Source organism: Thalassotalea litorea (assembly GCF_043642205.1).
GTDB classification, from domain to species: Bacteria; Pseudomonadota; Gammaproteobacteria; order Enterobacterales; family Alteromonadaceae; genus Thalassotalea_A; species Thalassotalea_A litorea.
Map to the genome: position 1 here is coordinate 1 of NZ_JBHZSG010000010.1, position 57,671 is coordinate 57,671.

A 57,671-nucleotide genomic window follows, 5' to 3' on the forward strand; every position below is an offset into this window, starting at 1 on the left:
ATATTTCATTAATATAGAATGACTATATCAATAAAATCTATGTGGTAACTGAACCTCTGCCCTAACTCTGAGTTGTGTACAAACTTAATGTGATTGGTATAAATCATCCGTCAGACGGAATAAAAAAGGCAGAGCTAACGCTCTGCCTTTTTTATACGATTGATAGCAAGATAAATGCGGTAATCTTGCTGCGTTTTTCCTATTCTCTTCACTTTCCATCTTAATGCTTGAGGGGTTTCTCAACGAGCAGATCCTAAAAAAGGGCACGCATGCCCTTTTAAATACGTCCGGGTTTAATCTAATCCGGCTGCCTTGCGCAATGCGTCGGCCTTGTCCGTTTTTTCCCAGCTAAATGCGGTAAAGGTATCTTCACCAACGGTCATCTCATAGGGTTCACGACCAAAGTGGCCATATGCGGCGGTTTGCTGATACATGGGATGCAACAAATCGAGCATCTTGGTAATGCCGTATGGGCGCAAATCGAAATGCTCACGGACCAGTTCAACCAATCTGTCTTCGTTAACTTTTCCACTGCCAAACGTTTCAATGGCGATCGAGGTTGGTTCAGCAACGCCGATGGCATAAGAAACCTGAATTTCACAACGGTCGGCAAGACCTGCTGCAACGATATTTTTCGCTACATAACGGCCTGCGTATGCGGCACTGCGATCGACTTTCGATGGATCTTTGCCGGAAAACGCACCACCACCGTGACGAGCCATGCCACCGTAGGTATCGACGATAATTTTACGACCAGTAAGGCCACAATCACCAACAGGACCACCGATAACAAATCGACCCGTTGGATTGATATGATATTTGGTATCTTTGGTCAGTAATTCTGCCGGAAGCGTGTGCTTAATAATATTTTCCATTACCGCATCGTAAAGGTCGTCTTGTTTGATATCGGCATTATGCTGAGTCGATAAAACAACGGTATCAATGGCAACGGGCTTACCATCTTCATAAACAAAGGTAACCTGAGATTTTGCATCGGGGCGCAACCATGGCAGGATCCCGGATTTACGGGCTTCCGCCTGACGCTCGACCAAACGGTGCGAGTAATATAACGGTGCTGGCATCAAAGATTCTGTTTCATTGGTTGCATAACCAAACATTAACCCCTGATCTCCGGCGCCCTGATCTTCCGGCTTGGCACGATCAACACCTTGGGCAATTTCTGGCGATTGTTGGCCAATCAGGTTCATAATGCCACAGGTTTCGCCGTCGAAACCCACATCAGAAGAGGTATAACCAATGTCACAAATGACCTGACGGGTAATTTTTTCTAAATCTACCCAGGCTTCGGTAGTCACTTCTCCGGAGATAATCGCAACGCCGGTTTTTACCATGGTTTCACATGCTACTCGCGCATGTTTGTCCTGGGCAATGATTGCATCCAGTACCGCATCAGAAATTTGATCGGCGATTTTATCTGGGTGGCCTTCAGAAACCGATTCTGAAGTAAAGAATTGCTTTGCCATAATGCCTCTGTCTATTAAAAATTCAGTCGTAGTCTCGTTCGCAACAACTGCCTGGCCGTAAGATAAAAAGCATACGCCAAGTTCAACATATCGCGAATTCTACCTTCTCAAAAACGAGAAATCTACTTTTTTACGTCTAGACGTCTAAAAAGGTTCAGTGACATTAATGGATGATCCATGTTGTGTTAACCCTAAATAATGTCAGGACACTTAACACCCGTCATTCTTAGTCTTCGATTAGTTAATTTAATAGTATGTTTTGTAAGCTTTTTTTATTTAGGCATGGTTAATGCAAGTCAGTTTGTTGAATAAGGTCTGGACGTCTGTCGCTTATTTGGAGGCCAGCTCGGCAATTCACAATCTTGTGTTGTAGCGCGTTTCCTTACGTTATCAACAAGGAGTAAGCTATGCCGTTAAAATATCGAATCTTCGTGAAATACCTATTACCATTTAGCATATTAATCATGTCGATTTACGCTCACAGTACCATAGGCTAAGGAATCTAACCCACTGTGATTCCTGTTTACCTGCGAATAACGACCACTTAAGTTAGCGCACGGCTCATTGATTTTAGTGAGCTGTGTTTGCTGCAAACACAGATCCTTTCGTATGTCACTGGTATCGTTCTGTTGGACTTGTTTATCCGTATCTTGCTTTTCATTTCAACGTGTTTTTACGTACAATGCCCATTACTTTGAAGCGAATTTTGTAATTGAAAAACTATGACGCCCAAAACACGTATTTATCTTCCTGAAAATTTACTTAGTGGAGCGACTCTGGCGTTATCCGAGGATGCGTTTGGTCACGTGGTGCGAGTTCTTCGCTTGACCGAAGGTGATTGCATTGGCGTTTTCAACGGTGATGGTCATGATTATCTGGCGACTCTGACCAACGTTTCAAAAAAGCGAGCCAGTATCCAGATCCACGAATCTATACCTGTGGATAATGAGTCGCCATTGCAGCTGCATCTTGGACAGGTGATATCGCGCGGCGACCGGATGGATTTTACCTTACAAAAATCCGTTGAACTGGGAGTTCGCGAAATTACGCCGTTATTCAGTGAACGTTGTGGTGTCAAGCTCAGTGGTGAGCGCAGGCAAAAGCGGGTTGCACAATGGCAAAAAATTGTTATTGCTGCCTGTGAACAAAGTGGCCGTGCGTTTGTGCCGAAGGTGAATGATGCAATTTATCTGGGCGAGTTTTTAAAACAACAAAATAAGGCGTTAAAAATTAACCTCCACCCAAGGGCCAAACATTCTATTATCAATTTACCTATGGAAGATTTGGCCGCGATACATGACAATCAGGTACGCTTGCTTATCGGTCCTGAAGGTGGTTTGAGCGACGCAGAAATTGAGCAGGCCGAACAATGGGGTTATACCGACGTATTGCTAGGGCCGCGGGTTTTGCGAACCGAAACAGCAGCATTGACGGCAATAACCGCTTTGCAATGTCGTTTTGGCGATTTACGTTAACCCTTAACTTGTTAATACGGCTGAACTAGAATGGCAACTATTAATTCTGACATCGCCCAGTTGGCGACGAACAACAATTCAGGAATATTCAATGACGATTAAACTTGGCGTGGTAATGGATCCTATTGAAACGGTGAAAATTGCCAAAGATTCGAGTATGGCAATGATGCTCGAAGCACAAAAGCGTGGTTACGAACTGCACTATATGGAGATGGACGACTTATATATGTTGCAGGGGGAAGCGCGCGCAACCACCAAAACCGTTCGCGTCTTTGATGACCCGAAAAAATGGTATGAATTTACCAATGAGCAAGATATTGGTTTAGCGGATTTAGACGCTATTATCATGCGCAAGGATCCACCATTTGATACTGAATACATTTATGCGACATATATGCTTGAACGTGCTGAAATTAACGGCACCCTTATTGTCAACAAACCGCAGAGTTTGCGAGATTGCAATGAAAAATTATTTACTGCCTGGTTTCCTGATTTAACTGCAGCGACTCTGGTGACCAGAAATAGTCAACGTATTCGTGATTTTCATCAGCAGTATCAGGATGTTATCGTTAAACCTCTGGATGGTATGGGAGGTTCGTCGATTTTCCGAATGAAACAAGACGAAGCAAACGTTGGTGTGATTATTGAAACTTTGACGGCACATGGTAGCCAGTATGCTATGATCCAAGAGTACATGCCTGAGATTGTGGATGGTGATAAACGTATCCTGATCGTAAATGGTGAGCCGATGCCGTATTGTCTGGCTCGTATTCCAGCCAAAGGCGAGACGCGTGGAAACCTTGCTGCAGGTGGGCGAGGAGTCGCGCGTCCTTTGTCAGCCAGCGATCGTCTCATCGCTGAAACCATAGCTCCAGAACTTAAAAAGCGTGGTTTATATTTTGTTGGGCTTGACGTTATTGGTGATAAAGTCACCGAAATAAACGTGACCAGCCCAACCTGTATTCGTGAAATTGAAGCGGCATATCCAATTAATATCAGTGGTAAATTGATGGATGCCATTGAAGAAAATATCAACCAGAATACGCCTCAACAATAACAATAAACGCAAAGCCAGTGTCAGCACTGGCTTCCTGGTCCAAGCATAGGAAGATTTGCGTGCAAAGTTTAGAACATCAGTTGTTGATAGCGATGCCCAGCCTAAATGATCCGTATTTTACCAAAACGGTGACTTACATCTGTGAGCATAACGAAAATGGTGCCATGGGATTAGTGATTAATATCCCAGTTCGCATCACCCTCAAAGAATTACTTAAACAGATAGACGCCAAACAATCTCTGCAGGATGTTAGCAACCAGAGAGTGCTAGCAGGTGGCCCTGTATCTCCGGATCGCGGCTTTGTGTTACACAGTGGTCAGGATGGCTGGCATTCGTCATTAACATTGCAAGATGACATTATGATCACCACCTCAAAAGATATTCTCCAGTCACTGGGTACCGAGCGAGCGCCAAAACAATTTATCGTGACCTTAGGTTATGCGGGTTGGTCTGCGGGACAGTTGGAGCAGGAATTACAGCAAAATTCCTGGTTAAATACCGATGCGGATAAACAGATACTGTTCGATACTCCGATTGAACTGCGTTGGCAGCGGGCAGCAGAGAAGTTAGGTATAGATCTCGGCCATCTTTCCAGCGAAGTCGGCCACGCCTAGATTTAGTGACCAGAATAACCCCTGTCATCGCTTGAAAGCTCAGCGGTATCGCAAGAACAAACGCACTGTTTCGCGCTACCGCTGACAATCTATCGACGAATGAGTAATTTATTCTTTAATGGTGTTATGTGGGGATTAGTCGTTGCAGAGAACCATCGGCATTTCGTCGCGTTTCAGGCTTTAACAGGTAACGGTAACTTTGATGGTTTAACTTAACCTTGGGCCAGGACGTTCTGATAGCGGTTTTCTTGTAGAACAAGCCAATTCCTTTTAAACTCTAATCCTTTAAAACACCCGTATTCTCAGGAGATGTATCTTTGTCCGCTTCCATTGGTTCTCGCACCGCATTAGGCTTTGATTTTGGTACCAAGCATATAGGTATCGCCGTTGGCCAGGAATTTACCGGTACGGCAAGGCCATTAAAAGCAATAAAGGCAAAAGATGGTATCCCCAATTTTGATTTGATTTTAGCGTTTATCAACGAATGGCAACCGGATATTCTGGTGGTGGGCTTGCCGCTTAACATGGATGGAACTGAACAGCCCTTTACCGCCCGAGCCAAAAAATTTGCGAATCGATTGCATGGCCGTTTTGGTCTTAATGTGGTGATGCAAGATGAGCGCCTGAGCACCGCGGATGCCAAGCAAAGCCTGTTTGCTCAGGGCGGTTATAAAAACCTGCAAAAAGATAATATCGATTGTCAGTCTGCCGTCGTTATCTTAGAAAGCTGGTTTGAAAGCCAGTATCGTTAAAACTCACCGCTTGGGGAGTTTATCAGAGGCCCATTTATGGCTTTAACTCATAGCTGCGCAATAAACTTACTGTAATTGCTATTACTCTGGGGTTCGAACCCTATTTCTCTCTAAACCGTTCGTCGCATCCACGGCCACCTGGGTAGCCGAAACGTCTTTATTAGGCGAATCTTCAACGATTAATTTGTGGCCGTTTATGGCTTTTTGCAAACGCATTTTTGATTCGCAGTCGGCCAATAGTCCATACATATTCTCTTTACGCCCGGCAAGGTCTACCAGCATGCTAGTGGTATGATAAGGAAATTTATAGGTTAAAAATATGGAAGGGTTGAGGGCATCGATTTGAGCGATGATCCTGCTGTGAATCTGTAGTAGTCTGTGCATGTCGGTAGAGGGCAATAACATAACCAGCATACTTCCTTTGTAACGGCCTATGAGACTGGTGTGCGGCGCATTATTACGAAGAATTTGCGCGGTTTTTTCGATTAGCCAGTCGGCCAGGTTGTGGCCATTACGATAATTGATGTCAGATAATTGATTCAACTGTAAACAAAATAGACAAGCAGTTTGTTGTTCCTGACTCTGAATAACCTGCCATTTTGCACTAAAAATTTTAACCAGATGACTACGATCATAAACCTGAGTCAAGGGATCTAATTGCAACTTAGCTCGCAATGCATTTCTAGATTTGCGGATGCCAAATACACTCATACCCAGACCTAGGACAATAATTATGGCAAGGGCAATGTAACCTAAACTGACAAGGTTTTGATTATCTAAGGTGTTAATTTCCTGATTGACGATACGTAGCTGGGATTTTTGTTTGGCAAGAAGCCGACTAAGTTCAGCGAAAAGTGCCTTGTTCTTCTCCAATTCAAACTCAAGATTTTTACGTACGCTTTCCTGTGCACGCTTTTGTATAAAACTATTTTTCTGACGCTCTAAGGCATCGGCCAGATAGGTATAGGTTTGTTCAGGTGTGCCAAAGGACTTGGCAAGTAATGCCATTATTTTCGCCGTTTGGTACAGGCTTGGATTAATTTTCAAAGATGGCGAATATGACATGGCCTTAGTGCCATAAAACCAGGCTTTATGGTGATTGTCTGTATGGTAGTAACTGACGGCAAGGTGCGCATAAAACTCAGCCATATTCATCGGGTAATCATGCTTTTCAACTTGTGAAAGTTGTGGTTCCAGCGTATTAATTACCCAGGTATAGTTGCCTTTACGTAGCTGCAACTGCGCCATATCTGCCAGTACGCCTTCAACGATAATGTGCTCTGAGATATTCCTACAATGCGCAACGGTTGCGTGATATAAAATATCGTCTGGTGATGTTTGATTTAATCCGATTAACGCATCCAGTTTGTGCGCAAATACTAAGCATTGTTGCCGACTGGTTAAATGACGATTGGTGAGTTGTCCTAGATATTCCAGGGCCTGGCGATAAGCGCCGAGTTTATTATGAAAATAGCCTATCCCCATAAGAGTTTTGGTATAAAGCCTCGGTTCGATATCTGGGTGAGGTAGCAATGCAAGAATACGGTCCAATTGTAAAAATGCTTGTTGGTAATCGCGCTCTAGTAAATGCAAGTTTAAAATATAAGAAAATGCCTGCAAACGCACATTAACATCGTTATGTTTGGATTGTTCGATAAATGCCTTTAAGGAAGCTTGATAATTTCCGATAAGGATTAAATGATACGCTCGCAGAAATTCGTACTGTGCCTGTTCGGAGCTATCTAAAGCACGGAGCTCAAGAATATCCAGGAGTGTTTGACTGAGCTTGATATTGGTTGAACGATAGTTTTCAGCGCTCGTAAGCAGTTCTGCCGTTGTCCAGCTCTGATAATCCACATTATCCGATACAACACCTTGTTGGTTATTATCAACGTCCTTCTGGGTATTTGCCGTTACCGGGTGGACCGAGAACCCCCAAAAAAACACAATAAGCACGAGGGCAGCAGCTTTTATATTTGCGCTCATTGTAGGTGATAAAAACGCCAAAGCCTTATTTGCATATTTTCCCATCGGAATGATATTTAGTGGCGCTTTCAAAAGCCTGCAGGATGAGAGTTTAAGTATTTGGTACATCGCCTGCCTCCTTTGAAGTTAAGGTGCTTACCGGACCTTTGCTGCCTAGCTTATCATCGCGATATCTGACATTGCTTATGTGTTTTTTTTGCTTAAACAAGGTTGCTGACGGGTTATCCTGATAATTCGGACTTTCAATAATGGTTTGTGGGCAATAGGCAACTCCTTCGTAGCAAGTTTGTATTGCTGCTTCAGGCCTGGAATTGATACGACTGTTTAACTTAGTGTCAACACTTGTTATGGGTTTTTCGGCACAGGAGGTTACCGTTCGGACCGCTGCAATCAAGTCCATCAATATATATCGAAAACGATAGCCGCTATTATCGCTATGGGTGATTCCGATTTTTATGCCGGGAATGGCCAATTGTATGCTCAGCTGTTGTTGCAGCTCGGAGGAAAATACTATCGTCTCTTGTTTACTGACATGATTCAACATTACGATAAATTTGTGCTGGCTTGCTCGGGCTACCAATATAGAATGTTGATGAGGCTGATATTCCTGGTCCTTAAACAAGGCGTAATATAACCCCTTAACCTGATTAATTAGCTTTAATTGCTTCTGACATGCATTGCTATTGGTTATCTTAAGTTTCTTTTTAGCTGCGGACAAAATAGTATCGACCGTCTGTTGCGCCATCAACTGCTGCTGATATTCCCACAAACGATGTTTGGATAAGTTGCCCTTTAACAACAATGCATTCTCAGATAAATCTTGCGGTACCTTTTCCCCAGACAAATCAATTCCAGACTGGTTTAACCTAGGGATCTGAACAAGCATGGCGCCAACCGGAACTTTGTTATTGTACCAACCAGGTAAACATTCAGAGGTTAACGTTTCTAACTCTTGTCTGGTTATTGCACCACTTACACTATCGAGCTTCAGACGTTGCTTTAACGGCGACATAATGCGTTGATATCGGCGTAAAAATACATAGAGTACAAGCGTCAGCATAGAAAGAGTTAATAGCGAAAACTGAACCGCAATTTGATTATTAATACTTGAATACAAGGCTTGGTGAGCAATCTGCTGCTTTTCATTGTTGCTCAGAAGATTATTTTTTAATTGCAGGCGTTTGCTTTCATCGAGCATTTGGGCTTGTAGCATTTGCTCTCTTGCCTGCGCCTTGGCAAGTTCAATATCCTTGTTAAATTCCTGATGATATCGATATTTCTCTAGAAAACCCAAGGCGCGTTCAAAGTCCTGTAACTGTGAATAATACTGAGCAAGTAATTGATAGCTGTCAGCAATATAGCGACTAGAACGCTTTAGCTCTTCTAACCGGGTTAATTCAATGGTTAACTCGGAGGCTGTTATTTTTGCCATATCCATTTGCCCCACGGCAAGTTGATAGGCGAAACGAACTTTAAGGTTTTCGGCGTAATGGTAATTGTCTTTCGCCATTAGAGGTTGATATTTACTCAGCAATCCTTCAGCGCGACCATGTTGTCCATGTTTCAGGTAATAATTGATCATGTTGAATAATATGGCGTTAAACAATAAAGGCTCGTTAATCGTCAAACATTGCAATTCGGATTGATAGAAAGTTCTTTCTATGGTTTCTGCGCTGCTAATGTTTTTCTCACTATTAAAACGGTGTAGCTGATAAATACAACGGTCTCTAGGGGTTAAGCTAGCCAGTGAAATTTGCTCTAATGATTTAGATGCGAGCGAATACTCTTTCAAAAAATTATAAAAATATGCCAGCATCAATATGCTGGTATTCTTGGTTTTCCCATCGGCCAAAATAGCGAGGTTTTCTCTGACCAATTGCTGATATTTTATCGCAAGTTCATAGTCTTCAGTAATGATTGCTATATTGAGGAGATTGTAGTGGGCCCGGGCACGAACGATGTGATTGTTATGCTCAGCTAATTGTTCGTGCAGTGCTCGTGCCTGAGGAATATTATTCGCCTGTATTTCCTTTTGGGCATTGATATAGGTCCATTGAGTGTGGCTGTCTTTATCAAGGCGAATTTGGTGTGTTTCAATAAAAAGATTCAATGCATTGATGAATTGAATAAACCGCGGACTGTCCTTAGTGCGATTGTGTTCAATGCTGACCAATTTACGATTGAATTCCTGATTGAACTGGTTCGTTACCGATTCATTGATTTCCCGAGTTTGCTGAGAACCGCTGATTTTCAGTTGTTGCTGCCAATGATGCAGCCACGCCTCGAGTTGACTGAAAGTTTCTATCTGCATGGTTGAGTGTTGCAGAGGGGTAGCCTGACTCTGTGCATACCCTGGCGCATTGCAAACGAATATCATGACCACAACAAGTGGCAGAGTGTTCAATACTTTGGCGTAATGGCGCTTGGTCTTTGGCCGAGTTTTCGATGCTGCTGTGCGAAATTTATTCGGTAAATCAAAGGTTAATGCTGTCAGCATCAAGTCATAACGCTGCAGAGTCGCGGTTAACCTCTGGATTTGTCTAATCCATATAGGTGTAATTGACAGGAAAAATAACATCACAGCATGAATTCTTTATTAGCGAACAGCATCAAGTGATTGCGTTTATATCGCAGTGGATTGACGAGTTAATGCCTGATTAGGGGCGTCAAAGGCATTATCTTTACTGTCTTTTGGATCCATGCCTGCATCTTGATGAACGATGTTACATAGGTTGGGTGATAAATTTAACAGTGATTCCAAAGCTTGGGCATTACCATTTAAAATCGCTTCCTGAGAGAGCTCTGACAATCCGCAATCCGCCATTTGTTTTTGTAGGTTTTCTAACGTGTGTGAAGACAAGTTAGCTTGTTCACCTAAACGCTCTAATAACTGGATGACATTTGACATTGGATTTTCCCTTCTTGTTATTTTGACATGGCTTAAAAGCCGCAAGAGTGTTCTATCTTTATGTTATTTAATTGTGTTTTAACGTTATTTTTAACGTGGCTTTTTAACCTGATTTTATCTAACGCTTTTAAGGGTGCAAACGAAAAATTTACACATCCTCACTTGTTTATATTCCCACTATCGATCTCAACTTAAAAGCTTTTTACCGGCTTATTTTGATTCTCTGGTAATGTTGACGGGGTGCTTTCGGGTTTTCGTCAAACCGCAATAGACTATAGTGGTAAACATGGTGTTCATGCGTTGCCTACAATCACCGAATTCGATTGCATCACATAGTTGCGATTTTTTTAGGAATTAGCAATAAATAATTCGGGGAGGAACCCGGCAGCCCGCGTTTACTTTTCTAAAACTGATGTAATTACAAAAAGTTACATATTGATGTTGTTTGTAGCATTTTGTAGCCATGATTGGTATTACATTACCTCAAGCATTTCCAGGTAGGTTTGGCTGCGAGATTTTCCCTGATAATCGTATTTTTCAGGTAATGGTTGTTGGAGATTGATTTGGGGCAGCCACAAACGTCAGAAGCTGGTATTGGTATAAGGTTACCGGCTTTGTCTCTTATTGGTGTTAATTTGCTTGCAATAAAAAAGGACCCGAAGGTCCTTAATTAGTGGATTAAACGGGCTCGAATCGTGCCTTCAATGGCTTTCAATTCTTTGAGCGCCATATCACTGTCTTTCGAATCTAAGTCAATGACCACATAACCGATTTTATCGTCGGTTTGCAGGTATTGAGCGGCAATATTAATTTCCCGGTCGGCAAATGCCTGGTTAATTTGTGTCAGAACACCCGGTCGGTTATGGTGAATGTGGAATAAGCGTGAACGATTAACGTTTGCGGGTAGAGAAACTTCCGGGAAGTTTACTGCGGAAACCGTAGAACCGTTATCGGAATATTTAATGATCTTACTTGCTACTTCAATGCCGATGTTTTCCTGAGCTTCCTGCGTACTACCACCTATATGCGGGGTCAAAATAACGTTATCGAACTCACGCAATGGTGAAACAAATTCATCATCATTAGATTTTGGTTCAACTGGGAATACATCGATTGCAGCACCACCGATTTTTTTACTTTTAAGTGCCTGAGCCAAAGCCTCGATATCGACAACGGTGCCACGCGAAGCATTAATAAAGATCGCCCCATCTTTCATTTGTGCAAATTGTTTGGTACTGATCATGTCCTGAGTTTCAGCGGTTTCAGGAATATGCAAAGAAACGGCATCGGCACAATTTAATAACTCTTCTAAAGTTTTACATGGACTGGCGTTACCTAAAGGTAATTTGGTTTCAATATCATAAAACTTAACCCGCATGCCTAAGTGCTCGGCAAGAATACCGAGTTGAGTACCGATATGGCCGTAACCGACAATACCTAAGGTTTTCCCCCTGGCTTCTACGGAACCGGCTGCGGATTTTAACCAGGCCCCACGGTGGGCTAACGCACTCTTTTCTGGCACGCCCCGAAACAACAGCAATAATTCACCAATCACCAATTCGGCAACCGAACGGGTATTCGAGAAAGGTGCATTAAAGACTGGAATTCCTCGTATTTGCGCAGCTGGCAAATCGACCTGATTGGTTCCAATACAAAAACACCCGATGGCTGCGAGTTTTTTCGCATGACTTAAAACGTCGTCCGACAATTGAGTCCGGGAGCGAATACCGACAAAGTGGACATTAGCAATTTTTTCTTTTAACTCGTCATCGGGTAACGAGCTCTTAAGATACTCAATATTACTGTAACCATTGTCTTTTAACGTTTCTACCGCACTTGGGTGAACACCCTCAAGCAATAAAATTCGGATCTTATCTTTGTGCAACGATTGTCGGGTCATGGGTACTAACTCTGCAAAATAATTCTGTTTAGATGGCTAGACAGCTAAACTAACATATAGAGTGAAAACTCAAAAGTGTTTTTTTGGATATTTACTATTCACTTAAACTGATTCAGACTTGCGTCGACGATGTCGGGTTTATCATGAGGTTAGCAACAGGCTATACTCATGAGAAAATACTGAATCGATTCTGGTGGTGTTACTCGATAATTTTAGCGCCTTGCTCAGTACCAAGGATCAATACATCAGCGCCACGTTTGGCAAACAGACCATTGGTTACCACCCCAACGATGGCGTTAATGTTTGCTTCCATCTCTACAGGGTTTAAAATGTTCATATTGTGAACGTCAAGAATGACATTGCCATTGTCTGTTACCACGCCCTGGCGATACTCTGGGTCGCCACCGAGTTTAACTAACTCGCGTGCAACATAACTGCGTGCCATAGGGATAACCTCAACCGGTAAAGGGAAGTGACCTAAAACCCCAACCTGCTTGCTGGCGTCGGCGATACACACAAACTTTCTGGCAACTGCTGCGACAATTTTTTCCCGGGTAAGGGCGGCGCCGCCTCCTTTTATCATATGCATGTGCTCAGTAATTTCATCTGCACCATCGATATAAACATCCAACACATCAACGTCGTTGAGGTCAAACACCTCAATGCCATGGGCTTTAAGTTTTTGTGTTGAAGCTTCAGAGCTGGATACGGCCCCGGCAATGGTATGTTTAATGGTTGCCAGCGCATCGATAAAGAAATTAACCGTCGAGCCAGTTCCAACACCGACGATACTGTCGGGTGTGACATAATCTAACGCGGCTACCGCTGCGGCTTTTTTCATTTCGTCTTGAGTCATAATGTTTCCTTTTTCGACACGTTGGCTCGATTATAGCGTTAAGCCTTATGGATTGTCTTCTAATTGCCGACACAATCTTATCGTAAATGGTCGTATCCTTCGCTAAATATCGCAATGTCTGTTTTCTGGATACTTTGCGCATTAGACAAGGTTTTAATCAGGGTTTTTATTAGAGCTTTGGACAAGCATGCGCAAACGAATTTACCCACATTGATAATCCTATCCAAGTTCGATCACAGCTTTCCTCATAGTTTTCAAAATATATCACCTAACTTGTTGATATTAATTAGTTTGTAGACCAATTAATCGTCTATTCCTCAGGTAATCCTCAGGTTTTTTAATCGATAATCCGTTTTAATTAACAGGTTGTTTGGCGAATAGAATATAAACACACTTGCTAATAACCTCGCAACGATAGCGAAAAACGCTAATACGGAAAACCCGTTAGCAGACGCTTAGCAGACTCAATATTAACGGTGAAGGCGAGAATATTTTGTCGTCATTATAGCTTCTGCCAATGCGTCCGCCGCGATGGCAGATAAAGCAAAATGGTTGCGATGTTGTCCAATATACAGATGTTCTGTCGCTGCAAACGGCAATGCTCTTGGAGCAAAGCGAAAATCTAGACATTGATGAAAGGTCATGGAACATAAGTCGAAATTCTCAACGGAAATGATCTAGGAGGAAGTGATGAAAATGTTATTGTCCGCAATCGCTGCAGGTTTAATTGTGGCATCAGCAACTAGCTCGGCGGTTGAATATGAATTTGTTGCAGTAGATAACTCTAACGAGACCAAAACCTGTGTCTCTGCGGTATCTGATGATCTTGCAACTTTAAAAATGCAGGTTAGGCGCTCATACGGCAATAATGTGCGCTTGATGAGCCAAATCCTGAGGTGTAATGAACAGGATATCAATACCTTTGCCCATACGTTTGGCGCTCAGGATACATCAGAGTATTTAAACCGGAGGGTTTCATTTAAGTATCGAGTCGATGATTCGGTTGAAATTATCGATATTAGTGCCTATCAACCCGATGTAAATGGCAAAGTCGTTATTTATGTTGGCAGTAAATAAATTGTTATTTACGTTTATATCGCCGCTTTATTCGATGCGGCGATATTTTTTGTCAAATGTCTGCTGTTTATGTTGTCGCCTGGCCTTATTTTCTTATCGATAGTTTTATCGATAGTTTTATCGATAGTTCAACCAATAATTCAACCTGTAGTGTTATCGATATCTGTACCGATAGTTCAACTGGTAGATGGTGACGCTAACACGGCGTTACGACTCATTGAGGAAAGTGCAGTAAAAACCGTGTGAAATAGTTAGACCGAAACTATGTGTCTCAAAGGGATGTCCCAGGGCTGTGGGGTGAGTTTATCTACCTGCTGACAACGGTGCGCCACGCCGATGGTTTTTTGCTGTAGTTCAGGAAAGGAGCTCAGGGTTCGATCATAATAGCCACCGCCCATGCCTAACCGGTTTCCGTTACCATCAAAACCAACTAGCGGGGCGAGAAGTAATTCGATATTAGCCGTGGGCAGCACCTTGTTGACATCTAGGACGGGCTCTTCAAGACTATAGCGATTTATCTGTAATTGCGTGCTGGCTTGATAATTGAGAAAGAGTAAATGACCTTGGCTAAAAGGATGCAGCACTGGCACGTAAGTTTTTATGTGGTTTTGCCAGCACCATTGAAAAAATGGCGCAAGGGATATTTCACCATCTGCGGCCAGATAACCGGCAAGGGTGCGAATATGCTGTGAACGACAAAGGTGTTGAAGATTAGCACAAAGTTGCTCGCTGGCGTGAAACTGCTGGGCCTTGCTCAGCCTGCGACGCCGCTCTCTCAGCGCTTTTCGTAATCCTGAATAATCCATAGTTGCTACCAGCCGTAAATAAAAAAGGGCCAGTATTATCTCTGACCCTATTATGTTTGACTATTTCTAACTTGCCAATGGTTTAGCGTTTAGAAATGAAATTCAATACCGGCGAATGCACCATCAAATTGGGTATCAAGATACATATCATCAAGGTCCTGAATATCAAAATTCATTGCTCGGTATCCTAAACGAATATCTAAATCAACAATGAGATTATCCACGAAGGAATATTTCAGACCAGCCATGGCATCATAGACATTGTGATCATCAAAACCAATCCACGAGCCTTCTGCAAATACATCCAGACCGGTACCTAAAAGACTCACTTCGGTTGCCAAATAAAGCATGGGGATGATACCGTCATAATCGACCGTTTCTTCGCTGAATACGGGATTTATATCATCCGCACTTACAGTTACTGCGTATTCGGCATATTTCAGGTTAACACCCAAGTCGATGCTAAAAATGGCATTGTCGAAGAGTTCGTAATACATAATTACATCAAGATGATCCAGCTCGGCACTTACCAGCGTGTCTCCATCATATACAGTGTCACCGAATTCAAAGTTATCGACATCGGCCATACCCATGGTATCTAGCTCATTTTGACGAAGTTTTAAATTAGGCAATAATGGAATTGGATGTTCTAAAGCAGCCCAGTAGCTGGCTTTGTTGTCATCTTCCAATTCAAAGGCTTGTAATTGCTCGGAGCTTCCAAAGCTACCCTCTGCTTGCATATCCCAAACCTGACCACCGATATAAACACCCGCGATGGTATCGGCCTGGGCGAAAAACGAACTGAGGGCTAACGTTGTTGCTAAGGCGATTTTTTTCATAACTCTACTTCTTTTGGTTATTGTTATCTTTTGTAAGATAGGACGACAAGCCAACATTAACGCAAAATGAAAAGAAAATGTAGAGCAGATGTAAAAAAAGCGTACAAGAAGGCTGAGGTATCAGCTTGCAATGGGGTAGCCAAAAGTCGATGACGCGAGTTCAAAAACGTTAGCTTGACCTGCGAAGTCTTCAAGCGGGTGTCAACGAAAGGCCTATACTTTGTCACCAAAGCGTACAGGCAACGCCTCGAAATTTCGCTGCTAACAAAAGAAGGGTTCCCCAAAATGCCGGTACCAACGTCAGCCCTTGAACAACCGTGTGTTCAAGGCGGAGGTTGCGCAATTGCCTCAGGCTTCCCGGTACAAGCCGGGCTTGCTCAATAGCAACCGATAAACCCCCTAAGTTAAGAATTATCGGCTCAGGGACATAGTTAATATCAAACATCCCAGGGAACTTGAACTTTAATTATACAAAACTTCCGCAAAGAAGACCTGTATAAATTTGTAGTAAATGGTAAAAGACGTGGTGAGGCGTGAAAAAATGTAGCGAGCATTTTAATGTGTCTTTATCGATAACTTCTTTAATATCTTGAAGATAGCATCGTTAGAAATCGCTCTCACCACGAAAAGAGTATGTCGGATAATTACGTTATCGACACCTCGTTTGACAGAACGGGTGGCACTTTAACGCAGACTATGTCAGGGCGCAATATGATTTCTTCAACACCACGAACAATATCGTAATAACACATAACTCGATGAGATAAAGATACCAGCGCTTCCCTTATTGTCCTATTTAGTCTTGGTACCGCTTGTGGCAAAACCGGTAGCAACCGACACCACTCGATTTTGAATGTTGCTGCCAGCGACATGAAATTAAAGCCGCCAGACGTTATATCCAACGGACATGACTTGATAGCTCTGCTTATCTAAATTACCAGCAATTCACCTACCTTTTATTCGTGAATATTCGCGTCTAAACTGGTTTAGGTTGGTAGGCAGTGGTACGATATTCACAATCCCTTTGTAGAATGAAGTGTTATGACACAAAATCAGTTAATTTCTTTCACGCAACTTCAGGCGTTTTTAGGCGGGGAGAACCTGCAAACCCACGCGTCTGAAATTCATGGTTTCCTTACCGGCATTGTCGCTGCGGGATACTCATTCGATAAAACCGACTATCTGCAAATTATCGAAGACTTGTTTAATAATGGCGAAACTTTGTCAAAAGCCATGCACCGTCAGATGAAAGTCTTATTTGGCGAAATAGTGCAGTCTATCGTCGATGAAAATTTCAGTTTCCAGTTATTGTTGCCAGATGATGATGAATCGATTTTCGAACGCGGTCAGGCGATCAGCGCATGGGTTCAGGGGTTTAATTTGGGGTTTGGTCTACTGCAAAAACAAAAAGGTAGTTATTCTGAAGATGTTCAGGAAATCATCAAAGACTTTTCCGATATCGCAAATTTGTCCAGCGAATTAGAAGATGATGAAGAGACGGAAGAGGCCTACTATGAAATCCTGGAATATGTGCGCATTTCCTCTTTACTTTGTTTCGCCGAATTAGGCGATAACCCAACTCCAGAACAAGATTCTAAGACCTTACATTAATTATTAAAAGGGTTAGCGATTGGTTTAACCCTCACAACTACTCCAACTATTATGACTAAAACTCACATTGATGTTTCTGAATTTCAGAATCGCCGTCACCGTATACTGGCACAAATGCCTGTCAATTCCATTGCATTGTTTCCCGCTGCAAAAGAAGTCACCCGCTCTCGGGATACGGAATTTCTCTTTTGCCAGGAAAAAGATTTCTTCTACCTAAGTGGCTTTCATGAACCCGATGCCCTGTTGGTGTTAATCAAAGGCGATGACGCAGATACTGCGAGCGATGTCGCCGCAAATTCTGATGCGAATGAATGCATTTTGTTTTGCCGAGATAAAGATCCGCAAGCCGAAGTTTGGCATGGACGCCGTGTCGGTCCCGAAGTGGCACAGAGTGAATTTGGGTTAGAGCACGCCTATGGCTTGTCTGAACTGGAACAGGTATTACCTTTGTACCTCAATGGCCGGGATGCACTGTATTTTGCTCAGGGACAATTTAAAGAATTTGATGACATGGTCTTTGCCATTTTAGATATCCTACGCAACGGCGTTAAGCAGGGGTTCACTGCGCCGGTTAGCATGCATGATACGCGTCCAATGTTGGCTGAAATGCGATTGATTAAATCCGATGCGGAGCTGGCCATTATGCGTAGCGCCAATGAAATTTCAGGAAACGCGCACCAAAGAGCCATGACGTTTTGCCAACCGGGTAAATTTGAATATCAGGTAGAGGCAGAAATATTGCATGAATTTGCCAGTAATGGTGCACGCACCGCAGCCTACGGTTCTATTGTTGGCGGTGGCGAGAATGCGACGATATTGCATTACACCGACAACCAGGACGTATTACTTGACGGCGAATTGCTATTGATTGATGCCGGTGCTGAGCTTTGTGGTTATGCCGCCGATATTACCCGAACGTTTCCTGTTGGTGGTACCTTTAGCGCGGAGCAGGCAGCTCTGTATAACTTAGTACTTGAATCGCAACTTGCCGCGATTGAAACCATTAAACCAGGCAGTAATTTTGCCATAGCCAATGAAGCAGCCAATAACGTTCTGACCAGAGGATTGCATCGGTTAGGGATACTAAAAGGTTCCATTGAAACATTGCTCGAAGAGAATGCCTGTAAACAATATTTTATTCATGGTCTTGGTCACTGGTTAGGGCTGGACGTTCATGATGTGGGCGATTACCACATGGATGAAAATCGCCGCCAACTACGCCCATTTGAACCGGGTATGGTTATGACTATTGAGCCCGGCCTCTATATTGATGCAGACGCAGATGTTGATGAGCGTTATAAAGGCATTGGTATCCGTATTGAAGATAATATTTTGGTCACCGAAAATGGCCATGAAAACCTTACGGTTAATGCGCCAAAAACCATTGCAGATATTGAGTCTTTGATGGCGAAACGCTAAGGATAAAAACAGGACAATCCAGGGGCTATGGTGGGCGAACAAGTAAATTACGACATTGTTATTTCTGGGGGAGGGCTTACCGGCGCTGCCATGGCTTTAGCTGTGCTTAAGCAAGCCTCCACTCCGGTGCGAATTGCGGTGGTCGATAGTGCATTAAAGGAACAAGCTACCGGCGGTTTTGATGAGCGTGTTATCGCTTTATCCTACGGTAGTGTTGAATATTTAGAAAAACTCGGAGCCTGGACCAATCTTAAAGCACACGCCTGTGCGATAAAGAATATCCATGTATCTGACCGTTCATACTATGGTAAAGCCCGCATTGACTGTCAGGATTATCAGCTCGATGCGTTGGGCTATGTTGCGCCTTTGCAGGCAATCGCTCAAAGCATTTATACCGAGCTTGAGCAAGTTGCTGGCAGCAACCACCAGTTAGATGAATATTTTGGTAATGGCATTGACAATATCGAGTGGCAAAAACATCAGGTTGTGGTGCAATTGCAACAGGGCGAGATGATTAGCGCTGCCACGCTGTTGGCCTGTGACGGTGGCCAGTCACGATGTCGGCAACTGGCTAAGATAGATACGATTAACAAAGACTATCAACAACAGGCTATAGTCGCTAACGTGCAAACCGCATTACCGCATCATAATAAAGCCTTCGAGCGCTTTACCAAAACCGGGCCTTTGGCCATGTTACCGATGACGGAAAATCGATGCTCGCTGGTATGGACTTTGACCGCTGAGGACAGTAAATCTTTAATGGCAATGGATGATGCCGATTTTGCCAAAGCCCTACAACAAGCCTTTGGCGATTGGCTTGGGCCGTTTACTCGTATTGGTAAACGCCAGTGCTTTCCTTTGCAGTTAGTCCATGCCAAACAGATAATTCAACATCGACTGGCATTATTAGGGAATGCATCCCATACATTGCACCCCATTGCAGGTCAGGGGTTCAATTTGTCAGTGCGGGATGTCGCGTGTCTGGCATCATTGCTCACCAACGCCTTGAAACGTGGTGAGGACCCGGGTGATTACCCTTTACTCAATCGCTATCAGCAGCAACGTCAGGTCGATCAGTTTACCATCATTCAATTAACCGATTCATTGGTGCATTGTTTTTCCAATCAGTATCTGCCTTTGGTGCTTGCTCGCAATATTGGTTTGAAAGCCTTAAATTACACGCCGGGTATCAAGCGTTTATTGGCAACCACAACAATGGGTTATTTGCAGGAATAATGAGAATGGTCGAGAACCTATGCAACGATTTGATATAGCAATTGTCGGTGGTGGCATCGTCGGGCTTGCGGCGGCAATTGCCATTACCTCGAAGACAAAACTAAAGGTGGCGGTGATTGAACCCCAGCCTTTAGCTGAGCTGACCGAGCAACCAAAACTTCGGGTGAGCGCCATTAATGCCGCAAGTAAGGCTCTGTTTGAAAACCTTGGTGTATGGGATGCAATGCAAGAGCAGCGCTTGCAAGCTTATCAGCAGATGCACGTCTGGGATAAAGACGGACCGGGCTTGTTAACGTTTGCCGAACCGGGTAATACGCAGAATCTTGGCTGGATAATTGAAAATGATGTTATTCGCCAGGCTCTATATCGCCAGGCCGATGCGCATCCGCAAATCGAAATGATTCAACAGCCCTTGAGCAGTATTGCCGTAGGTGAGAGTGAGGTGTTTTTAAGTTTTGCGACACAAACGCCGGTGCTTGCCAGGCTTGTGGTTGCCGCTGATGGCGGGAACTCCTGGGTACGACGCCAGCTAGCCTTGCCGATGACTTTTCGCGACTATGATCACCATGCATTGGTAGCGACGGTCAAGGTTGAACGAGATCATGAAAATACAGCCTGGCAAGTATTCTTAGACTCGGGTCCGTTGGCACTGCTTCCCTTATATGATTCATCCCTTTGTTCGATAGTCTGGTCTGCGCCGCCAGATAAGGTTGCGGAATTAAAGACATTGAGTGAAGCACAATTTAGTCAACTGATTACCAGTGCCACCGATGGCAAATTAGGGACAATCAGTTTGGTGTCAGAACGATTAAGCTTCCCATTAAAAATGCAATTGGTTGATAATTTTGTGCAGCAAAAGGTGGTGCTTATTGGTGATGCCGCCCATACGATTCACCCGTTAGCGGGGCAGGGGGTCAACCTCGGTCTACAAGACGTTAATGCACTCGCTGAAACCTTAACGGCTATTTTTGCTGAAGCAGACGGTGAGCGAGTATTTGCTCAGGCAGACAAGGTAAGTCAATTAAATAAAAAACTTGGTGAGTTCTCCCGTTATCGAAAAGCCCAGGCAACTCAAATGGTGGTGGCAATGGAAGCGATTAAGCAAGGATTTGCGCTTCAACAAAAACTCCCTAAATTGCTCCGCGGTATCGGCATGCGAACCTTAAATAACCTGCCGCTGTTAAAACAACAGTTGGTAAAAAAAGCGATGGGTAAATAGGATAGATGCTATGGCATCGCCATTGTTTGAAAAATAAGTTTCGCGGGTAAAGACCATACTCAAAAGCGTCATTTTTCAGGTGGCTCTGGTCAGCTCCATCGTCGAATCTCAGTCTGATTCGACGATGAAGTTGCCACTTAGTTTTAACTTTGCAAAAACTCGGCGCGCGAGGCTGGATTGCTTTTAAAGCAACCGCCTAGGGAGGTCGTTGTCGTGCTTGATGTACTATCCATAATCCCTCGTGACTTCACACAGTAATGTACTGCATTTATGGTGACGGCGACATGCTCAGTGTCCAATAATGCCTGTAACGCCACGAGTATTTGTTGGGTCAGGCGTTCCTGTACCTGAGGACGCTGCGAGAAAAAACGTACAATTCGGTTGATTTTTGACAAGCCGATAATGGTCTTGTTGGGAATGTATGCAACTTTGGCGATACCATCTATAGTGACAAAATGATGCTCACAGGTGCTGGTGACGCTGATATCACTGACCGCTATCATTTCGTCGTTACCCATTTTATTTTCAATCAGGGTGATTTTTGGAAAGTTCGCGTAATTCAACCCAGAGAAAATTTCCTTGAGGTACATTTTTGCAATGCGTTTTGGGGTATCTTGCAGGCTGTCATCACGGCGATCAAGCCCCAGAATATCAAGCACTTCGACAAAGGTTGATTCCAATCGGATCAATTTTTCTTCGTCCGTTAATTGAAACGCCTTGCTACTTTTTGATGGCACCGAAACCGGAGTTTCTATGCCTTTTTCAAGCAGCGCTTCCCGAACGGTTATCGCTTCTGCACTCAAGGTTGGAGCGATGCCGCTGTTGTCGTGTTGAGCGACAACGGACAGGGACTTTTTCAATGAACCAGATTTCATACTAATCTCTCTTTCTAATGGTCTTGTGCAGCAAAACGGCCGTTTAAACGACGTTTCTGCCACCATCTAAGTGTAGGGTACGGCCTGTCATATAGACACTTTCGAGTAAATATTTGACCGCCTCAATGCCTTCTTGCCAACCCGGCTCTTTACCTAACGCCGATTTTTTCAAGGTTTTCTGTCGGTAGGCTTCATCGTCATAATCGTTAAATTTCAGCAATGCCGGAGCGATATTGTTGACCTTAACATCAGGGGCAAGCAGGCTTGCAAACGATAGCGTTAAGTTGGCAAGTGCCGCTTTGCTCGCCGCATACGCCATATGTTTTTTACTGCCCTTATCTACGATGTAATCGGTCATGTGGATCAAGTCTGCACACTGTCCGTGTTGTTGGTTAAACGCTCGTAGTAACGGTGCTAACTGATGGTTAATTTGATAGGGAGCCTGTACGTGAACCTGAAGCATACGACTTAACGTCTGCGACGGGGATAATTCGTTGTTGTCCGGCAACCAATCTGAGGCATTATGTACCAGGGCTCGGATGCTGGTGCAATGGCTTTGGATATGGTCAACAAATCCCTGGATCTCATCATCGAGCTGAAAATCAACCTGTTTGCAGTCCACGCCAAGGGCTCGTAACTCGTCAATTTGCGGGCGATGACTGCGGTAGCTGATATACACCTGATAGCCTTGTTGTTGATAGAATTTTGCAAGATGGAAACCGAATCGCTTTCCCGCGCCGGTAATTATCATATTGGCTGAGCTCATATCAGCAAGCCCGTTTCGCGCTTAACGTCAGCGAAACCGAATCGGCAAACCTTAACGCGTGCGGTTTTTCTACCTGAATACTGGCATGACTTACGATCTTGTCTTCCATAGCGATGGCGAGCAAATCTGAGGTAAGTTTTTCCAATAATTTGAAGTGACCGTCTTCGACATGAGCGATCATTTTTTTGGTGATGGTTTTATAGTTAAGCGCGTTAGATTCTTCATCCGATTCACAAGCGCTCATGGCGGGATAATAAATTTGTGCATTGATTACGATATCCTGTTGCTTGGTCAGCTCTTCCGGATTAAAGCCAATAAAGGTTCTTAATCGTAAATTAATAATGTCAATGCGCGCCTGTTCCATTTCAAAACCCAAGTCCGGTTGATTGATATTGTGCACCGTATTCATCGTTTCCCCTCTTTTTAAAACTCAGTATAACAATCTGGTCGTCAAAGCCACAAGGCAGGACAGATATTCCTCCATTCTCGGCTTCCATTTGTAAGTAAATCAAAGTGGCAATGTCGCATAATCATTGCCAGCGATTATTATTCAGTACGGCATTATGACTAATTACGATTTTTTTCTAGCACAATAAAATTGCTTGTGTATAATGCGTAGAAGTTTAGACGTCTAAACGTCTTTTGTTCGGAGTTACTATGCGCTTATTTGATATTTTGTCTGTGTTATACGAACCAATTAACAAATTGGATAACCATGATCACCTATTAAGTTATGTTCAACCACAATTAAATCCAGATGGCAGTTGTCCAATCTACAAAGTAGAAGGGGAGCGGTATGACTTGCGCCAGTATGCACAGGACCCAGAACAGCTAAAAAATCTCGTCGATTTATTGGCTCGATTAAATCGTCTGGTACGTTGGATTCACCTACAAACCGACGTACTGTGGTTCGGCATTTACCTTCGCCATGGCGATAAGTTAGTGAAGTACGTATACAATGGCGAGATGTCAAAAGCGGAATTTCCTATTTCTGAAGAGTACCTGCAAAAATCCATTAACACCCGGGTGATAATGGAAAAACAGCATTACTACATCCCTGACGTCGATGCCCATGATGGTCCTTATTATCGCTGTGATGCGAAAGTGAAATCTGAGCTTTGTTGCCCGATTTTTGCGGCAAATGGTGAAGTTATTGGTATTTTTGATAGCGAAGATCACCGCAAGCATTTCTTCGACGATAAAATTGATTTTATTGGCCAAAAAGTGAAAAAAGCGATCGAAATCTTTTTAGAAGACCATCCTTATATCACTCAGTCGGATAACTTTACGGCAGTGATTGATTGATATCTGAGATGGATACCGGTGTAATCCGGTATCAACGGGGATGAGTTGTTTGCTATGCCAATTGATTGAGCAGCAACGTATCCTTCGGTTATATTTATTGGTAAAGATGTTGGCAGTATTGTTCAATACTGTCTTGCCATAAAAACCGCTGTTGGCTGGCAAACTTGCGCATTGTTAGCCATTGCTTCGGGTTCTCTGTATATATCGTTAGTGCCTCATCAAAACAACGGATTAATGCTTGTCCCTGCTGAATAATATCGTTTCCAGAAAAATGAAAACCTGATTTTCCATGACTGACGGTATCGTGCAATCCCCCGATATCGTGAACAAGGCAGGGTTGGCCACTACGCAGTGCCAGCATCTGACTAATACCACAAGGTTCAAACGAACTTGGCATTAAAAACAGATCGCCACCTTCGAATAAATACTTTGGTAATTGCGAATGGTAACCGTTAATAAACAGCAAATTTTCATGACGCTGCATGGCATGGGTAATTTGATCTTCAAGCTGTGGATCCCCGGACCCGAGAATTATCATTCGACCTTGCACCTTAGCGAGGGATTCAAGCAGATAATCCAGTACCTGAGTGCGCTCTATAGACAATAGCAATAATGCCACTTTTTGGCTGGTAAGTCGGCCGATACTGGTGATCAGAGGACCGTTAATCTCACTGCCCTGCCACTGCTCTAGTCGCTGCAACGCAACCAAATGCGCGGCATGGACGAAGTGATGGCTTGCCTGCCATTGTTCTAATACATCACGAATGTGGGGAAACGCCTGATGATCGAAGTGTTGGGCAGGTACCGGTTGCGCGGGCTGTGGATTTAAGATTGGCGCATAGTCATAATCACAGCCATTAAGGATTCCGAATAACCGCCCTTGCTGCTTTGCGTTTTGCAAATCCCTATGTAAGCCTTCACCACCAATAAAGCCCTGTTCGCTATTTGACGGTTTCACCACCTCGCCAGCATAAGTTGGCGAGACAACATGCACGGCATCGACTAAGCTTATCGCCGCTCGGGTTGGGTTAAAACAATTGGGATAACGAGGATCACATACCTGAGTTTCGTCAACCGTTAACCCAGGAAACCAGGCCTTAAGGCTGGATTCGTCATTATCCATTGGGCGGATGCCCTGCAAGGCCAGATTGTGGATAGAGTAAACGCTATGAATGTCAGCGACACAGGCGTATTTTTCATCATAAGCGGCGAGCGTTGGAATTAAACCTGAGTGCCAGTCATGAAGATGTAGAACATCGAATTTATTACGCCAGAAGCCGCTCAGTAATTCACAAATGGCGACACAAAATAATGCGAATTTATTGGCATCACTGGCAAACGGGCGACTTTCGCCATCGTCGACATAGATTCTTCCCCGGCCATGCTGAAAAAATAGCGGGTGCTCTAAAAACCAATGTGTTACATCTGAGTTGATGTTACTTGAAGTGTCAGAGGCAAGGTCGATGCGGTGTAGCTCTACCAATTCAATTTGGCCGCGAAATTCCACACGGATTTGACGAATCAATACGGAGTTTTGATTTTGACCATGGATTCCGTAACCCGGGGTGATCACATCTGCCTGCAGGCCTTGTTCGACGCTAAACTTAGGCACATCTCGAATGACGTCACCGATACCTCCTACTTTGCCTCCGATTAAGGCATCATTTTCGGAGGCTATATGCAGAACGTTTAAATCACTGAGGTCGGCGTTTAATGGGGTAATACGAGTCATTATTATTGTTCTAATTTTATTGATAAACCAGCGCCAGGCGCTGGTTACAGCTTCTATTCTACGGATTCAGACTGGGCCTGTTGTACCGCCTGTTTAGCCAGATACTCGGCAATCATATCTCGGGTAATTAACACCACACCTTTGTCTGTAACCCGAAATCCATTGGCTCTGTCCTGATCGTGATCTTTGCCGATCACCAGGTTTTCCGGCAAGATTACGTTGCGATCGATAATCGCTTTGTGGATTTGGCAGTTGCGACCAATATTCGCACCGGGTAATACCACGGTTTCTTCGATAAAACAGTAGGAACTGACCCGCACTTTATTGAACAATAACGACCGTTTAATGGTGGAACCTGAAACAATAACCCCACCAGCAACCGTAGAGTTTATGGCGATGCCGCGGCGCTCTTCTTCATCAAATACAAATTTTGCCGGTGCAGTTTGCTCCTGATAGGTCCAAATTGGCCAGTCTTCATCGTACATATTTAACTGCGGATCCAACTCTACTAATTCCATATTCGCTTCCCAAAACGAATCGAGCGTGCCTACATCGCGCCAGTAAGGTTGCTTTTCACTGTTTGGATCCCGAAATGGGTAAGCATATACCTGATGAGATTTAATGATACTTGGAATAATATCGTGGCCAAAATCGCCGCTGGAGTTAACTTTTTCGTCGTCAACTTGCAGCTGCTCAAATAAAAACTCGGTATTAAATACATAGTTACCCATCGATGCCAGACAATAACCGGGTTTGCCTGGTATTTCAGAAGGTTTCTCTGGCTTTTCATCAAAGCGTAAAACTTGGTTGTTTTCGTCAACCGTCATAACACCAAATGCGCCGGCGGCCTCTTCAACGGGAACCTCGATACAACAAACGGTCATATCGGCGGCGGTTGCCACATGCTTGGCGATAAGTGGGCCATAATCCATCCGGTAAACATGATCACCAGATAAGATCATCACGAACTTTGGTAATTCATGGCGAATAATATCAATATTTTGAAAAACCGCATTGGCAGTACCGCGATACCATTCATCACCGTAACGCTGCGATGCCGGTAATATTTCTACAGATTCGCCCATTTCTTTTTTAAAGTGGCTCCAGGCCCGGTTAATGTGGCGAATTAATGAGTGGGATTTATATTGCGTAGCAACACCGATACGACCGATCCCGGAGTTAATACAGTTCGACAAAGGAAAGTCGATGATGCGAAATTTACCGCCAAAGAAAACGGCAGGTTTGGCTCGCCATTGGGTAAGTTCGTGAAGACGTGAACCCCGGCCTCCGGCTAATACTAGTGCGTAGGTATCTCGGGTTAAATTACTGATATGACGATTATTATTTGGCATCTAATTATTCCTGTGCGCAATTCCATATTAGAGCGCTCAGACAAATACAGCATCATTTTGAATGAGGCGAGCCCCGACAAATCGGGGCTAGTACCAATTAGGAACGATTACTGCCTGACGAATATTGCGTTGCTAGGCAATGATCATTGATGGTTCTTAATTGGTGTTACTACTGCAGATTAACATTGATCAACCGTGTGTGACAACGACACTATTTTCACTACCAAAATCATTTGGCAGATAGGTGTCAGCGGCATAATCGTTTTCCCACTCGGAATCGTTCAGTAAATAACGAAAATGGAATGTTTGATCTTTAGGCAGGCGAACTTTCGTTCTAAAGGCATTGGCTTTTTTACTAAACTTCATAGCCATGGGTTGCCAGTCGTTGAATTCACCAACCAGTGCCACAGATGTGACATCAGGACGAGAGAACTCAAAAGTTACTTCAGTTTCATCTTTTGTTTTAAAAAAACGCTTGGTTAACATTACTAGCTCCTTGGACGACAGATGCCAATTCCCTTTATGACTCACTGAGTAGCATTGGCGCTAATGGCGACATTATTCGAATTGGCAAAATTATTATTAATTTCCCCTGAAATGGTCAGCTCACTGTATAGATGACTGCAGTCTGATTTAAAATTGTGCAATATTTAACCGCCCTTGCACAAAGATAAAGCAAAACCCCCCTATAAACCGAGTGTTTTATCAGGTTCAAAGAAATAACTGCAAGAAACATTCCTAATACCAATCACATTAAATTATTGCTCACTCAGTGAGAATCTAAAGGCTTTTAGACAAGGCTTTGATTGCAGAGAATGGTTATTCCGCTCTCAAAAACAGCCAAAATCAGTAACGTAGTCCAAACGCCTTTAAAACTCACCCGTAGGGAGTTAGTGAGAGGCCCATTTACGGCCCTATATTTCATTAATATAGAATGACTATATCAACGAAATCTATGTTGTAACTGAACCTCTGCCCTAACTCTGAGTTGTGCACAAACTTATCTGATTGGTATAACTTCAACCTGTTACATTTCAGAAAAACATAACTTTAGACGAGAAAACTCATTTTGCTAGGTTATTTTTGCACATAAAACGATTTCTATTGATCGTTGTGATCAATGACTAATTGAAAAGCGTTGTTTTGCCATTGTGATTTCAATTTAATGTCGCATTGAAGATGACTTTGAAGTCGGCAACTCAATCACAAAACTCACGCCTGTCCCATTTTCAAGATTTTTAGCCTTAATATTTCCCTGATGATGATCCACAATCAAGCGACTAATGTACAGGCCAATTCCTAAATGCGACGCATCAGAGTCGTTGTCGCGCATCGATACCATGGCATCGAAAATGCTTTGGCTCATATCCTCTGGCAGTAAAGGGCCATAATTGGTGATGGTTATCCGGGCATGTTTTTTGTGTTGTTCTAACGTGATAACAATGGGCTTATCGTTTTCGCTAAAGTCCACAGCATTAGAAACCAGTTTATCCAGTAACTGGGCAATATGGTCATCACTGCCGGAAATATTGAGCGGTTGGTCACAGATATGTACTTCAAAACGCTGCTGTGGATATATCTGCTGATAGCCATAACCACACCCCTGCACTAGCTGTGCCAGATCAAAGGTAATAAACTCACTGGTTTGCAGTGCTTGCTCCAGTTGTGTTGCTTCGCTCATCGTCTGCAACATGGTATTAAGCCGTTCTATACCGTTGTGGGCTCGTGTGAGGTAGCGCTGCTGATTATCGTCGGTGGTGTGCAGGTTTAAGTTTTCTAACGAGGAGCGTACCAGCGCCACCGGCGTTTTTAGCTCATGGGAGAGACGGGTCGACATAGTCTGTAGATAGTTATTGTACTGACCAAGTTGCCCAAGGATATTGGCAAAGCTTCTCGACAGGTCGCCGATTTCGTCTTTCGCCAGAACATTCGACAAAGGCTGGACGATGCGACCCTGTTCATCAACCACCGCTTCTGTGGCATTACGTAAGCGACGGATACGCAAAGAGATCCGCAACGCATAAAACAGTAATGCGGCAACGGATACATAGATCATCAATGAGGTGATCACTACGCCTTCAATCGCACTGTTACGAATATCACGAATGCCGTGGGTTGTTTCTTCAACAATCACCGCCCCTTTCACTTGGTTATCCACATAAATGGGGTGGGCTGCCGAGAGGATCACCGCTTTGTTATCGCTAGTCGTCCACCACAAAGTTGACGGACTGCCTTTTAACGCCTGCTGAACGTGAGCCTGTTTGTTTTTTCTGTGCTCAAATTCCTCACTGGTAAAATCGCTACTGGGCTTGGTTAAAAGAAAATAATAGAACGGTTTCATTATCCAGGTTTTCAACGTTTCCAACCAGGTTAAACCATCTCTTTGATATAAACTGGAATCAAAAACTCCTCTGGCGGCGTGAATATTACCTTGCTGGGTCAACGCACGCTGGTGCTGATCAACCACGATAATGCTCGATTGACTGCGTCCCATTGCCTTGATAATGCGCTCAATATCGGGTGATGGTACGGTAAAGGTTCCGAGTTGTTCACTGCGCTTCGGGTCAGCGGAACCTATGGTCACTTTGGGTAAATCTTGACGATCAAAGTCGGTGATCGCAAAGGCGACTTTTTCACCGAGCAGGGATTCTGGCATACGAACTTCAATGATATAACCATCGTTTGTGGCTTGCCAATGCCCCTGGATATTGCTTTGTGGTTGTGGAAATCGTTGATTTTCATGAGTGCTAGGCAAACGATATCCATTGACCCAGCCGCTTTGATAACTGGTGACGATATAACGCTGCAGTTGCTGATTATGGTCTAATGTCGCGATCTCAAGGTAATCATTAGCGGTAATGCTTAAATGATTCTTTGGACGGAAAACCAGTTGGTTATCTTTAACGTCAAAGTAGGCATATACGAAGTCGTCATAGCGGCCAATTTGCGAGGTGAATTCAACACTGACCTGACTGGCCTGCCAAGCACTATCAATCTGATGGTTAAAGTCATAGCGATTAACTGCCGCTGACTGAGAATACCAGTCCGATAATTCGCCATCGAGACGAATCGGGCTTTGGATTTTGGCAGGAAGAAAATCTTTACCGGTTTCAAGCTTTTTTTTATAACTGGCCTGATGGTTAAACAGGTTAGGACGTTCGTGTAAGGCGGTTGCCAGCGCTCTTGCTGTGCCCATCAGGGTTTGTTCCTGGCCTTTTCGTAAAAAGGTCTCCATATCCCAGATGTAGTAATAACCGATAAATGGGATCGCCAGCAACAAACTGGCTACCAGCATTAATTTGCTCCATAGATTTAACCGTAATTTACGCCACATGTTCATGCCAGCGATAACCCATGCCATAAACGGTATCGATGCAGTTGAAACTGGGATCTACGGCCATAAATTTTTTCCGGATACGCTTAATGTGGGCGGTCACGGTATTATCATCGACAACAATTTTGGCGTCATCCATCAGTTGTTGCTTCGACTTCACATGGCCTGGATTTTTTGCAAGAGCATGGACCATCCAAAATTCTGTGATGGTGGTTTTCACGAGTTGATCTTGCCAATGTAGCGTTAAACGATCCAGATTGACCTGCAAGTTGCCCCGGACAAAGGCCTGATCGGCTTGTTTCGGCTGGGTAAGGCGGGACAGGTAATTTAGCGTAGCGTGGATGCGAGCGCTAAGATTATCAAAACTCATGGTCTTACTGACAAAATCATTGGCGCCGAGGCGTAAACCGCTGATTTGATCGGCGTCGCTATCACGGGCAGTTAAGAAGATGATAGGTAGAATGCTGGACTTGTTGCGTAACCATTGGCAAAGCTCAAAGCCACCATCAAATTGATCATGCAGGCCAATATCTAATATCGCCAGATGGGGCAGGGCTAATTCGAATGCCGACATCGCCGATTCCTTACAGGCGTATGTCTGCACGCTGAAACCCTGCTGACGCAAGGCATCGGCATAGTTTTCACGGATACCATCATCATCTTCTACAATTGCGATTCGTTTACTCATGGCGTTATTCTTATTACTGTCATTTACCTTCACTATACCGTTTGTTTAGCGTGGTCAAAGTTGCGGGGAAGATAAATCACAATTTGTCATAATTGATTCGTCACCTATCACTTTTTAACAGTTTTTTCGTCAAACTCCCAGTGTTTAATTACGTCATGGCTTGCTTGATAGCAGCGATTAACAACCGGTTCACAAACACATAAAAGGGGTTACCATGACACTTAATCAATTTAAAACACTTACATTTAGCTTATTTTTCGCAGCCTTGATTGCCCAGCCTATGCAGGCTAGTGCCAGTACGGGTAAAACAATGGCCGAGGAACTAAGCAAGGAACAGGCTATCGGTATTAGTAGCGGTGCCGTAATTGGCGCGATCTTCGGCGGGCCTCCGGGGGCATTTCTGGCGGCAGTGCTCGGCGATATGATTGCCAAGAATATGATGGTTAACGAAGAGTTAGATAATGTTAAATCCGAACTATTAACAACGGAACAGTCTTACCAACAGCAATTAGCTTCATTAGAACAGCAAAAACATCAGCAACTGGTTGAGGTTAAACATCAACAACAACAGGTATTGATTGAGCAGGCACAAAACTTTTTGATGAGTTTAATGTTTACCACCGGCTCCAGTGATGTTGCGGAGCAATACCAGCCGCAAATCATCGCCATGGCGGCGCTACTAAAACAAAACCCGGAAATTATCATCAACCTTTCCGGTTATACCGATGCGCCTGGCAGTAAGGATGAGAATCTGAATCTTGCCAAGGAACGGGTCGAGTCGGTGAAAACCTTACTGTTGGCGCAAGGCGTTGCCAATAGACAAATTCATGGAGAGGCTATCGGTGAAGTCGGCTCAAAGGGTAGCGAAAACGAAGTCCCCAACACCTTTGACCGCCGGGTGGTCATGCAATTAACGGCAACACAAACGGAGGTGGCTAAAAACTGAAAACACAATATTAAACTTTTACTCACAAACATTGGTTAACGTTACGTCAGGCGCCTTCGGGCGCCTATTTTTCTTTATCGATTACTACCAAGCTAAATCAAAGGGCGAGTTGTTTCAAGGTGCGTATGGCTGTTTGCAATCAGAACCGATTTTGTCAATTGAGGCACCTCTATTTGGCGACGTGTTAGCCGACGGCATATAAATGTAACGAATTCACTCGTCTTGAAAAATGCTGTTACATATTAGAACGCTTTTCGATTGCTATAGGAACTAATTGATTTATAAATAAAAAGGAAAGTTTCTAATTGATTAAGGATGTTAAGATGAAAAACAAAGCGCAACCTATATACCTGCTTTTTATATCAACATTGTTGGCGAGTACTTCTTTTGTAAGTATTGCCAATGAAAATGAAAGTGACGTTATGGTGGAGGCAACCGCAAACAACAGCTGTGGGATTGTATCCGTCTATCAAAAGCCACCAGAATCAAAAAATATCTATTTCGTGAATATCAATAAAATTGACAATATTGTTGTTCCGGACAAAGGCGCTCAGTTTCAGTTGTCGCCCGGTACCCATAAGATAAAAGTGATTGAGCAAATTAGCGATTCGTATTTCACCCGACGTCGCGGCTCAATGAAAAACTATAAAGACTTTGAAATTGTGATCGAGCCGAATAAAAAGTACTACCTGGGCGCCCAATACATTCGCAAAAACCGTTCGAAGCTAAAAACGGGTGAATACTGGGAACCCATTGTCTGGAAAACCAGTGACGCCGAATGTACGATGTAGGCGAATGTTTGTTGGTTCTACATTTAGACATTGCGTTTTAATGAGCTCGAATTTTCAATTGATGTACTCATTTGGGTCGCCCCAGACGAGTACGTTTTAATTCTTAACCCGATAACATAAAAAATATTTACCTTTTTGCATCCAAATTCTGTTTCCGAAAGCTCTTACTACTAACCGTATCTTTATATTTGAGGAATTTCACATGCAAGACAGCATTATTGTCGGCATCATCTTTCTTTCATTCGCAACCGTCGCATTTTCATTTTTATATTTTAGTTATCGAAATAAAATTGAATTGCAACAGACATTGCGCCTCGCTCTGGAAAAAGGTCAGGGATTGTCGCCGGAAAGTATCGAAAAATTAATGCAAACTCAATCGGCACCGCAAAAAGATTTTAAACGTGGTGTGTTACTTGTCTGTCTTGCCGTTGCTACTGGTCTTTATGGCATGCTTGATGGCTTTGATCCGGACATTATTGGTATCAGCCTGTTTCCGTTGGCGTTAGGGTTGGGATATTTGCTGGTTTGGAAATTTGACCAGCAAGAGTCATAATCCGCTTATGGATTTTCAACAAATGAATAACAGGTAATCATGTTATCGCATTGGTTACAGCGATTTAAAAAGCGTGGCGATAGTCACTCTTTTGCGCAGGTGGTATCACAATGCCAGACGCCGTTAAAAGGCTATTGTCGCCGCCTTACTGCCGGCGATATTGCGTTTGCGGACGATATTGCCCAAGAAACCCTGATCACCGTTTATCAACAATTTGGTCGCTTAAATAACCTCGATGCATTTAAGTCTTGGTTGTATCGTATTGCGTTTCGTCACTTTCTGAAAATGCAGGCCCGTGATAATCGCTGGCAAACTTTGCAAGAGCAGGAGTTGGAAGCAGTCATATTGCAACAAAGTGACGAGTTACAAGACGAACAGACCTACATCGATGAACGCTATGTTTTACAATTGATGGCGCTACTAAACCCTGAGGAAAGGGCGGTAATTACCTTAAATCATACGCTTGGTTATTCACATCAGCAAATTTCATCGTTATTGGAAATGCCTTTAGGTACCGTTAAGTCACATGGTAAGCGAGGAAAAGACAAATTAATTGCCTTTTCTTTGCGACAGCAACGAGGTGCAGCGTAATGAAGCAAACTGACAACAATCTTATGCAATATCTACAACGTGATTTTGTCGCCGACTCACCGGAACAACAACAGGTTTTTATTGAACAAGCGGTTAAAAAGCATCATATCCGCAATCAAAAAAGAATTTTAGTCTTTACGATTTTTGGGGTGTTGGGCTTTCTGGCGTTAACCCTGTTCTTTCCGATCCAACCTTTATTGGAAATTACCAGTGCGAAACTCCACCCGGGTGAGGTTTCACTGTCAACCATGATTATGGCGATATTACCGATATTACTCATCGCCTATGTCGTGGTTTTGGTTGAGAATACTCGCTAAATTGAGGATCTGAGAATTCATTATTTGTCATAATTCATCCGACTTGCTCATACATCTTCTGCAATAACGTCATGATTACCTGGTTTAATCAAAGTATTAAATCAGGAGGCATGATGAAAACTCAATCACTCGCTAGGATCACTACGTTTACCTGCCAATTGCTATGGTGGGCAGCCTATTTGGCTGCTGGCGCGGGCATGTTAATCCACTGGGTGGCAAACGGCAGTGTTTTTAATGGCGCCCACTCATCGACATTGGCCATGCATTACATAGGGCAGCAGGAGAGCGCGGGCCATGTGGGAACCCTTGTCGGTTATCCTGCGTCCTCACTGAGCAACCAAGACGTTCAACAAAAGAGCGCAGCGGCCGTATTTTATACCTCAAAACTGAGCGATCTTTATGATGATGAACCTGACGTAACTTACGAGCGCAGGTCAGTTGAGCTCGCCTTGAAGGATAATACGCCGCTAAGGTCTGGCAATGAAAAAATGATGGGAAACCGTCTATATCGCTGGTCAACAGGAGTCTCACTTGCCATGGGATACAAAGCTTATACAGAGCAATTACGCTATTTAAACCTGTCTGAACCCATAACGTTGCAGGATGATTTAGCGGGTCCTGGCACTTATCAGATCATCGCGATACGTTTAATGAGTGAGACGGCATTGCGAGAATGGCTAATCAAGATTGCAAAGCAGGATAGTGTTACCGCCAATCAGTGGTTTATCGTGCATAGTCCCTACCGCGAAGTGTCAGCAGAAACGCGCTATGTCATTGTCGCCAAACGCGTAAACCCTGCGTCGACAACCCGAGCCGTCAGCTATACATTCTAACGCGTGTCAGTATATTGATAGGTGCTATTATGTTGTCGAACGGTATGCTTTAGTTAGCTTTGTTTGGGAGAGAGCAAAGAGTCGCGCTCTACCAACAAGGGTTTATTGTCATATTCCAAATGCTTTGATTTCAATCCATAGGTGAAATTGAGAACGCGGTTTGCGGAAACCGAGCCAATTTCCTTAATCGGGTTTTTGATGGTTGTTAGGCGCGGATAAATAAATCGAGAAAAATAGGCATCATCAAAGCCAATAATGGATAAGTCCTCTGGCAGGGAAAGACCAATACTACGCGCGGTCACGATAGCTCCGGCGGCCATTTCATCATTTCCACAAATAATTCCGGTAAATTTCACGTTAGCTTGTGCTAATTGCTCCATTCCCTGTTCGCCACTTTGCTCCGTATAGTCCCCTAGATAATACAAATCGTCGGAAAATGTCAGCCCGTTATCCTGCAAAGCTTGTCGATGTCCCCGTAATCGTTCCATCGCATCGAGTTTCCATTCAGGACCAGAGATATAGGCAATACGGGAGTGACCAGCGTCAATCATCTTCTGACAGGCCAGATATCCCCCTTGATAATTATCTATCGATAGACATTGGGATTCCAATCCTTCAACCTGGCGATTGATTAAGGTGAATAATACCCCGCGTTTTTTTAGATCGCGAAGGTATTGATCACTGACGGCTTCTACAAATAAAATCAAAGCATCACAATTTCGTTGCAATAGAAATTCTATCGAATCTTCTTCAATGTCGGCATCAGCGTGACCGGCTGCGATCATGACATGTTTCTTGGCACTTCTTAAGGTTAACTCTATTTCATTAAGGAGCATGCCGTAATAAGAGCCCTGTAATTCGGATATAACAACGCCTATAGAGTTCGAGCGTTTTGATGCCAGAGATTGAGCAATGGAATTAGGACGATAGCCAAGCTCCTCCATGGCAGTGAGTACCTTATCCCGGGTTTTTGGGCTTACTCTGGAGCTGTCGTTCATTACCCGGGATACGGTGGCGGAGGATACGCCAGCCAGTTTTGATACTTCGTATATGGTACTCATGTGTTTCGATTTGACTAGGAGAAAAAACTTGAGCTAAGTTAACATATAAAATGTCAGTTTATCAGCTAGTTTTTTCATCTCCTAAGTTCTACTTTTTATTAATGTGCTATAAGCCTTGCCGCTCTCTTTAAGAAAACGCTGCTGGGTATCATAATCGACATACACCAAACCAAAACGTTTGGTATAGCCCAGTGCCCATTCAAAATTATCCATCAGACTCCAGCCAAAATAACCTTGTACGTTAACACCTGCCGTTATAGCCTCATCGACCGCATTGAGGTGATCCTGATAATATTGAATACGGCCAAGATCATTGACGGTACCCGCGGTCAGGTTATCTTTCATCGCACAGCCATTTTCGGTGATATAAATCGGCGGTAATGAATAGCGCTGGTTCAGCTCTTTTAGCAAACCTGTAAATGCCGCAGGGTATATTTCCCAACCCATATCGGTCACCGGTGCATCGGTTGGAGGAATTTCTTCAAATACGTCGTTGGGGTGTGCTTTGTATACGGCTCGGGTATAAAAATTGACGCCAAGGAAATCTATCGGCGTGGCAATGATTTCCATATCGCCTGCCAGAATTTTTGGTTTTATCTCGTCGGTAAAACTGTCAATAATGTCTGGATATTTGCCTTCAAAAATCGGTCTGCTGTACCACCAGTTGAAGTAATCATTGGCATAGGCGGTAGCTTGTCTATCGGCCTCGGAATCAGAAGCTGAGTATCCTGGGGTAAAATTAAGCACAATACCATTCATGCTTTGTGGACAATTTTTCTGTAACACTTTCATCGCCAAACCATGCGCTAACAACAGGTGATGCGCAGATTGGCGCCCAAATGCCTGCTCGGCTTTGCCCGGTGCATGAATCCCGATTTCGTAACCCAGATAAGAACTACAGAATGGTTCGTTTAAGGTCGCCCAGGAATCTACCACATCAGCAAGCTCGGCGCTGATGATATCGGCATATTGCTCAAAGGCATAGGCCGTTTGTCGATTTAACCAGCCACCGTTATCTTCCAGATGTTGGGGTAAGTCCCAGTGATAAAGGGTAACGAATGTTTTAATGTTTCTGGCTTTTAAACCGGACAATAAATTTCGATAAAAATCGATACCGTCTGCATTGGCACTGCCGTCTTCATTGATTACCCGGCCCCAGGCAATAGAAAGTCGATAGGCATCGACACCCATATCGGCGATTAAGTTAATATCATTTTCCCAAAGGTTGAAGTGATCACAGGCAATGCTGCCATCAGAATTATCGGCAATGGTTTCGGGTTTTGCGCAAAAGGTATCCCAAATGCAGGCCTGACGGCTGGCGATGCCACCTTCTATTTGGAATGACGCTGTTGCCACGCCAAAAGTAAATTCTTTATCCAATAATCTGGAATTTTTGGGTAGGGATAATTTCATCTTTTCTCTTGATACCGTTAAAGCGAAGGTTTCATCTGCGGCAACTCATTAATTTTCTGGATATTTGCACGCTTGTAGCAAATAAAGGCCGCTAAATAATAAAAGCGTTGCCGCTAAAATCAAATTTATGCTATAAATGAAACCGCTTACATTTGCAAAGAGATTAGAGCTTTCGCACCTAAAGGTCAATACTCTTTATCGCAAATAGTCCTAAAAAATAATTAGTTAAGCAATTATTAACAGCAAAAATTGCCGCTTACGAACAACTGGGGAATAAACATGAATTCAACAAGCACGGTTAATCCACCTGTGCAGACCGCTCAAAGCGGTAACTACACCTTCGCGCTTACATCATTAACGTCTTTGTTTTTTATCTGGGGCTTTATTACCTGCTTAAACGACATTCTCATTCCGCATCTAAAAGCGGTATTTGATTTGTCTTATACCCAGGCAATGTTAGTTCAGTTTTGCTTTTTTGGCGCCTATTTTATTTGCTCATTACCGAGCGGCGCACTGGTTAAGAAAATTGGCTATCAAAAAGGTATCGTTGTTGGATTAGTGATTGCAGCCCTTGGTTGCTTATCATTTTACCCGGCAGCATCCATGCACAGCTACCCGTTGTTCTTACTCGCATTGTTTATTTTAGCATCGGGCATTACCCTGTTGCAGGTTTCCGCAAATCCTTATGTAACAAGTTTAGGTAACCCTGATACCGCATCGTCTCGTTTAACGCTTACTCAGGCATTTAACTCATTGGGGACAACGGTTGCACCGTATTTCGGTGCGTATTTGATTTTAGATAATGTCGCATCCTCGATGACTACGGCTGCTGAAAAAGCCGCCGCCGTACAAATGCCATATGTGATGCTGGCGGCGACCTTGTTAGTACTTGCGGCAATTTTTGCTTGGTTAAAGCTGCCGAAAATCGAGCAACAACACGATAGTTCAACGCCTGCCTCTGGAAGCGCATGGCAATATACCCATTTGGTGCTCGGTGCGTTGGGGATTTTTGTGTATGTCGGTGCTGAAGTGGCGATCGGCAGTTTTATGGTCAACTTTTTTGGTGAAGCCAATATCGCCGGGTTAGAAGAGGCTGAAGCGGCAAAATACCTGGCCTATTATTGGGGTGGAGCCATGGTCGGTCGCTTTATTGGTGCCGGCGTCATGCAAAAAATTGCAGCAGGTAAGGTTTTGGCGTTTAACGCCTTGATGGCATGCGTCCTGATTTTAATAACCGTATTTAGCTCTGGGCAACTGGCCATGTGGGCAATCTTGTTGGTAGGCCTTTTTAATTCAATTATGTTTCCTACCATTTTTTCATTAGCCCTTAATGGTTTGGGATCGCATACCGCTCAGGGTTCGGGAATTCTTTGTCTGGCTATCGTCGGTGGTGCCATTGTGCCGATGATTCAAGGGGTTCTTGCTGACAGCATTGGTGTTCAGCTTTCATTTATTTTACCGATTATATGCTACGGCTATATTTGTTATTACGGAATCAAGGGTTCAAAACCGAGCCAGGTGAATGGTTAATTGGAAAACATTATGACTAAGTTTACAACGACACAAACCAAAAAACGCATAGCATCTGCGATGCTACTGAGTGCATCATCAGTGCTTCTAGCGGCGTGTAATCAGCAATCTCAGGGCGTTAATAGTAACGAGCAAGCAGCGGATGCCCAGGCATCTGCAAAGCAACATAATCTGGATATTTGGCCAGAATTGGATTTACCAGTTAAGCAAGATCCGAAAATAGAGCAAAAAATACGTGACATGCTCGCGACGATGACGCTTGAGCAAAAAGTCGCGCAAATGATCCAACCAGAAATCCGCGATATCAGCGTTGATGATATGCGCAAGTATGGCTTTGGTTCTTATTTAAATGGTGGCGGTGCATTTCCAAATAATGACAAACATGCCACACCTGCGGACTGGATAAAGCTCGCCGAAGACATGTATCAGGCGTCTATCGATGACAGTGAAGATGGTATTGCGATCCCTACCATGTGGGGAACCGACGCCGTTCATGGTCACAACAACGTTATTGGCGCGACTCTTTTCCCACACAATATCGGCTTAGGCGCAGCTAATAACCCTGAGCTTCTTGAAGAAATCGCCAGCATAACCGCAACCGAAGTCATGGTTACCGGGATTGATTGGGTCTTCGCACCAACAGTCGCCGTGGTGCGAGATGATCGTTGGGGCAGAACCTATGAAGGCTATTCTGAAGATCCAGAGATCGTGCGTGAGTACTCGGCGGCCATTGTCCGTGGTTTGCAGGGTGCTGCCGATAAAGACTTTCTTGGTGATAGCCGGGTCATTTCTACGGTAAAGCACTTTGTTGGCGATGGTGGTACCGAAAATGGTGACGACCAGGGCAACAACCTGGCATCAGAGCAAGAATTATTCGAGATTCATGCGCAAGGCTATGTAGGCGGATTAAGTGCGGGGTCACAAAGTGTGATGGCATCGTTTAACAGTTGGCATGGTGAGAAGATCCATGGCAATAAATACCTGCTGACGGATGTATTGAAAAACAAAATGGGGTTCGACGGTTTTGTTGTTGGCGACTGGAACGGTCATGGTCAAATACCGGGTTGTAGCAATGATAATTGTAGTCAAACCATTAATGCCGGTTTAGATATCTTTATGGTGCCGACCGATGCCTGGAAACCTTTGTATGAAAATACCATTGCTCAGGTGAATTCCGGTGAGATACCCATGAGTCGAATCGACGATGCGGTGTCTCGAATTTTACGGGTGAAACTGCGTGCAGGCTTATTTGATAAACCTAGTCCTGCAAATCGTCCGGTATCTGGAAAACTGGAATTAATTGGTGCGTCAGAGCATCGCGCGGTAGCCCGTCAGGCGGTTCGCGAGTCGTTAGTATTACTTAAGAATAATGACCAGCTTTTGCCTCTTAAGCCAAACCAAAAAATCCTCCTAGCTGGAGATGCGGCGGATAATATTGGTAAGCAATCCGGTGGCTGGACCATAACCTGGCAGGGGACAGGTAACACCAATGCTGATTTCCCTGGTGGCACGTCAATCTATGCCGGCTTTGAGCAGGCGGTTACGGCCGCTGGTGGTGAGATTGAACTCGCCGTCGATGGTGCTTACCAACACAAACCAGATGTCGCGGTTGTGGTCTTCGGTGAAGAGCCATATGCCGAAGGGAATGGCGATTTAGATAACCTTGAATATCAGCGTGGTAACAAACGCGATTTAGCATTGCTTAAATCGTTGCGCGCAAAAGGCATTCCTGTGGTCTCTGTATTTATTTCTGGTCGTCCTTTGTGGGTGAATGCTGAGCTAAATGCGTCCGATGCTTTCGTCGCCGCATGGTTGCCGGGGAGCGAAGGTAATGGTGTCGCCGACGTTTTGCTAACTGATGCACAAGGCGAAATTCAAAATGATTTTGTCGGTACGCTATCTTTTTCTTGGCCTAATTCTGCAACTCAAGCTGTGGTTAACCGTGGCGATGCTGATTATCAGCCGCTGCTACCGTATGGTTTTGGCTTGCAATACGGCGATGAAAGTGCGCTGGCTAATGACCTTTCTGAGGAGACGACTATTGGCAGTGCCTTAGAAAGTCTTAATTTGATGACTCTCCCATGGCGTCAGGCGATAAATAAACAAGGCGAGCTGCAATTCATTACCAGTAATACTGCCAGCAGTGAATTCGTTAATTACCGCACTACTGATAGAGTGGTTCAAGAAGATGCTCGCCAGATTGACTTTAACGGAAAAGGGGTTGGACACTTTGAAATCAATGATAATTTTCCGTTCGATTTACGCGGATATGCGGAGCAAAATGGCGCCATTAGCTTTAGTTATAGAGTGACGGATAAGGCGAATCTTTCGGGAGCTGTTTATCTGGCGATGCGTTGCGAAAGTGATTGTGATGTTACATTTGATATCAGTCAGTGGTTGATCGAGGCTGAGACCGATAAATGGCATAGCGCTAAAATTGATCTTGCTTGTTATGAGAAAAAAGGAGCGACCATGGACAAGATTTTCGCACCTTTTGTATTACGGACCAACGGGCAGTTAGGCATCACGTTATCCAATATCGAAGTAAGCCTTGGTGCGGAAAATTCACAAGATGGCCAATCCAAAGATCACCATATTACCTGCGAATAATAAATATCAAGGGGTCAGAATTGTTGAAAAATCAACGACTCTGATCCCCTTAATTTTAAGGTGATTGTCATGGAGATAATCATGAGAATAAAAATAGCATCATTATTGGTTCTGGCTGTACTCACCGCCTCGGGTTGTGGTGGCTCAGGTGGTGATAGTTCTTCTCAGCCTACGCCTAGTGAACCTGCATCACCTACAACCCCACCAGAAACATCTCCGCCAGGTGAAACAACCGAATGGGTGTTAGTGTGGCAAGATGAATTTGATGGTAACGCTTTATCTTCTGAACGCTGGAGCCATGAAGTAAATTGTTGGGGGGGTGGTAACAATGAAAAGCAGTGCTATACCGATCGTAGCGATAACCTGGTGGTAAAAGATGGATTCCTCAACATCATTGCTCGCCAGGAGAGTTTTACTGGACCCGCAGAAACAGAGGACTCTCCCGATTATAATGTCAATGTCACTCGGACCCTCCCTTATACGTCTGCAAGGATCCGCACTAAGTTTAAAGGCGATTGGTTATATGGACGATTCGAAGTTCGCGCTAAACTGCCCTCAGGGCAGGGCACTTGGCCAGCGTTTTGGATGCTGCCCACTGATTATGTGTATGGTGGTTGGGCGGCATCTGGTGAAATCGATATTATGGAGGCGGTTAATCTAAAAACGGTAGGCGACGATAATGTTGAAGAAAGCGGGGTGCACGGCACCTTGCATTATGGCCGAGCCTGGCCAGAGAATGTCTACTCTGGTGCTGAATTTCAGGTGTTGCCGAACCCCGCTGAGCAATTTCACCTTTATGCTATCGAATGGCAGGAGGGCGAGATTCGCTGGTATGTTAATGATATTCATTACGCAACCCATACTGAAGAAGGTTGGTTTAGTCAGTATTTTGATGATAAAAACCAGCTGATTACAGGTAGTGGCAGTGCACCTTTTGATCAGCGGTTTCATCTGATACTAAATTTGGCGATTGGCGGTAATTGGCCTGAATCGGTTAATCAAACAGGCATCGATACCAGTACTTTTCCACAGATTATGGAAATTGATTATGTCAGAGTGTATGAATGCGCAATTTCTCCTAACAATGGTGCTGGATGTGCGACTATAGGAGACACACCTATTTATATTGAGGGCAACCGCCCCCAATAATTCTGGAATGACTAACATCGGATACTTAGTTACTGCAATAGTGGTCCAGATAGGCGTTGTGTATTGGCATACCCTGTAGGGTGCGTTCGATATTGAGTTCTATTTGGCCTAAGAACCGCTCCAATTCTTCGTCACTCATCATATCTACAATCGGGTGATATTGCTCAGGAATAAGTCCTTGTCCGATCATGACCTGCTGCCAGGAATCATCAAATAACTCATTGCCTTCGCGAAACACGCGGCCAGTTTCAATAAAGTGCTGGATTCGATGTGCTAACGATTTGGGAATGGTCATGTTTTGACAATATCGCCAGAACTGTGAATCTTTTCGATTAGTCACCTTATAATGCAAAATAATGAAGTCACGAATCTTCTCGACATCAAAATTTGTTTGCTTGTTGTATTCGTCAATGTCGGTTTGCATGATACCTTGATGGGGGAACATGCGTAACAAACGCACGATACCTTGCTGTATCAGATGGATGCTTGTTGATTCCAATGGCTCTAAAAAACCCGAAGCCAGACCCAATGCAACACAATTTTTGTTCCACTGCTTTAATCGTCGCCCCGTTCTAAAACGAATCACCCTTGGCTCATTTAGTGTTTGGCCTTCAATATTTTCCAGCAGAAATTGTTTGGCTTGCTCATCACTCATATATTTTGAGCAGTAAACAAGTCCATTGCCGACACGATTTTGTAAAGGAATACGCCATTGCCAGCCGGATTCCTGGGCGATCGAGCGAGTGTAAGGAATTGGTGCTTGTAGTGCTTCAGTCTGGACCGCAATGGCTCTGTCGCAAGGCAACCAATGTGACCAGTCTTCATACCCTGTGTGCAAGGCCTGTTCGATCAACAGACCTCTGAATCCAGTGCAATCGATAAATAAATCGCCTTGAATCACTTCACCGTTATCCATCGTTAGGCTATTGATTGCAGAAAGATCATCGGCAGTATTGACCTTGTCAATTTTTCCTTCAAGGCGTTTGACGCCAAATTTTTCGCTAAAACTGCGTAGAAATTTTGCATAGGCACTGGCGTCGATGTGATAGGCATAATTAAGACCATTATTCGGTAAGTGCTGAAACTTATTATCTTCCGCAGCACGCCGCTCAAGACAATAAGTACCAAACTCTTTACTAAAACCTTTGTCTCGCCCTTTTAGCCAAAAATGTTGGAAGCCTGCGGCCCAGCAATCTTTCCCGGTAACCCCAAAGGCGTGCAAATAGTCCTCATTAACATCGCGCCAGTTTTCAAAATTAATACCTAGCTTAAAGGTGCCATTGGTGGCCTTTAAAAACGCTTTTTCGTCAATTTGTAATAGCTTGTGGAAAAATATCATGGTAGGAATCGTGGCTTCACCAACACCTACGGTGGCGATCTCATCCGATTCGATTAGGGTGATATCCAGTCGCTTGCCGAGTAACTTGCCTAATGCGGCTGCAGCCATCCAGCCAGCTGTGCCGCCACCTGCAATAACAATTTTTCGAATGGGTTTATTATTCATTGTATCTTCCTCTGCAGGAATTTCTGCTTTACTTTTGTCTGGTAATTAGCGATTTAATTTGTGTAACAGCATGGAACGAATCGTGCGCATTGCTGCATCATTGTCATTTAATACGCCTAATTTATCGTCTGGGATGTGTTTGAGCGCCTGTTCATCTGAGTTGAAGATATAATGCTCAAACATCGCTTTCCATGCTTTCTTTTGCGTTTCAGGTAAATGTTTAATATTTAATAACGCATGGTATAAGGCGTCGATAGGAGCGCCCATCGCGGGGGCATTCGTTTGCCACCAGTAATTAATTAAGATGTTGAAGTCTTCCAGGCCTTCCACGTGATGCCACCACATACTAGGCAGAAATAACGCGTCTCCTGGCTCAAGCTCCGCGACTAGGGCATGGGATAAAGCCTGTTCGAATCTTGGGTAAGCAGTAAAGTCTGGATTGTAAAAGTCCACCAGACTTATCGCTTGCCCTGCGGGAGTAAAATCCAGAGGGCCGATATATAAGTTTTGCACCTGTTCCGGAGGAAATAAGGTGAAGCGTCGTTTACCACTGATGCAGCAGGCGATGTTGTTTGGTACATCATGGTGAGCCGCGATGCGTGTTTGATTGCTAATCCAGATGCTCATTAACGGATCAAAATCATCCAAAGCTATGAGGTTGTTTTCGTCTCGAAAGCCTGGTAGCAGGGAGTCTACCTGGGTGGATCCGACATACATACCTCGCGGTAGCTTCGTTTGCCTGTTGCGTTGCATTTGTGTCAAAAACTCACTGAATGAAACATTACAACGTTGAAAATTAAAACCGGTAAAGTCATCATTGTAGAAAAGCCTACCTTGTTGTTCCGGTTCTAAAATACCGGCACCAACAACTTGCCCACGATCAAATTTTTTCAGGTATTCGTGTAAGGCTAGGTTACTTTTTTTACCGGCTTTTACAACCGGCCAGTCTTTTACAAGCCCTTTAATAATAATGGGTTTATCAGAGCACCAAATATCTGATGTCAATTTTTCAGCATCAACAAGATCGACAAAATCTACGGACTTTATTTCATTAAAGATTGACTGACTTTTCGCTGCAATCATATTGACCCCGAGACATACGCAAGTTTGCTCGATAAAGACACTATTGGTTGTCTTTTTTCTGGATTAGAGCATTGATGTTAGCGTGAGATGCTATCACCATATAAATGACTGATAACATGCCAGATTTATTAAGTTTTTCCAGTTGAACACCATTTAGGTTGGCAAGTTTGTCTTCATTGATGGTATAGAAACCACTCAGACGATTGTTGGTGCCATTGTTCAATTGGATATCCAGATTAAAAGGTTCCAGCAACTCCAGCTCGGTGATAGCTTGCATAAACTGGTCTGTCGCTGTTTTACTATCATGAATGGATTTTAGAATGGCGCTAACACGATTGATGTATTCACTGTTACCGCCGTGAGGTAAGAAAATATCGTTGCCAACTTCCTTATTTACTCTCGGATTATTAAGATCGATATGAATAACCTGGCTTTCTGTTTTTACACCGTTCTCTTCGTGTATCTGCGTACCGATTAAAAAAGGTTCCCGTTCAATCATCATTGGAATATAACTGGCCTGCCAGTGTTCATTCGTTAAAAATAAATTCTCATTTTCTTCAAAACCAAACAGGGCAATGGCAACAAAATCATTGGTTTTACCATCTTTAAAAAAGAATATTGGATAATCAGCCTGGGCGTGCTTGAATTCGAACGGATAAAGCACTGAAAACATTTTGTTATTGCCAAATTCAGCGGATTTTTTGGTATCTATTTTTAAATCTTTGTGGTCAATATTATTCAGTAATGCGTGACTAGCCATGAATGCTCCAATTTTTTATTAATGTTGTATCTGTTTTGTGGAGTTGCGGGTAATGTGATCAATGAGGTCTCGATTTGTTGGCAGACCAGCTAAATATTTATTACCCAATTTAACACTTTCGTGCATGTTTTTCTCGCTTAACTCTTTATTGTTATAGCGTCGTTTTAGGGGACGGGGCTGCGTGTCAAAGCCCATCCCATAGAGTATGTATTGATAACTGGCAGCAGGGAAAATTTCTTCAATTTGAATAAAATCGTTATACGTGGGTTCCTGGAATTGCCACAATGTCAGCAACTGCTGTAAATGCTCGGGAATGCTGCTTGGATTTCGGTTATCCTGCCAATACGCTGACGTCCGTTTACTCAATACATAATGCAGCTTGAGAAAATCGATGATGCGTTGCCAACGATACTCAAATCTTTGGTTGAATCTTTGAGCACTAATTTCCATGACATCTTGGTTTGCAGGTAATTCTTTGGCGATCATTTTTGCGCTTAGTTCAATGAGTGCCAGCGCTGACGCTTCCAATGGCTCAATAAATCCGGCGGACATTCCCACAGCAACACAGTTTTGGTGCCAAAACTTTTCTCGATAACCGGGTTGAAAATTCAGCTTTCTAATACTGAGCTGACTCAGAGCATCTTTTGATAAGGAGGGCCGTAGGTAATCTAATAGGGTTTTTTCTGCCTCCATATCGCTGCAATAGTCTTTAGCAAATACACAGCCAACACCGCGCCTGCTCGGCAGACCTATATCCCAAATCCAGCCCGCATCATGAGCAGTGGAAATGGTATGTGAGGCGATATTATCATTGGGGTTTTGATAAGGAACTTGCACAGCCAGTGCTGTATCATTAAACAGAATATGGCTCTGTGATCGTAACGGAATGTTATAGTGCTTGCCTATTAACAGTGCCGATGCACCCGTGCAATCGATAAATAAATCTGCTGCTATGTTGCCATGCTGACGAGTCGTTACTGCCTGGATAGCACCATCTTCCTGACTACATATGTTTATAACATCATCGAGGATGTGCGTTACTCCAAGCTTGCCGGTGCAATGCTGTTTCAATAAACCTGCGAACTTTGCCGCATTGAGATGATAACCGTAGTTTGCCACGGCAGCATATTCGGGAGTCTGGAATTGCTTTGGTGCTCGGTGATAATCACACAACAGTGGTTGGAAACTCATCGAGTGAGCAAAAGGCACATGCCGATGATGTTGCTGCCAATGTTGAATCAAATCGGTTTGTCCAAATCCATGGGGCGCCATAAAAGGATGATAATAATTATCCTGCTCACTCCCATCGACCCAACCAATAAACTGAGAACCTTGTTTAAATGAAGCTTCGCAGCAACGAATAAATTCATGTTCAGTAATGCCAATACTTTGCAAAGTAGACCTCATCGTAGGCCAGGTGCCTTCACCGACACCTATAGGCTTAATATCGGCCGACTCTAACAGCGTAATATCGATACCTGCAGAATGAGAACCATTGTGCTCCGCGGCAATGATCCCTGCAGTTAACCAACCGGCAGATCCTCCACCTACAATAACGATTTTTCGAACGGATTTATCCATAAAACTAGGTCTAACTCTCAGAGGATTAAACGTAACAGCGTTTTTCTATCCTATTCTAAAGTTCAGATAAATAAAAGCCGCTGCAGGCAGCGGCTTTTATAACATTTATCTAGATTTAGAAGGTATAACGTAAACCAACGTTATAACGGGCACCAGACTGCTCAATGTTTCTTACCATTAGCTTGTGACGTCCGTATTTACGAGTAGTTTCATCGGTCAGGTTGATTGCTTCTGCGAACACTGTCAGGTTGTCATTAAAGCTGTAACTGACATTCGCATCCAACTGGCCATAAGCTTCAACGTAAACTGGGTTAGATCCCTGTCCATCATTTAGATCCGACAGGAAGTCATCACGCCAGTTGTAGGCGAAACGTACCTGGAAGCCGTAGTTGTCATAAAATGCGACAATGTTGTACGAATCACTCACACCCAATAGAGGCGTATTATCATCGTCTTCACTAGCATTGTCGTATTCCACATCACTATCAACCATGGTGTAGTTGACGATACCGCCAAATCCTGAATCACCAAACAGGTGCTGGATATTAAGCTCAATACCGTCAACCTTGTTAGAGCCTTGATTGAATGGCTGGCTATATTTTACAGTAACTTCACCATTGGCTTCTGGTGAACCCCAAATCTGGTTTTTAACCGGGTCTCCACCTGGATCGACAATTACATTTGGATCACTGGCATAATTTGATGCAATGTATGCTCGAATTGCAGCACTATTTGATGGATCGCCACCTGTTGCCGCCACCGCTTCATCATAACGTGCACCTTCTACCGGACTGTATACGCCAGCATAGGTTTCAAAAATATCCTGTGTTCCGATTACGTTAGACACATCTTTTTGGAATAAGCCAATCGATGCGTAGCTACCTTCATCGTAGTACCATTCAAATGACAAATCGATATTTTCAGATTCTAGAGGTAACAGGCCAACGTTACCGCGAGAGCCACGGCCATTATCTACATTTCGAACTTCGTCTAAACGACCACCAGCAGTTAGGTTGCCATAACCCGGACGGGTCAGAGTCTCGCTGTAAGATGCTCTAATGACGATGTCATCGGTCACTTCTAGACTAAAGTCGATGTTTGGTAACAAGTAATCGTAATCAGCGCTGTCATCAAAAAACACGGCATCACCACGAACAATTTCAAATTCGTTAGTAGATACCCAGCCGATACGTAATACATCAGGAAGCAGCGTAGTTGCGCTTACATCGGTTTGCTCATAACGCAAGCCGATTCGCATGTTTGCTGGCATATCACCAAAGTCCCAGGCAAGATTTGCCTGAACATATGCGCTGGTGCTCTCTTCGGTTGTGCGCTTGTCATCGGAATATTCTGACGGTGCACAAATCGTCGTGCCACACGGCCATTTGTCCGGATCGTTTGGATCGCTATATAAAGTACCAACAAGATCTGCGATGGTATTAAAATCCACTGCCCAGAATTGGTCGATCATATTGGTTTTGTCGCCCGGCATATTGTCAAAGCGATCAACTATCGTACTCATGCTATCAAGCAAGAATTGATCGTCGATGTCTTCAGGAACCCCGGTACCACCCCAATTAGGACGCTCAGCAACGGCAAATGCCGTACGGTTTTCAACTTTGTTAAATCCAACACCAAAATCGATACTTTCAACGATGCCATCGTCAAAAACGTATTGACCGTCTAATTGCACCTGATCGATTTCAGATTTCATGTAACTGTTACGGAAACTGGTACCTGTCGTAACAACGCCCTCAGGTGTTAAACCTGGCGTACCGTCAGGGAATACCACCTCTACAACCGGGAAGCCAGAAGAGAAATCAACTTTGGTTTCTGCGCGGGTCCAGGTCGCTAATTGAATGGTGTTAGAGTTACCATAAATCGTATTTGGTTGTGATTCTGCTGATGAACTATGGAAATCAAGTTCAAAGCTCAGGCTATCATTGACCAGGTATTCAAGATTTATACCCGCTGATTTATTCTCATTCTCTTTACCACTTTGCTCTACCTGACTCACTAAGTCTGACGGACCATCAATATCATGGATATATAACGGCGCGGCAACATTATTTGAATCTGGATCTGTCCATTCGGAACCTGTTGGCAATCCTGCATAGTTCAGACTCATCCAAACAGAATGGATATTTTGATTTAAATCTTGTTCAAGCTTGGAGTAGGTATAATCAAAGGTTGCTGTAAAACTATCAACCGGTTGATATTGCAGAGTTAACTGGCCATTGGTACGGGTACGCTCTACTTCACTAAAACCATATAGTACGTTATGAGGCGCGGCATAGGTGACGCCAGCTGCCGGTACATTTATTTGTGTCGGGCCATCAGGAACAGAACCCCAGTCACCTTCACCACCTGTTTGTGGGCGCCAGCCGTTATCCACACCTGCGCGGGCACTACCACTTTCGCGATTCTGGTAAACCGCTGAGATTGCAATACCGAACTTACCATCGTCGGTGACGGTGCTATAAAGACCTGATAATTCCGGTGTCAATGTTGAACCATCCTGACTCGATGTATCATGAACAGCCTTTGCACCAAACGAAGCCTTCGTTTCTCCTAAATCAAGAGGTTTAAGTGTTATCAGGTTAATGGTCGAGCCGATACCACCTGTTGCAACATCAGCTCGACTGGTTTTGTGTACTTCGACGGCACTGACACCTTCAGAAGCTAAGTTACCAAAGTCAAATGAGCGGGAATCTGATGCGCTGGTTGCGTTAATATTCGCCGTTGGCATTTGGCGACCATTGAGGGTAACAAGGTTGTAATCCGGACCAAAACCACGAACCGTTACTTTACTACCTTCACCGTTTTCACGGTCAATTGAAACACCCGTAATACGTTGCAAGGACTCTGCAAGGTTGGTATCTGGGAATTTACCGATGTCTTCAGAATTAATTGCATCGACAACACCTTTTGAACTACGTTTAATATCCATGGATTTGGTTAAACTGCCACGAATACCGGTAACTTCTATAACTTCGATTTCATCGCCATCTGCCTGAGCGCTTTCTTCTGCCCCGACACTGACCATGGTGGTTGCACCCAGCACTAATGAAAGTGTGGTTGCGAGTTTTGACTTCTTGAATGTCAAGTTCGCCATCTGTTTCTCCCCTGGGAACTTAATCCCTGTTGTTTTTTCTTTTGTAACCGCTTACATTTTTAATTCTTGTACTTCGAAAAAATGCGGTTCTTTATAAACTAATATGTTATTTACATAACGTCAACAATATTATTAATAACAGGTTTAAGAATATTTGCAGGATGTCAGGTAGATAAAGAGGGTTTAAAGGTGTTGATTTTCTGGAATAAAATCTCCCGTTTATTACACTGAAGGCTAAAGATAGGTTCCCATTGCTTCGAATTTCAAATAACAGCTGCGAATTTTAAATAACAAGTCATTAACTTTTGTTATACAAGGTGGTCGTCATGCGTGTGAAAACAAGAAAAACTACAATGTTGCGATTAACCGCCTGGTTAATGTTCGGTCTTACCTTGCTATTAAATTTAAAAACCTCACAGGCTGAGCAAACGGCTCAGATGATTTCAGTTAATGAGTATCAGCAAAAAGTCTACGCCTCCTGGTTGGGACAAATGGTGGGCAATTTTTATGGTCTTCCCTATGAGTTTAAATATCTAGAACAACCGGGTCCGGATACCTTTCCTTATGGTTATGGCAGTAGCATTGAGCGGTTAAAAGAAATCAACGGCGCATTTTCTGACGATGATACCGATATTGAATATATGTATTTGTTGGCAATGGAAAAATATGGAACAACGCCTTATTACTATCAGCTGGCAGATGAGTGGCAGCATCAGGTACGGGAGCGCGTTTGGGCCGCCAATCGGCAGGCATTGACGCTAATGCGCGCAGGGTATACACCACCACTAACCGGGCATCGAAATTTCAATAGCGAATGGTTTCAAATCGACCCACAACTGGTGAATGAAATATGGGCGGTTACCGCCCCTGGTATGGTGGGATATGCAGTGCAGAAAACCGATTGGGCAGCGCGCATTACCAATGACAGCTTTGGGGTAGAGCCAGCGATGCATTATGCGGCCATGTATAGCGCCGCGTTTTATGAATCTGATATCAACACATTGATTAATATCGGTGTAAAAGCGTTGCCCAGGGATGCAAAGTTCGCCAAGGTAGTCGCGCATATGCAACAGCTGTATCAGAAATATCCACAAAACTGGCAACAGGCACGTCAGGAAATGGCGACGCAGTATGCGGGTAAATATGAATATAATCGCAACTCCTGGTATGCCATTGATGCGACATTAAATGGTGCCTGCGCCATTCTCGCGCTGTTGTATGGGCAAGGTGACTTTCAGCGCACCATGGACATGTCGGTTGCTATGGGCTTTGATGCGGATAATCAGGCCGCGACCTTAGGGGGCTTGCTAGGCATCATTGGTGGTTTGCAGGCCATACCCGAATCGTTACTTTACCCGCTAGGCAAAAGCCAATGGCAAAAACCCTTCAACGATGCTTACATCAATATTACCCGAGAGGATCTTCCCGATGCGAGTATTGAGGATATGGCTCGTCGTATTGCCGCTCAGGGTGAAAAGGTAATCATCGCCAATGGGGGGCGTAAAAAGACCGTAGACGGAGAGCAGGTTTATCTGATTAATAGCGATGCCAGTTTTATCGCTCCGATGGAATTACCGCACGCGCCGCCGCTGTTTATCGAAGCGAATCGTGAATTTAACTTTGAATTTTATCCATTGTTGCACCATCAATCTCTGGAAAAGGTGCGCTTTTCCATTATTGAGGGCAAATTACCTGAGGGACTCGCGCTAAAAGATAATCTAATTTTTGGCTCCAGCCAGACAACGGGGGAGTTTGATGTGACCATACAAGGGGTAATGCCCGGGATGGTCAATCGGCAAACGTATCGGTTTTCCGTACATAGTAAAAACCTGGCGCCAGAGGCCATCGCGATACTCCATAATGATAAAGAATATCTGGACAAAGATGAACCGATTAACCTTATCCGCGATGGTAAGCGGGGGTTAGGTGATGGTTTGAGTCTGGGTGAGACGTTTTACTCTGTGCCGCAGACTAAAGCACCTGCGAAAGCAGATTCCTATGGATATCGATTTAACGCGCCGCAAACCATTTCTGTGCTGCTAGTTAATCCCGGATATGTGAAAGAAGACAGTGGCTGGTTTAACACCTTTACGGTGCAATATTTAGATAGCCAGAAAAACTGGCAAGATGTTGAAAAACTAAATGTTACCCCGCACTTAGAACTTCACAACAATAAATATTTGCAGGGTAAAGTCATCGATCACATTGTCCGTTTTCAACCGGTCTCGACTACGGCAATCCGAATCATGGGCATTCCAGGGGGAACCCAGCCAGATGACAGTAATCAACAAAAAGTGTTTCAATCGGCGATAGCTGAACTTAGTGTTCATCAGCAATAATCGTTTGATGCGCACGCCTTGTGTTTGAAATGCCGTTGCCCATTTTGTATCCAGTTTGCAACGTATTAGAGGCTAATGGACATAAGTCAGCGGCAGCCGGGGATTTTTCCCTTTGGTTTGTTCTAACAAAGATAAACCAGGCTGGTAGTAAAAACTGCGAATAAAAGGACGTTGGGCATTTAGAGGTAAGAGATAACCGGGAAATTGATGGCTGGCGTTTGGTCGTTGATTGGCACGAACTACATAAAGGTTAAAACCAATATCCCCCTGATAATCAACGCGGGTATTAAAGTTATGGTAGCCAGAATCCCCAAGACGTAAATACCGGAGCTTTGTTGGTACCGGCATCGTATCGATGCCCCACATATATGCAGATATATTATCCGGTTTTACGGCCAAGTTTTGCATCGTATTTACCTGCGCGACGACATCCTGTTCAAGGCGTTGCACCACTTCCAATCGATTAGTCGCCGCCATTGATGGGTAATTGAACATCAGGCCCAGAGCTTGTCGTGCAAAGGGCATTTGTTGTTGATCGCTAGCGCCAGTCATTAATCCCTGGTTGTCCCAAAAGGTAAGGTTTTGAGCTTTGGAGGTTAACTGTCTGGAAAGATTTTTGGCAACTTCACGGGAATAGATTTGTTGTTGTACTTCCAGCCAAATCTCTTCCAGCGGCGAAAACGGATGATGAGTCATCAGCCAGGTGATGATATCTTGCGGCGCAACATTAACAAGCTTAGGATCGGATTTTTCGATAACAGGAACGGCGATACTTTCGCTAAACCCTGACAAGCTAACCTGCTGGCGTACATCCTTGTTTGAATAGCTGGCGTTTGGGTAACCAGACAATGTGCGCAGCACCACCATAACCAGATATGACTGACTTTTAATCGATTTTCCGTTGGGTTTGTCGCCCGTATAATTTTCATGGCTGAGTACATATTTATATTGGCCAACAGTTGTATGTTGATAAAAAATCTGTCGGTAATTTAAATCGATTATTTGTACACTGCGATAAGGTCCAAATTGTTCTGGAAGCGCGATAACTACCGGACTGGTACGTAAATCAGCGATGGCCACCAGATGCTGAATGCCTGGCGCGGTATAATCAACCGCAGACATACCTGTTGGTGATGCAAACCGATTACTGCCAAAGTGACGCAAATGTTGGATAACACGCTTTGCATGATAGATACGGGAAAAGGCGAAATACTGACTGTCGTCAAATTCTTGTTCGAGGTTTGGGTTGGTATTGGCCGATACATTGACAGAACAAACCAGCAGCGTGATACCAAGTTGTTTGAGAAACCGTGCAACCATGCCCTATAGCATAGGACATGATTGCAAAACCGTGAATCAAGGTTGTTTTCTGGTTAAGGGTTGTTCGGATTAAATTTCTTTTTGATGGATTGCCAGCAATCAATATAAGCCGTTTGTCTTTCTTTGCCGTTTAGAGCATAAGCGGTCGGTGAAATGATATATCGCGACTCGAACATAAACGCTAAGGTGTTTTCATAACGTTGTGGCTTGAGATCAACTGTACTGGCTTTTTCAAATACCTCGGCCTCAGGGCCATGGGGTGACATACAATTGTGTAAGCTTGCGCCTCCGGGTACAAAACCATGTTCCTTGGCATCATATACCCCCTCAATCAGCCCCATATATTCACTCATTAAATTGCGGTGATACCAGGGGGGACGGAAGGTGTTGTCAGCAACCATCCAACGCGGCGGAAAGATAACAAAATCCAGATTGGCAACTCCAGTGGTCGCCGACTGCGATGTTAATACTGTAAAAATCGAAGGATCGGGGTGATCATAACTGACTGTATTAATAACATTAAAACGAGATAAATCATATTTGTATGGAGCGGAATTGCCCGTCCAGGCAACCACATCCAATGGCGAATGACCAAGGTCACAGGTAAATAAATTGCCATTGAATTTCGTCACTAGCGTAAATTCCCCGTCAAGGTCTTCATAGGCGGCAACCGGATATTGAAAATCACGATCGTTGCTGTAACCATTGGCGCCAACCGGGCCACGCTCGGGTAGGTGCAGCGGCTCGCCATAGTTTTCACACAAATAGCCGCGGGCGTCATCAGTAAACAAATTTACTTGAAATTTCATGCCCCGCGGAACTACCGCAATCTCACCAGGTTTTACGGTTAACTTTCCACATTCAGTAAACAACAGGAGTTCACCCTGCTGCGGCACAAACAATAATTCACCATCGGCATTGCAAAAATAACGATGGTTCATGTCGGCATTAAAGGCATAATGATGAATTGCCATGCCGTTTTGACCATTGGCATTGCCGTTGGCCGCCATGGTGACTAATCCGTCAATGAAATCGGTGCGCTTTGTTGGGATTGGTAAGGGATCCCAGCGTAACATGCTCGGTGGCGTAATCGCCTCTGTTATCGGTGCTGTTCGGATCAGACCATTATCAAGCGCCTGATATTCGCCTTGCACGGCACTGGGTCGGATACGATAAAACCAGGTACGGCGATTGCTGTCTCTCGGCGCCGTAAAAGCCGTGCTGCTAAATTGCTCGGTATACAGATCATATTGTACGCGTTGGGGATTAAACTGTCCGACAGGTAAAGCACCGGGTAACGCCTCGGTTTCAAATTCGTTCCCAAATCCGTTCATATAACGTAGTGAATCAGCGACCGACATAATGGCTTCCTTTAATTGTTATATTCTCGTTAGATAGATAAATCTTAACGCATAATAGCCGTGGAATTAATGACCATATGCTAAATAAGATTTTAATCCTTGCAAGGCCCTAAGGTAATTGTAATAACTACTTTACATAGATTGTAAAGTCGATGGCTAGTGGGTGATGCTTTGCCTGAAAAAATGCAGATTCAATAGCAAAAAACTCTCAGTAGCTTGCCAATCCAATTGACCCATTTGTTGTTTATTCTGCTATCGTTGTCCTATCATCTAAGGCCAATAAATTCACTTGTTCTCGCGTCCATTATTGTGCTTAATGTTCGGGCAGGTTGGTTGATAATTCTTTTAATAGCCTTGCTATTTGTTAATTTGCCCTTAAATAGCAACTAGAAAACGACTAAATTATTTAAAAGCAGGATATATGATTCAAATCACCCCAGATAACTTTCAGCAATTAATGTTTGAAGATTCAAAAGAAAAATTGGTCGTTGTCGCATTTTGGGCCGATCAAATTCCTGAAAGTGTGCAACTGCGGGATGCCCTTGCCAGCAGGCTGGCCGGGAAAGAACAGGCGATTGTGTTTGCCGGGGTCGATTGTCAGCAACAACAACAAATTGCCGCACAATTTGGGATCCAGTCTTTACCGACCGCTGTTGTCGTTAAAGATGGCCAACCTATTGATGGCATTGCCGGACCACAGACCGACGAATCAATCACGCAGTTTATTGATAAGCACTTACCAAAACCTGAAGATGAGTTTTTAACACAAGGTCAGGAAGCGTTGTTGCAGCAGCAACCGGGCGAAGCATTGAACTTTTTACAACAAGCTCGGGCAATCGACGAACAGCGCGCAGATATTGCTTTGGCATTAGCTGATTGCTTCGTACAGTTAGGAAAACTGGATGATGCCGACACCTTGCTGGCGACCATTAAAATGGTTGATCAGGACAGTTATTACCATAGCCTGTTATCTAAACTGGAATTGGCAAGGGAAGCTAGTCAATCGCCGGAAATTCAAGCGTTAGAACAAAAATTGCAAGAACAACCGGATAATATTGAATTGCAACATAAACTTGCGGCGCAATACAGCCAGAATAATCGTCAGGAAGAAGCCCTTGAAATGCTGTTTAGCCTACTGCAAAAAGATGTGGGTGACAGTGAATCACGGAAAATGATGTTGGATATTCTCGCGTCGTTGCCATCTGGGGATGCCTTAGCTGCTAAGTATCGACGTAAGCTTTATACGTTGATGTACTAAGCTGGCGGAAATACTTCGGATATCGTATTTCCTAAAGGTGGATAATCGAGTAAACGACACTCGATTGGGTGGATTCGAAATACAAAACATTTCGAGAGTGGAGTCGAAACAAAAGACGTTTCGAAGGTGGATAATCGAGTAAACGACACTCGAATGGCAAGGGCGTATAGCTCCTGACCGTCTTCCGCTGTTAATTCCCATTTTGTCATATGTGCTTGCGCCCGCGATTAAAAACTATATTTCATTCAGAGTATGGAGACTCAAT

Annotated in this window: 48 protein-coding genes and 1 other RNA gene (1 of these 49 running past the window's edge); 22 read left to right on the plus strand and 27 right to left on the minus strand. The window is 43.9% G+C overall.

Annotated features, from left to right (window positions below; translation table 11 throughout):
- Window positions 1-293: 293 nt before the first annotated feature.
- Window positions 294-1,484 carry a methionine adenosyltransferase gene (gene metK / locus ACHUFQ_RS06920; RefSeq protein WP_394174220.1) on the minus strand — a complete coding sequence of 397 codons (1,191 nt, stop codon included), beginning with the start codon at window positions 1,482-1,484 and terminating at the stop codon, window positions 294-296.
- A gap of 722 nt (window positions 1,485-2,206) precedes the next feature.
- Between metK and rsmE the strand changes: the two genes are divergently transcribed.
- From rsmE to ruvX, 4 genes are all read left to right on the plus strand, one after another.
- Complete coding sequence (gene rsmE, locus ACHUFQ_RS06925; RefSeq protein ID WP_394174222.1) at window positions 2,207-2,959, plus strand: 16S rRNA (uracil(1498)-N(3))-methyltransferase; 753 nt, start codon at window positions 2,207-2,209, stop codon at window positions 2,957-2,959.
- 91 nt (window positions 2,960-3,050) lie between these two features.
- The gene (gshB, locus tag ACHUFQ_RS06930) at window positions 3,051-4,016 is read left to right on the plus strand and encodes a glutathione synthase (RefSeq protein WP_394174224.1); all 966 of its coding nucleotides are present in this window, start codon (window positions 3,051-3,053) and stop codon (window positions 4,014-4,016) included.
- A 59-nt stretch (window positions 4,017-4,075) separates the two neighbouring features.
- Complete coding sequence (locus ACHUFQ_RS06935; protein WP_394174226.1) at window positions 4,076-4,630, plus strand: YqgE/AlgH family protein; 555 nt, start codon at window positions 4,076-4,078, stop codon at window positions 4,628-4,630.
- Between the two features lie 317 nt (window positions 4,631-4,947).
- On the plus strand, window positions 4,948-5,382 hold the full coding sequence (gene ruvX, locus ACHUFQ_RS06940) for a Holliday junction resolvase RuvX (RefSeq protein ID WP_394174228.1): 435 nt from the start codon (window positions 4,948-4,950) through the stop codon (window positions 5,380-5,382).
- An 81-nt stretch (window positions 5,383-5,463) separates the two neighbouring features.
- On the opposite strand, the gene ACHUFQ_RS06945 is transcribed toward ruvX, so the two are convergent.
- From ACHUFQ_RS06945 to rpiA, 5 genes are all read right to left on the minus strand, one after another.
- The gene (locus tag ACHUFQ_RS06945; RefSeq protein WP_394174229.1) at window positions 5,464-7,476 is read right to left on the minus strand and encodes a tetratricopeptide repeat-containing diguanylate cyclase; all 2,013 of its coding nucleotides are present in this window, start codon (window positions 7,474-7,476) and stop codon (window positions 5,464-5,466) included.
- The gene (locus tag ACHUFQ_RS06950) at window positions 7,460-9,949 is read right to left on the minus strand and encodes a hypothetical protein (RefSeq protein WP_394174231.1); all 2,490 of its coding nucleotides are present in this window, start codon (window positions 9,947-9,949) and stop codon (window positions 7,460-7,462) included. Before ACHUFQ_RS06950 ends, ACHUFQ_RS06945 begins: the two co-directional genes overlap by 17 nt.
- Window positions 9,950-9,991: 42 nt before the next feature.
- Window positions 9,992-10,276 (minus strand): hypothetical protein, encoded by a 285-nt coding sequence (locus ACHUFQ_RS06955; RefSeq protein ID WP_394174233.1) that lies wholly within the window; start codon window positions 10,274-10,276, stop codon window positions 9,992-9,994.
- A 670-nt stretch (window positions 10,277-10,946) separates the two neighbouring features.
- Window positions 10,947-12,176, minus strand: a complete 1,230-nt coding sequence (gene serA, locus ACHUFQ_RS06960) for a phosphoglycerate dehydrogenase (protein WP_394174235.1) — start codon at window positions 12,174-12,176, stop codon at window positions 10,947-10,949.
- 199 nt (window positions 12,177-12,375) lie between these two features.
- A complete protein-coding gene (rpiA, locus tag ACHUFQ_RS06965; RefSeq protein ID WP_394174237.1) occupies window positions 12,376-13,032 on the minus strand; it encodes a ribose-5-phosphate isomerase RpiA in 657 nt (218 codons plus the stop codon).
- A 690-nt stretch (window positions 13,033-13,722) separates the two neighbouring features.
- Between rpiA and ACHUFQ_RS06970 the strand changes: the two genes are divergently transcribed.
- On the plus strand, window positions 13,723-14,109 hold the full coding sequence (locus ACHUFQ_RS06970; RefSeq protein ID WP_394174239.1) for a DUF3718 domain-containing protein: 387 nt from the start codon (window positions 13,723-13,725) through the stop codon (window positions 14,107-14,109).
- 251 nt (window positions 14,110-14,360) lie between these two features.
- On the opposite strand, the gene ACHUFQ_RS06975 is transcribed toward ACHUFQ_RS06970, so the two are convergent.
- The 3 genes from ACHUFQ_RS06975 to ssrS form a co-directional block, all read right to left on the minus strand.
- Window positions 14,361-14,915 (minus strand): 5-formyltetrahydrofolate cyclo-ligase, encoded by a 555-nt coding sequence (locus ACHUFQ_RS06975; RefSeq protein ID WP_394174240.1) that lies wholly within the window; start codon window positions 14,913-14,915, stop codon window positions 14,361-14,363.
- Between the two features lie 89 nt (window positions 14,916-15,004).
- Window positions 15,005-15,754 (minus strand): TIGR04219 family outer membrane beta-barrel protein, encoded by a 750-nt coding sequence (locus ACHUFQ_RS06980; protein WP_394174242.1) that lies wholly within the window; start codon window positions 15,752-15,754, stop codon window positions 15,005-15,007.
- A gap of 273 nt (window positions 15,755-16,027) precedes the next feature.
- Window positions 16,028-16,210: non-coding RNA, 6S RNA (gene ssrS / locus ACHUFQ_RS06985), on the minus strand.
- 585 nt (window positions 16,211-16,795) lie between these two features.
- Here ssrS and ACHUFQ_RS06990 point away from each other — a divergent pair.
- The 4 genes from ACHUFQ_RS06990 to ACHUFQ_RS07005 are packed head-to-tail and all read left to right on the plus strand — an operon-like array spanning window position 16,796 to window position 21,239.
- Window positions 16,796-17,365 carry a UPF0149 family protein gene (locus ACHUFQ_RS06990; RefSeq protein ID WP_394174244.1) on the plus strand — a complete coding sequence of 190 codons (570 nt, stop codon included), beginning with the start codon at window positions 16,796-16,798 and terminating at the stop codon, window positions 17,363-17,365.
- A 51-nt stretch (window positions 17,366-17,416) separates the two neighbouring features.
- Window positions 17,417-18,784, plus strand: a complete 1,368-nt coding sequence (gene pepP, locus ACHUFQ_RS06995; protein ID WP_394174246.1) for a Xaa-Pro aminopeptidase — start codon at window positions 17,417-17,419, stop codon at window positions 18,782-18,784.
- A 30-nt stretch (window positions 18,785-18,814) separates the two neighbouring features.
- On the plus strand, window positions 18,815-20,020 hold the full coding sequence (gene ubiH, locus ACHUFQ_RS07000) for a 2-octaprenyl-6-methoxyphenyl hydroxylase (RefSeq protein ID WP_394174248.1): 1,206 nt from the start codon (window positions 18,815-18,817) through the stop codon (window positions 20,018-20,020).
- A gap of 19 nt (window positions 20,021-20,039) precedes the next feature.
- On the plus strand, window positions 20,040-21,239 hold the full coding sequence (locus ACHUFQ_RS07005; protein ID WP_394174249.1) for a UbiH/UbiF/VisC/COQ6 family ubiquinone biosynthesis hydroxylase: 1,200 nt from the start codon (window positions 20,040-20,042) through the stop codon (window positions 21,237-21,239).
- 143 nt (window positions 21,240-21,382) lie between these two features.
- Here ACHUFQ_RS07005 and folE read toward each other — a convergent pair whose 3' ends face one another.
- Genes folE through folX form a run of 3 tightly spaced genes read right to left on the minus strand, consistent with a single transcriptional unit; the run spans window position 21,383 to window position 23,244 of the window.
- Window positions 21,383-22,114: a GTP cyclohydrolase I FolE gene (gene folE / locus ACHUFQ_RS07010; protein WP_394174251.1), complete on the minus strand. Its 732-nt coding sequence runs from the start codon at window positions 22,112-22,114 to the stop codon at window positions 21,383-21,385.
- A gap of 43 nt (window positions 22,115-22,157) precedes the next feature.
- On the minus strand, window positions 22,158-22,880 hold the full coding sequence (gene folM, locus ACHUFQ_RS07015) for a dihydromonapterin reductase (RefSeq protein ID WP_394174253.1): 723 nt from the start codon (window positions 22,878-22,880) through the stop codon (window positions 22,158-22,160).
- Window position 22,881: 1 nt separating this feature from the next.
- The gene (gene folX / locus ACHUFQ_RS07020; protein ID WP_394174388.1) at window positions 22,882-23,244 is read right to left on the minus strand and encodes a dihydroneopterin triphosphate 2'-epimerase; all 363 of its coding nucleotides are present in this window, start codon (window positions 23,242-23,244) and stop codon (window positions 22,882-22,884) included.
- Between the two features lie 293 nt (window positions 23,245-23,537).
- Here folX and ACHUFQ_RS07025 point away from each other — a divergent pair, with 293 nt between their 5' ends.
- Window positions 23,538-24,185 (plus strand): GAF domain-containing protein, encoded by a 648-nt coding sequence (locus ACHUFQ_RS07025; protein ID WP_394174255.1) that lies wholly within the window; start codon window positions 23,538-23,540, stop codon window positions 24,183-24,185.
- Window positions 24,186-24,279: 94 nt separating this feature from the next.
- Here ACHUFQ_RS07025 and ACHUFQ_RS07030 read toward each other — a convergent pair whose 3' ends face one another.
- The 5 genes from ACHUFQ_RS07030 to pdsR all read right to left on the minus strand — a co-directional run bounded on the left by ACHUFQ_RS07030 (window position 24,280) and on the right by pdsR (window position 31,291).
- On the minus strand, window positions 24,280-25,917 hold the full coding sequence (locus ACHUFQ_RS07030; RefSeq protein WP_394174257.1) for a glycogen synthase: 1,638 nt from the start codon (window positions 25,915-25,917) through the stop codon (window positions 24,280-24,282).
- Window positions 25,918-25,970: 53 nt separating this feature from the next.
- Window positions 25,971-27,269, minus strand: a complete 1,299-nt coding sequence (glgC, locus tag ACHUFQ_RS07035; RefSeq protein ID WP_394174259.1) for a glucose-1-phosphate adenylyltransferase — start codon at window positions 27,267-27,269, stop codon at window positions 25,971-25,973.
- Between the two features lie 189 nt (window positions 27,270-27,458).
- Complete coding sequence (locus ACHUFQ_RS07040) at window positions 27,459-27,755, minus strand: isoamylase early set domain-containing protein (protein WP_394174261.1); 297 nt, start codon at window positions 27,753-27,755, stop codon at window positions 27,459-27,461.
- 676 nt (window positions 27,756-28,431) lie between these two features.
- Window positions 28,432-30,603, minus strand: a complete 2,172-nt coding sequence (pdsS, locus tag ACHUFQ_RS07045) for a proteobacterial dedicated sortase system histidine kinase (protein WP_394174263.1) — start codon at window positions 30,601-30,603, stop codon at window positions 28,432-28,434.
- Window positions 30,593-31,291 carry a proteobacterial dedicated sortase system response regulator gene (gene pdsR / locus ACHUFQ_RS07050; RefSeq protein WP_394174265.1) on the minus strand — a complete coding sequence of 233 codons (699 nt, stop codon included), beginning with the start codon at window positions 31,289-31,291 and terminating at the stop codon, window positions 30,593-30,595. The genes pdsS and pdsR overlap by 11 nt, the downstream gene beginning before the upstream one ends.
- A gap of 214 nt (window positions 31,292-31,505) precedes the next feature.
- On the opposite strand from pdsR, the gene pdsO reads away from it, so the two are divergent.
- From pdsO to ACHUFQ_RS07080, 6 genes are all read left to right on the plus strand, one after another.
- Entirely contained in the window at window positions 31,506-32,237 is a 732-nt protein-coding gene (gene pdsO / locus ACHUFQ_RS07055; protein ID WP_394174267.1) for a sortase-associated OmpA-like protein PdsO, read from the plus strand.
- A 323-nt stretch (window positions 32,238-32,560) separates the two neighbouring features.
- Window positions 32,561-33,028, plus strand: a complete 468-nt coding sequence (locus tag ACHUFQ_RS07060; protein ID WP_394174269.1) for a hypothetical protein — start codon at window positions 32,561-32,563, stop codon at window positions 33,026-33,028.
- A 202-nt stretch (window positions 33,029-33,230) separates the two neighbouring features.
- On the plus strand, window positions 33,231-33,581 hold the full coding sequence (locus tag ACHUFQ_RS07065) for a DUF6249 domain-containing protein (protein ID WP_394174271.1): 351 nt from the start codon (window positions 33,231-33,233) through the stop codon (window positions 33,579-33,581).
- A gap of 39 nt (window positions 33,582-33,620) precedes the next feature.
- Complete coding sequence (locus ACHUFQ_RS07070; RefSeq protein WP_394174273.1) at window positions 33,621-34,172, plus strand: RNA polymerase sigma factor; 552 nt, start codon at window positions 33,621-33,623, stop codon at window positions 34,170-34,172.
- A complete protein-coding gene (locus ACHUFQ_RS07075; protein WP_394174275.1) occupies window positions 34,172-34,489 on the plus strand; it encodes a hypothetical protein in 318 nt (105 codons plus the stop codon). The genes ACHUFQ_RS07070 and ACHUFQ_RS07075 overlap by 1 nt, the downstream gene beginning before the upstream one ends.
- A gap of 113 nt (window positions 34,490-34,602) precedes the next feature.
- Window positions 34,603-35,322: a hypothetical protein gene (locus tag ACHUFQ_RS07080; RefSeq protein ID WP_394174277.1), complete on the plus strand. Its 720-nt coding sequence runs from the start codon at window positions 34,603-34,605 to the stop codon at window positions 35,320-35,322.
- A gap of 53 nt (window positions 35,323-35,375) precedes the next feature.
- Here the strand turns inward: ACHUFQ_RS07080 and ACHUFQ_RS07085 are convergent, their stop codons facing one another.
- Together ACHUFQ_RS07085 and ACHUFQ_RS07090 are read right to left on the minus strand one after the other, a co-directional pair.
- Window positions 35,376-36,383: a LacI family DNA-binding transcriptional regulator gene (locus tag ACHUFQ_RS07085; RefSeq protein ID WP_394174279.1), complete on the minus strand. Its 1,008-nt coding sequence runs from the start codon at window positions 36,381-36,383 to the stop codon at window positions 35,376-35,378.
- 81 nt (window positions 36,384-36,464) lie between these two features.
- The gene (locus ACHUFQ_RS07090; RefSeq protein WP_394174281.1) at window positions 36,465-37,796 is read right to left on the minus strand and encodes a GH1 family beta-glucosidase; all 1,332 of its coding nucleotides are present in this window, start codon (window positions 37,794-37,796) and stop codon (window positions 36,465-36,467) included.
- Window positions 37,797-38,075: 279 nt separating this feature from the next.
- Here ACHUFQ_RS07090 and ACHUFQ_RS07095 point away from each other — a divergent pair, with 279 nt between their 5' ends.
- The 3 genes from ACHUFQ_RS07095 (at window position 38,076) to ACHUFQ_RS07105 (ending at window position 43,085) form a co-directional block, all read left to right on the plus strand.
- Window positions 38,076-39,326, plus strand: coding sequence for a sugar MFS transporter (locus ACHUFQ_RS07095; protein ID WP_394174283.1), 1,251 nt, complete (start codon window positions 38,076-38,078; stop codon window positions 39,324-39,326).
- A 12-nt stretch (window positions 39,327-39,338) separates the two neighbouring features.
- Window positions 39,339-41,936, plus strand: a complete 2,598-nt coding sequence (locus ACHUFQ_RS07100; protein ID WP_394174285.1) for a glycoside hydrolase family 3 N-terminal domain-containing protein — start codon at window positions 39,339-39,341, stop codon at window positions 41,934-41,936.
- Window positions 41,937-42,017: 81 nt separating this feature from the next.
- On the plus strand, window positions 42,018-43,085 hold the full coding sequence (locus ACHUFQ_RS07105; protein ID WP_394174287.1) for a glycoside hydrolase family 16 protein: 1,068 nt from the start codon (window positions 42,018-42,020) through the stop codon (window positions 43,083-43,085).
- 25 nt (window positions 43,086-43,110) lie between these two features.
- Here the strand turns inward: ACHUFQ_RS07105 and ACHUFQ_RS07110 are convergent, their stop codons facing one another.
- The 5 genes from ACHUFQ_RS07110 to ACHUFQ_RS07130 form a co-directional block, all read right to left on the minus strand.
- Window positions 43,111-44,589, minus strand: a complete 1,479-nt coding sequence (locus tag ACHUFQ_RS07110) for a tryptophan halogenase family protein (RefSeq protein ID WP_394174289.1) — start codon at window positions 44,587-44,589, stop codon at window positions 43,111-43,113.
- A 45-nt stretch (window positions 44,590-44,634) separates the two neighbouring features.
- Window positions 44,635-45,672, minus strand: coding sequence for a cupin-like domain-containing protein (locus tag ACHUFQ_RS07115; protein WP_394174291.1), 1,038 nt, complete (start codon window positions 45,670-45,672; stop codon window positions 44,635-44,637).
- A 40-nt stretch (window positions 45,673-45,712) separates the two neighbouring features.
- Window positions 45,713-46,432 carry a SapC family protein gene (locus ACHUFQ_RS07120; protein ID WP_394174293.1) on the minus strand — a complete coding sequence of 240 codons (720 nt, stop codon included), beginning with the start codon at window positions 46,430-46,432 and terminating at the stop codon, window positions 45,713-45,715.
- Between the two features lie 18 nt (window positions 46,433-46,450).
- Complete coding sequence (locus ACHUFQ_RS07125) at window positions 46,451-48,013, minus strand: tryptophan halogenase family protein (protein WP_394174295.1); 1,563 nt, start codon at window positions 48,011-48,013, stop codon at window positions 46,451-46,453.
- 115 nt (window positions 48,014-48,128) lie between these two features.
- Window positions 48,129-51,128 carry a TonB-dependent receptor gene (locus ACHUFQ_RS07130; RefSeq protein WP_394174297.1) on the minus strand — a complete coding sequence of 1,000 codons (3,000 nt, stop codon included), beginning with the start codon at window positions 51,126-51,128 and terminating at the stop codon, window positions 48,129-48,131.
- A 353-nt stretch (window positions 51,129-51,481) separates the two neighbouring features.
- Between ACHUFQ_RS07130 and ACHUFQ_RS07135 the strand changes: the two genes are divergently transcribed.
- On the plus strand, window positions 51,482-53,467 hold the full coding sequence (locus ACHUFQ_RS07135; protein WP_394174299.1) for an ADP-ribosylglycohydrolase family protein: 1,986 nt from the start codon (window positions 51,482-51,484) through the stop codon (window positions 53,465-53,467).
- Between the two features lie 72 nt (window positions 53,468-53,539).
- Here ACHUFQ_RS07135 and ACHUFQ_RS07140 read toward each other — a convergent pair whose 3' ends face one another.
- A complete protein-coding gene (locus tag ACHUFQ_RS07140) occupies window positions 53,540-54,787 on the minus strand; it encodes a DUF1254 domain-containing protein (protein WP_394174301.1) in 1,248 nt (415 codons plus the stop codon).
- A 53-nt stretch (window positions 54,788-54,840) separates the two neighbouring features.
- Complete coding sequence (hmgA, locus tag ACHUFQ_RS07145) at window positions 54,841-56,148, minus strand: homogentisate 1,2-dioxygenase (protein ID WP_394174302.1); 1,308 nt, start codon at window positions 56,146-56,148, stop codon at window positions 54,841-54,843.
- Window positions 56,149-56,569: 421 nt separating this feature from the next.
- Here hmgA and ACHUFQ_RS07150 point away from each other — a divergent pair, with 421 nt between their 5' ends.
- Window positions 56,570-57,406 carry a tetratricopeptide repeat protein gene (locus ACHUFQ_RS07150; protein WP_394174304.1) on the plus strand — a complete coding sequence of 279 codons (837 nt, stop codon included), beginning with the start codon at window positions 56,570-56,572 and terminating at the stop codon, window positions 57,404-57,406.
- Here the strand turns inward: ACHUFQ_RS07150 and ACHUFQ_RS07155 are convergent.
- Window positions 57,403-57,615, minus strand: a complete 213-nt coding sequence (locus ACHUFQ_RS07155) for a hypothetical protein (protein ID WP_394174306.1) — start codon at window positions 57,613-57,615, stop codon at window positions 57,403-57,405. The two genes, ACHUFQ_RS07150 and ACHUFQ_RS07155, sit on opposite strands and share 4 nt — an antisense overlap.
- 55 nt (window positions 57,616-57,670) lie before the next feature.
- On the opposite strand from ACHUFQ_RS07155, the gene ACHUFQ_RS07160 reads away from it, so the two are divergent.
- Window position 57,671: a 1-nt sliver of a DUF3800 domain-containing protein gene (locus ACHUFQ_RS07160; protein ID WP_394174308.1), read on the plus strand. 767 nt of this gene lie beyond the right edge of the window; a 1-nt sliver of its 768-nt coding sequence is all that appears in the window; the start codon is cut by the window's right edge — 1 of its three bases falls inside, at window position 57,671; the stop codon falls past the right edge of the window.

What these genes read in the sequence shown, in the direction of transcription:
- metK (WP_394174220.1), bottom strand. Translation starts at nt 1,484, where the DNA reads ATGGCAAAGCAATTCTTTACTTCAGAATCGGTTTCTGAAGGCCACCCA.
- rsmE (WP_394174222.1), top strand. Translation starts at nt 2,207, where the DNA reads ATGACGCCCAAAACACGTATTTATCTTCCTGAAAATTTACTTAGTGGA.
- gshB (WP_394174224.1), top strand. Translation starts at nt 3,051, where the DNA reads ATGACGATTAAACTTGGCGTGGTAATGGATCCTATTGAAACGGTGAAA.
- ACHUFQ_RS06945 (WP_394174229.1), bottom strand. Translation starts at nt 7,476, where the DNA reads ATGTACCAAATACTTAAACTCTCATCCTGCAGGCTTTTGAAAGCGCCA.
- ACHUFQ_RS06955 (WP_394174233.1), bottom strand. Translation starts at nt 10,276, where the DNA reads ATGTCAAATGTCATCCAGTTATTAGAGCGTTTAGGTGAACAAGCTAAC.
- serA (WP_394174235.1), bottom strand. Translation starts at nt 12,176, where the DNA reads ATGACCCGACAATCGTTGCACAAAGATAAGATCCGAATTTTATTGCTT.
- rpiA (WP_394174237.1), bottom strand. Translation starts at nt 13,032, where the DNA reads ATGACTCAAGACGAAATGAAAAAAGCCGCAGCGGTAGCCGCGTTAGAT.
- ACHUFQ_RS06970 (WP_394174239.1), top strand. Translation starts at nt 13,723, where the DNA reads ATGAAAATGTTATTGTCCGCAATCGCTGCAGGTTTAATTGTGGCATCA.
- ACHUFQ_RS06975 (WP_394174240.1), bottom strand. Translation starts at nt 14,915, where the DNA reads ATGGATTATTCAGGATTACGAAAAGCGCTGAGAGAGCGGCGTCGCAGG.
- ACHUFQ_RS06980 (WP_394174242.1), bottom strand. Translation starts at nt 15,754, where the DNA reads ATGAAAAAAATCGCCTTAGCAACAACGTTAGCCCTCAGTTCGTTTTTC.
- ACHUFQ_RS06990 (WP_394174244.1), top strand. Translation starts at nt 16,796, where the DNA reads ATGACACAAAATCAGTTAATTTCTTTCACGCAACTTCAGGCGTTTTTA.
- pepP (WP_394174246.1), top strand. Translation starts at nt 17,417, where the DNA reads ATGACTAAAACTCACATTGATGTTTCTGAATTTCAGAATCGCCGTCAC.
- ACHUFQ_RS07005 (WP_394174249.1), top strand. Translation starts at nt 20,040, where the DNA reads ATGCAACGATTTGATATAGCAATTGTCGGTGGTGGCATCGTCGGGCTT.
- folE (WP_394174251.1), bottom strand. Translation starts at nt 22,114, where the DNA reads ATGAAATCTGGTTCATTGAAAAAGTCCCTGTCCGTTGTCGCTCAACAC.
- folM (WP_394174253.1), bottom strand. Translation starts at nt 22,880, where the DNA reads ATGAGCTCAGCCAATATGATAATTACCGGCGCGGGAAAGCGATTCGGT.
- folX (WP_394174388.1), bottom strand. Translation starts at nt 23,244, where the DNA reads ATGGAACAGGCGCGCATTGACATTATTAATTTACGATTAAGAACCTTT.
- ACHUFQ_RS07025 (WP_394174255.1), top strand. Translation starts at nt 23,538, where the DNA reads ATGCGCTTATTTGATATTTTGTCTGTGTTATACGAACCAATTAACAAA.
- ACHUFQ_RS07030 (WP_394174257.1), bottom strand. Translation starts at nt 25,917, where the DNA reads ATGACTCGTATTACCCCATTAAACGCCGACCTCAGTGATTTAAACGTT.
- glgC (WP_394174259.1), bottom strand. Translation starts at nt 27,269, where the DNA reads ATGCCAAATAATAATCGTCATATCAGTAATTTAACCCGAGATACCTAC.
- ACHUFQ_RS07040 (WP_394174261.1), bottom strand. Translation starts at nt 27,755, where the DNA reads ATGTTAACCAAGCGTTTTTTTAAAACAAAAGATGAAACTGAAGTAACT.
- pdsS (WP_394174263.1), bottom strand. Translation starts at nt 30,603, where the DNA reads ATGTGGCGTAAATTACGGTTAAATCTATGGAGCAAATTAATGCTGGTA.
- pdsR (WP_394174265.1), bottom strand. Translation starts at nt 31,291, where the DNA reads ATGAGTAAACGAATCGCAATTGTAGAAGATGATGATGGTATCCGTGAA.
- pdsO (WP_394174267.1), top strand. Translation starts at nt 31,506, where the DNA reads ATGACACTTAATCAATTTAAAACACTTACATTTAGCTTATTTTTCGCA.
- ACHUFQ_RS07060 (WP_394174269.1), top strand. Translation starts at nt 32,561, where the DNA reads ATGAAAAACAAAGCGCAACCTATATACCTGCTTTTTATATCAACATTG.
- ACHUFQ_RS07065 (WP_394174271.1), top strand. Translation starts at nt 33,231, where the DNA reads ATGCAAGACAGCATTATTGTCGGCATCATCTTTCTTTCATTCGCAACC.
- ACHUFQ_RS07070 (WP_394174273.1), top strand. Translation starts at nt 33,621, where the DNA reads ATGTTATCGCATTGGTTACAGCGATTTAAAAAGCGTGGCGATAGTCAC.
- ACHUFQ_RS07075 (WP_394174275.1), top strand. Translation starts at nt 34,172, where the DNA reads ATGAAGCAAACTGACAACAATCTTATGCAATATCTACAACGTGATTTT.
- ACHUFQ_RS07080 (WP_394174277.1), top strand. Translation starts at nt 34,603, where the DNA reads ATGAAAACTCAATCACTCGCTAGGATCACTACGTTTACCTGCCAATTG.
- ACHUFQ_RS07085 (WP_394174279.1), bottom strand. Translation starts at nt 36,383, where the DNA reads ATGAGTACCATATACGAAGTATCAAAACTGGCTGGCGTATCCTCCGCC.
- ACHUFQ_RS07090 (WP_394174281.1), bottom strand. Translation starts at nt 37,796, where the DNA reads ATGAAATTATCCCTACCCAAAAATTCCAGATTATTGGATAAAGAATTT.
- ACHUFQ_RS07095 (WP_394174283.1), top strand. Translation starts at nt 38,076, where the DNA reads ATGAATTCAACAAGCACGGTTAATCCACCTGTGCAGACCGCTCAAAGC.
- ACHUFQ_RS07100 (WP_394174285.1), top strand. Translation starts at nt 39,339, where the DNA reads ATGACTAAGTTTACAACGACACAAACCAAAAAACGCATAGCATCTGCG.
- ACHUFQ_RS07105 (WP_394174287.1), top strand. Translation starts at nt 42,018, where the DNA reads ATGAGAATAAAAATAGCATCATTATTGGTTCTGGCTGTACTCACCGCC.
- ACHUFQ_RS07110 (WP_394174289.1), bottom strand. Translation starts at nt 44,589, where the DNA reads ATGAATAATAAACCCATTCGAAAAATTGTTATTGCAGGTGGCGGCACA.
- ACHUFQ_RS07115 (WP_394174291.1), bottom strand. Translation starts at nt 45,672, where the DNA reads ATGATTGCAGCGAAAAGTCAGTCAATCTTTAATGAAATAAAGTCCGTA.
- ACHUFQ_RS07120 (WP_394174293.1), bottom strand. Translation starts at nt 46,432, where the DNA reads ATGGCTAGTCACGCATTACTGAATAATATTGACCACAAAGATTTAAAA.
- ACHUFQ_RS07125 (WP_394174295.1), bottom strand. Translation starts at nt 48,013, where the DNA reads ATGGATAAATCCGTTCGAAAAATCGTTATTGTAGGTGGAGGATCTGCC.
- ACHUFQ_RS07130 (WP_394174297.1), bottom strand. Translation starts at nt 51,128, where the DNA reads ATGGCGAACTTGACATTCAAGAAGTCAAAACTCGCAACCACACTTTCA.
- ACHUFQ_RS07135 (WP_394174299.1), top strand. Translation starts at nt 51,482, where the DNA reads ATGTTGCGATTAACCGCCTGGTTAATGTTCGGTCTTACCTTGCTATTA.
- ACHUFQ_RS07140 (WP_394174301.1), bottom strand. Translation starts at nt 54,787, where the DNA reads ATGGTTGCACGGTTTCTCAAACAACTTGGTATCACGCTGCTGGTTTGT.
- hmgA (WP_394174302.1), bottom strand. Translation starts at nt 56,148, where the DNA reads ATGTCGGTCGCTGATTCACTACGTTATATGAACGGATTTGGGAACGAA.
- ACHUFQ_RS07150 (WP_394174304.1), top strand. Translation starts at nt 56,570, where the DNA reads ATGATTCAAATCACCCCAGATAACTTTCAGCAATTAATGTTTGAAGAT.
- ACHUFQ_RS07155 (WP_394174306.1), bottom strand. Translation starts at nt 57,615, where the DNA reads ATGACAAAATGGGAATTAACAGCGGAAGACGGTCAGGAGCTATACGCC.